The sequence below is a fragment of the Dactylosporangium sp. NPDC049525 genome, assembly GCF_040676755.1.
Classification (GTDB): domain Bacteria; phylum Actinomycetota; class Actinomycetes; order Mycobacteriales; family Micromonosporaceae; genus Dactylosporangium.
Genome location: NZ_JBFAPO010000027.1, coordinates 1 through 54917, shown reverse-complemented (window position 1 = coordinate 54917; position 54917 = coordinate 1). Strand labels below are relative to the sequence as shown.

The following is a 54917-nucleotide window of genomic DNA, read 5'->3' as shown; positions in this document are numbered from 1 at the left end:
AGCTCGCGCGGGCCCGCCCGGAACAGCTGGGTGTTGGTGAGACGGTTGCGCTCGCGGGTCTGCTCGCGGGACTCGTTCGGCACCCGCTTGAAGAAGCCGCGCTGCACCACGGTGCCGTCGGCCTCGACGGTCATCTGCAGGCCGCTGCCCGCGTTCTGCACGAACGTCTGGACGTCGTTGGTGAGGAACACGAACGCCTGGCTCGGCGTACCGTCGCACGGCCGCAACTCCAGAGCCGCGCCCTCCTGCTGCGAGTCGCCGACGACGTCGATGCACAGCGGTCGGCTGCCCGGCTGCAGGCTCGGCTGGAACGCGAACGAGGTGGCACCCCGCACGACCTTGTTGTTGGCGTCGATGACCTTCGGGAACAGCTTCGTCCACACCCGCGAGTCCGGGGTCTGCCCGGCCTTGCCGATGCGGGGCCGCGACACGATCCGGGCGCCCGCCTTGGTCCCGTTGGGCTGCAACACATTCGCGCCCTCGATGTCTCAAGGAGAACTCCCGTGAAAGCCCTTTCCGCCGCTCTCGTGTTCGTCGTCGCGCTGGGCGGCCTGACCGCGTGCGGTTCCGACGCCAAGCCCGCCGCGAACCCGCCCGCGTCGGCGTCATCCGCCGCGGACGCGGACCTCACCGTCGGGACCGCGGTGACGGTCCCGACGCCGAAACCCGAGCCGATCGGCCTGACCGCCGGCAAGGCGAAGGTCGGCGGCGCCGAGGCCGACGTCGTGCGGTTCAAGGACCGTGTCGTGTACCGCTTCGAGGCCGACGAGAACAAGCCGCCGAAGGTGAACTGCGTCGGCGACTGCCTGGTCATCTGGCCACCGCTGCTCACCGACGGCACCCCGGTCAAGCTCGCCGGCGTGAACCCGGCCCTGGTCGGCTCGGTCCAGCGCGCCGACGGCTTCACCCAGGTGACCCTCGACGGCTGGCCGCTGTACCTCTACAAGCAGGACGAGTCGCCCGCCGACACGAAGGCCGAGGGCGTCGGCGGCAACTGGAGCGTCGTGCACCCCAACGGCAAGCCGGTCGTCAAGAAGCAGACGTTCACCTGCACCGGCTGCCCGAGCGTTCGCAATCGGATTGAGCACTCGTTCGATGAGTGGCGCAGACGCTCACCGTGCAACGAGGCGACCTGCGGCATGGTGCGGACGTGCCGGATCTGTCAGGAGATCAAATTTCGGCCGGAACACCAGTTCACGTGGCACTATTTCAGCGCATTGCCGCAGCTTCCCGACTTCCCGGCCAAGAGCAAGCTCGTCAAAGTGATGTTCCAGGGGCCGTGCAAGCAATTCTCGTTGTGTGACCAGTGCGGCAAGTTGGAGCACACGAATTACCGCGTCTGGCACGACATGGGCCCGGCGCAGCTCGGCGGCGTCGAGCACGTGGACATCGGTCCGGGAGGCTTCGACAGCCCGATGTACTTCCAGGCCTGCCGGGTCTGCGACAAACGCATTCGTTCTTCGGCCTGACCATTGGCAGGTCGGCGGGTGGGCGCCTGACCGACGGGCACTGCGGCAGATGCGCGCGCCCAGCACGAACAACACGGTGCCGTCCCGGTTCGCGGCCACGGTTCACGGTCATGTTTACGCTGCTGGGCCGCGTCGCCGGTGTCCCATGGTGTCCCACGCACGGCGCGGACCCCGACCCCACGATGCTCGGATACCTCCTGTCAGCAACACCTGAACGACACGCAGGAGGCACGCCATGAACGCCCAGGCCATCCGCACCCGCACGTCCTGGTTCACCCTCAACGGTGTCCTGTGGACACTGCAGATCGTGTGGGGCTTCTTCTTCGCCGGCAGCGGTTTCGGCAAGGTGCTGCTGTACGACGGCACCCTCTACGCCGCCGCACCCCGGGCCGTGGCCTGGTACGCCGCGGTGCCACAACCCCTTATCGTCTGCATCGGCGTCGTCGAGGTGCTCGGCGGCATCGGCCTGATCCTGCCCGCAATCACCCGGGTCTCGCCGAAGCTCACGCCGCTGGCCGCCGCCGGTCTCGCGCTCACCATGCTGCTGGCCGCCGGCTTCCACGTCGTGCGGGGCGAGTACGCACTCGTGCCCGCCACCGTCGTCCTGGGCGCGGTGGCCGCGTTCCTCGCGGCCGGACGGTCGCGGCTGCGGCCCATCGCACCCGCGCCGCTCACCACCCCGCGCGTCCGCACGTCGCTCGTCGTGCTCGTGGTGATGGCGCTGACGGTGTTCGCCCCGACCTGGTACACCATGACGCACACCCAGTTCTGAGGCCGGGTGTGCGCCGTCAGCCGAACTCGGCGGCCACCGCCGCGGCCAGCAGGCCGTCGCGGTGGCCGCCCGGCCGGTTAGAACAGCAGCGCGCCGGCCAGGTCGACGGCGACGTCGCCGGCGATGTGGTGCCGTTGCGGGGTGTGCGTCCAGTCGATGACGGCGAACGTGGGGTCGGCCGGGTCCACGCGCACCGGCAGCACGGCGCCGGGCGCGACGGATCGGCGGAGGCGGGCCGGGACCACCTGGCGCACCACCGCGGTGACGGTGCCGCCGGCCGCGACCGGCACCGCGAGGGTGATCCGGGCGACCGGGTCATCGTCCTCGGTGCTGGTCACGTTGTGGGCGGCGACGACCGTGGCGAGGCAGGGCACGCCGGTACGCAGGACGCGTCGCTGCCGGGCGAGCCGACGTGCACCGATGACGAACAGGGGTACCCCGATGGCGAAGAGCACCACGGTGAGCGCGGCGACCGTGACGGCGGCGATCAGGTCGTCGCCGCTCGGTGTGGCCGGCAGGCTGGTGAGGACCAGCGCGGTGCCGCCCGCCATGACGGCGGCGACGGCGGTGAGGATGCAACCGACGAGGCGGGCGAGGCCGGCCCCGGAGTTCAGGCTTGACATGGGCCCAGCATGCTGGCGTGCCACCGGCCCGTCAGTCGTGGCAGGACCAGCCCGGGTTGTGGTGCGCACACCACAACCCGCAGGTCACGGGGCTGGTGCCGCAATGCCGACAGTGCTGTCGCGGGCCGCGGTCGTCTCCATCGCCCACAGCACGCCCGCCGCGTCGTCGGGGGCGAGGAAGTGGCTGTCGACGTACAGCGTCATCTCCAGCACCTCGTCGGAGCCGTCGACGCTGAGGAAGAACCCGGACTGCGGGTCGTCGTGCGCGCTGACCCACGCGAACTCGCTGTCCGGGCCGGCCGGGAGCGGGACGGTCCGCAGCGAGCCGCCGAACCGGCGGTCGTTGAAGTTCACGTCCAGGTCGACCCCCGGACCCCGGTCGGCGACGACCGCTGCGACACGGGCCTCGAGCGCGCGCCGGTCGTAGTACGCATGCTTGTACGCGGTCATCGCCGCGCCCCGGGCCCGCCGCACGACGTCGCCGAACGCGCCGGTCGTGTCGAGCACGCACAAGCCGTTCTGCGACACGGGGCAGACGCTGCCGTCCAGTTCGGCGCGGAACCGGTTGCTCGCCATCAACCGCAACGGCAGCACGAGGACCCCGGTCACCTCCGCGAACGCCATCGCGAACACGGCCAGGAGCACGGCCGCGGTGTCCGTGCCGTGCTCCCGCGCGGCGGCCGCGAGGGCCGCCGGCAGCGCCGTGGAGCGGAACACGCCGTGGTGGTAGCGGGGACTGCGCACGTCCCGCGACGGCGGCATGACCGGCACGGGGATCTGGCGCAGCCGCGTCTCCCAGTGCCGCAGCGCGGCCGCGTTGTGCCGTTGTGCCGCCGGCATCGCCAGCTGCCGGGCCTGTTCGAGGGGCGCGATGCCGCGCACCGGCGCGGTGGTGCGGGCGGCGGTCTCGGCCATCATGACGACCGCACCGGCCCCGTCGAACACCAGATGCGACATGACGAGGACGGCGTGGGTGCACCGGTCGCCGTCCACGACCACACCCATCCGCACCGGCCACTCGCCGGCGTAGTCGAACGGTGCCGTCCGGTACCGCCGGGCGACGTCCTCCGCGTCCTGCCCGTGCCCGGCGGCGATGATCTCGAGGTCGATGGTGCCGTGGTCGTGGACGACCTGCCGCGGCGGGCGATCGCCGGCGGCGGGCTCGAACCGGGTCCGCATCGACTGGTATCGCCCCATCAGGTACGCGAGCTCCGCGGCCACGTCATCGACGGTGGTACCCGGCGACAGCGGCCGCGCCCCGCCCATCGCGAACGTCCGGCCGAGCCTGCGCATCTTGAGCCAGACGTCGAGTTGCCCCCAGGACAGCTCGCCCACCCCGGCTCCCTCCCCGGCGAACGCGACGGTGCGGCGACCCACCACCTCATCCATGGCCGTCACTCTAGGCGAATCCCGGCCACCCGAACGCCGCCGGCGGTTGCAGGAAATGTGCAGCGTCCACGCCGCGCGCGCGGAGGTGCTCGGCAGCATGATGGGATCATGACCGTTCGCGCTGGACTGCTCCGTGGTGCCGGCCTCCTGGCGCTTCTGGCGGTGCTGGTGACGGCCGCGATCGCTGTCGGGGTACCCGATGCGCAACGGCTGCGCAGCGACGTCCTCGCGCTCGGGTGGTGGGCACCGGTGGCCTTCAGCGCGCTGTATGCCGTGGTGTCGCTGTCGCCGCTGCCGAAGACCGTCTTCACGCTGGCGGCCGGAGCGCTGTTCGGGGTGGTGGCCGGCCTCGGGATCGTCGTCGCCGGGGCGATGCTCGGCGCGGTGGCGGCGTTCTACCTGGGCCGGCTGCTCGGCCGTGACACCGTGCGGTGGCTCACCGGGGGACGCCTCGACCGCCTGGACACCCTGCTGGCGGGGCATGGGCTGCGCACGATCGTCGTCGCCCGGCTGATCCCGGTCGTGCCGTTCACCGCGGTCAACTACCTGGCCGGGCTCACCTCGGTGCGGCTGCGCGACTTCATCGCCGGGACGGCGGTGGGCATCCTGCCGGCCACCACCGCCTATGTCACGGTCGGCGCGTACGGCTGGCGGCCGGGCGCGTGGCCGATGTGGGCCGCGCTGGCCACGCTGCTCGTGCTCACCGTCGGCGGGCTGGCCGCCGAACGGTACCGGCGCCGCCACGCCAAGCCCACCGACGCCAAGCCCACCGACGTCGAGGACCTGCCCAGCGCGTCCTGAAAACCGTGCCGGCTGTCCACCCGTCGCGCGATTGACAAAAAGTTTTTGTACGTACAGGATTGTTTTTGTCATGAGAGACCTTCTGTACCTGGAGCGCGTCGAACAGGCCGAGACGCTGCTCAAACCCCAGCGCATCGAGGTGCTGCGGCAGCTGGCCGAGCCGCGCTCCTGCACCGAGGTCGCCGCCCGCCTGGACCAGACGCAGCAGCGCGTCTACTACCACGTCAAGCGGCTCGTCGAGCACGGCCTCGTCAACCAGGTCACCGAGCGCCGGGTGCGCGGCATCAACGAGGGCGTCTACCAGGCCGCCGCGCGCGCCTATTGGCTCTCCCCCCGCCTCGTCGGCCGGATCGGCCAGCGCCAGCACCGCGACGAGGCCAGCCTCGGCTATCTCCTCGACCTCATGGAAGAGGTCCAGTTCGACGTAGCCGCCCTGCACGCCCAAGCGGCCCGCCGGGTTGCCGCGCGCCGTGCCGGCGAGCCGGGCGCGGACGAGCCGGACCTGCCGTCGCTCGGCGTCTCCGGCGAGATCCGGGTGCGACCGGACCGGCGCCCCGAGTTCATGGCCGACCTGAAGGCCGCCCTGCAGGACCTCTTCACCAAGTACGGCGGCGCGGAAGGCGACGCGTTCAAACTCGCCGTCGCCTGCTATCCCGACCGCCCCCGCGACGAAGACACCAGAAGTCGACAAGGAGAAGACAGATGACCACGCTGAAGAAGCGCCTCCGGATCGCCGCCCCGCCCAGCGCGGTGCACCGCGCGCTCACCGACCCGGCGGCGTTGCAGGTCTGGCTCGCCGAACACGCCGCGGTGGACCTGCCCGACCGGTACGAGTTCTGGGGTCGTTTCACCCCGGACGGCGCAGCGCCGCACCAGCGCCTGCTGCACGTCGACGACACCTCGCTGCGCTTCGACTGGGAGCTCGACGGCATCGCCACCACCGTCGACATCGACCTGGCCGCCGAGTCAGGATCGGGCGGGGACAGCGAGTCGACCCTGCTGACGATCACCCAGACCGAGGTGCCCGGCTGGCCCGAGCTGCTGACGGAGCCCGGCAACCGCAGCCTGATGCACACCTACTGGGTGCTGACCCTGGCCAACCTGGTCGACTACGCCGAAGGGCGGGAACCCGTCGCGCGGTGCGACTTCACCAGCGCGGTGCTGCGCCAGGAGGTGCTGATCGACGCCGACCGGATGGCGGTCTACGAGTCGCTGACCGAGCCGGAGCAGTTCTCCCGGTGGGCCGGCGTGAAGGTGGAGGCCGAGCTGTACCCCGGCGGCCGCTGGGCGATGGGCGGTTTCGAGGCGAACAGCTACCCCGCCCGCGTCGTCGACATCCAGCCTGGCCGTTCCATGTCGATCGACTGGGGCGAAATGGTCCAGTCGTGGGAGCTTGCCGACTCCGACGGGCGCACCCGGCTCACGTTCGTCCACAGTGGATTCGACGAGACCCAGGCGCCGTACGACGGCTGGCTGGGCGCGCTCGGCGGCCTGGTGGCGCTGCGCCGCTACCACGAAATCAAGAACTGGCGCCCCATGTGGGTCGAGGTACACCTCGACGGCCTCCCGGCCGAGCTCCAGACCAGCGACTGACCGTTTCCACGACAGGAGAACACTGATGCGCACTTTGGTGGTGGGGGTGGGTGACTACTCCCTCGACGGAGTCATCGGCGAGGCGGGCAGCCCCTTCTTCGACTTCTGCCGCACCGTTCCCGACGACCCGGAGCACGCGGCCTGGACAGCGGACGTGCAACAACGCGCCGACGTCCACATCTTCGGCAGGGTCACCTATGAGGGCTTTGCCAGCTGGTTCCCGAACGTCACCGGCGATCCCACGGCCGACATCCTGAACAAGGGACGCAAGGTCGTCTTCTCCCGCACCCTCGAGCGCGCCGACTGGGACAACACCACGATCGCCCGCGGCGACCTCGTCGAGGAGGTCGCGAAGCTGAAGGCCGACGGGGACGGCGAGATCGCCGCATACGGCGGCATCAGCTTCGTGCGGTCCCTCGTCCGCCACGACCTCGTCGACGAGTACCGGCTGACCGTGTACCCGTACCTCGTGGGCAGCGGGACCACCCTGTTCGACATCGCGCAGCCGCGCGCTCTCGACCTGGTCAGCAGCGTCGCCTTCGCCAACGGCGTCGTCGGGCTCACCTACCGGCGACGGACCGCAGCACCAGACACCCAGTCCTGACCCGGGAAGCTTCGGTGCGGCGGGACCCCCGCCGCACCGACGGTGTCAGCCGGTGCGGGCCGCCGGAGGCGCTTGGACCTGGCGGGCAGGCAGGCGCTCGACCTGCACCCTCACTCGCCCGAGATACACACCGGCATGGTTCAGGACCGTCGCCGCCGTGCCGTGTGCCTCGCTGATGAGCCCGAGAAGCAGGTGTTCGGTGCCGACGTGCTCGTGCCGGAGCCGCAGCGCCTCGCGCAGCGACAGCAGCAGGACCTGCTTCGCCGGCTCCGTGAACGGGATGGCTCCGGCCGGCGCCCCGGATCCCGGGGTAAGGGCCGCGTCGGCCCGCCGGCGCAGGGCGGCCACGTCGATGCCGAGCCCGGCGAGCACGGCGGCCGCCGAGTTCGCCGGGCCAAGGGCCTCACTGACGAGCCCGCTGAGCAGGTGCCCGGTGTCGACCGCGGCCTGACCACGGACCCTGGCGGCGTCCTCCGCGAGCACCACAGCAGTCCTGGCGTTGTGCGTAAACCGTTCGAACATGTCCCGCCATCCGTCAGACGTGCATCACCGCCGGACGCTATCCACCGGACTCAACCGCCACGTGAACCGCAGGACAATCCTCGCCTGCCGCGCTACGCGCCAGGGCCCAGGAACTCTTGCGCGTGCTCACGGGCCCAGGCGCCGAACGTCCGGGCCGGTGTACCAATGGCGTCCCACGCCGTCGGCGCCCGGTCCTGCACCTCGGGCTCGGGCTGGGACACCGGTGCGGCGTCGGCCGCCCCGCCGGAGTAGGCCTGGAACCCGGTGAGGAAGTCGGCGGAGGCGGCCGCGAAGCCTCCCTGAGCCAGATACAGGTCACGGGCCTGGGCCGGCGTCACCACGTCCAAGCTGATGTCCTGACCGACGGCCTCGGCGATCGCCCGCACCTGATCACGCCGGCTGAGCAGGTCCGGCCCGTTCAAGGTGTACGCGGTGTGCTGGTGCCCGTCGTCGAGCAGCGCGGCCGTGGCAACGTCGGCGATGTCCCGCTCGTGGACAGGACGTCCGGTCCGATCCGGGAACGGCTCACGCACCACCCGCTCGGCCCGGATCGAGGGCCCCCAGAGCCAGAGGTTGTTGAGCATGAACTCGCCGGGCCGTACGTGCGTCCATTCCATGCCGGACGCCTGCACCGCCTGCTCCACGGGCAGGTGGAAGTCCGTGTCGTGTCCCGTGGTCACCGCCCCGGAGGAGAGCGTGACAACCCGCCGGACACCCGCGCGCTCCGCCAGCCGCACGATGCCGGCCGCGGTCGCGGGCGACGGGAACAGGTACATCCGGTCCACCTGCCGCAGCGCCGGCCGCAGGGTCTCCGGCTCCGCCAGATCTCCCCGAACCACCTCCACACCACCGGGCAGCGCGGCATTGGCACGGCGGCTGACCACCCGCACGATGACCCCGGCCCGGACGAGCCGCTCGACGACGAGCCTTCCGACATTCCCGGTCCCACCGGTCACCAGGATTCGCATCTTCCCTGCCTAGCCCTCCAACCACCCCGCAGGCAAACGCGAACAGCGTGTTCGCATATTGCCGCCCACCTGCGCAAACCCTGAGTCCAGAGACCACTTGGCGCAGCAGAATTGGCACGCTCGGGCGAGTGCGGCAGACGGATCACGGTCCCGCCACCCGTGGTCGACTACACGGTCGGGACGCGGCGGCTTAGCAGGCAGAACTCGTTGCCTTCGGGGTCGGCGAGCACGTGCCAGGACTCCTCGCCGGTCTGTCCGATGTCGACCCGGCGGGCGCCGGCCGCGAGCAGCCGCTCCAGCTCGTCGTCCTGGTCCCGGTCGGTGGCGTTCACGTCGATGTGCAGCCGCAGCTTGCCGGTCTTCGGCTCGTCGGTCTGGTTGAGGACGATCGTGGGCAGCGGGCCGCCGAAGCCGGCGCCGGGCGGCCCGATCTCGACGTCCGCCCCGATGCGTTGCAGCTCGACATAACCCAGCACCTCACACCAGAACCGCGCCAGCAGCTCGGGATCACGGGCGTCCAGGACCAGTTCGGTGATGCGACATGCCACGCGATCACCGTATCCGCTCGTGCCGCGGGCCGCGCTCACAACCGCCCGCGGCGCCCAGTGCGCCGGCCGGGCCCATCAGGCGAAGTCGGCCGCCGTCATACCGGCCGGATGACCCGGTGGCCACTGCACGAGCTCGATCCGGTAGCCGTCGGGATCGGTGAGCCACGACGTTCGCATCCCCGGCCCCGGGTCCGCCGGCGGCTCGGCCGTGACGCCCCTAGTTGCTAGCTCGGCGATGGTGGCGTCGAGGTCGTCGACCTGGACGACGAGGTGGTTGACGGCGCCGGTGTCCGTAACTGGTCGTGCGGGGTCGTGCACCAGCTCGAGGCTGACGAACGGGTCGTCGGGCAGCCGCAGCATGGTCAGGCTGCCGAACCCCGTCTCGGGGACAGCGCCGACCTTGGCGTATCCGACCGCGGTGTAGAAGGCGAGCGAGCGCTCCAGGTCGGTGACCCGGAGCCCCAGGTGCAACATTCGCATGCTCGGCAGACTATTGCGTGCCACCCGACCTCACGCGCGTTGAGAATATCGAAGGATCAGTACCGTAGTGGCGTGGCGCGGTTGGGGATCGACTTCGGGACGTCGACGACGGTGGCGGTGCTGGCGGTCGACGGGCGGGAGCCGCGGCCGTTGTTGTTCGACGGGTCGCCGCTGATGCCGTCGGCGGTCTGCCTGGACGGGGACGGTGCGCTGGTCGTCGGGCGGGACGCGGTGCACCTGGGGATGGCGAGTCCCGGGCTGCTGGAGCCGAACCCGAAGCGCCGGGTCGACGAGGCCACGGTGCTGCTCGGCGATGCCGAGGTGCCCGTCGGGCGGTTGTTCAAGGCGGTGCTCGACCGGGCCGTCGCGGCGGCGGACGGGATGTCGGGCGGGCCGCTGACCGGCGTCGTCGTCACCTGCCCGGCGGCGTGGGGCGAGCGGCGGCGGCGGGTGCTGCTCGACGCGGCGCCGGCGGGGACGCGGCTGGTGGCGGAGCCCGTCGCGGCGGCGCATTACTTCGCGGACGTGGCCGGGCACCGGGTGCCGGTCGGCGGGACCGCGCTCGTCTACGACTTCGGCGCCGGCACGTTCGACGCGTCCGTGGTGCGGCGCACGGACGACGGGTTCGAGCTGCTCGCGACGCTCGGGCTGGACGACGCCGGCGGGCTCGACGTGGACGCGGCGCTGCTCGCGCACCTGCGGGAGACGGTGCCGGATCCGCAGGGCTACTGGCCGCGCCTGACGAACCCGGCCGACGCTCTCGACCGGCGGGTGACCCAGCAGGTGTGGGACAACGTGCGCACGGCGAAGGAGATGCTGTCGCGGCTGCCGTCGACGCTGGTACACCTGCCGCTGTTCAACGTCGAGGTGCCGCTCGACCGGGGCACGCTGGAGCGGCTGGCGGCGCCGGTGTTGCAGCGGACCGTCGGCACGAGCGTGGAGGGGCTGGCCGTCGCGGGGCAGCCGATCTCGTCGCTGGCGGCGGTGTTCCTGGCGGGCGGGTCGAGCCGGATGCCGGCGGTGGCGGCCGCGCTGGAGCGGGCCCTTGGCGTCGCGCCGGTGGTGGTGGACCAGCCGGAGCTGGCGGTGGCGGAGGGCAGCCTGCGCGGTTTCGACCAGCCGTCCGCTGGGCCGTCCGCGACAGCTGAGGCCGTTACGGCCCGAACGGCGCCGGCCCCGGTGATGGCCGTCCAGCCCGCGGCCGCCGTACCGTTGCCGCCGTTGTCTGTGGCTCCTGTTCAAGGGTCGCGGCGCCGGCTCGTGGTGCTGGCGGCCGTGGTCGGGCTGGCGGTGCTGGCCGGCGGTGGGGGAGCGCTGGCGTGGTCGCTGCGGCCGGACGAGCGGTCGGCCGCGCTCCCGGCGATCCTGCCCACGCCGTCCGCGTCGCCGTCGCCTTCGGTGTCGCCGTCGCCGGCGGTGAGTGTCGCGGCGGGACTCGACCCGTGCCTGGTCGGCAGGTGGCGGCAGACCAGCAGCGAGGTCCACATCGACTACGGGTCGAAGCGGCAGCAGTTCAGCGGCGGCGCCGGGATCCTGCAGGAGTTCGACGGCGAAGGGCACACGGTGTACGACGCCAACACCTCCGAGCCCTACCGGGCGACGTTCGACGGGGCGAACTGGGAGGAGACGTTCCGTGGCGTGGCGCGAGGCAACTACCGCATCCTCGACGGCGCCGTCGTCCTCAGTGGACTGTCCGGGGAGATCAGCTGGGTCATCACCCGCAACGGCAAGCGCAACAACAGCGGCAAGGGCCCGCTCGGCGTGAAACCCGAACGCTACCTGTGCGACGAGCGGAAGCTCATCCAGTACGGGCCGGACGGCGACTACACCAACGAGTTGGAGCGGGTCCCGCCGGCGGGCGGATGACCAGCCCGCCGCGGGGCAACGGGCGGCGGCGGTACTGTGCCAGAATCCGGGCCGTGCGAATCACCCTCCTCACCACACTCGTGGCATCCGCGATCCTGCTCGGCGCCTGCGGCGGCGACCCCGCCGAGGACACGACGACGTCCGCCGCCGCGACCGCGCCGTCGAACGCCGCGTCCGCCCCGGCATCGGCGGCGCCGGCCGGCGACCCGGCGTTCCCCGACCCGGCGCCCGCGGCGGCGGGCGGCAAGATCGGGCCCGGCACCGCGTGCGCGATCCCGGCGACGCTGTCGACCGCGGCGAAGTGGACTCCGAAGGACGCCTCCGGTGCGGGCATGACCGCCGGCGGGGTGACGCTGCGCTGCGAGATCGACGCCAAGCCGGCCGGTGTGCTGGGCTTCATCCGGGTGTACACGTATGCGGGCGGCGACGCGCAGCAGGCGTTGACGGCGCTGCTGGCCGCGCCGGGCCTCGGTGGCAAGAAGTCCGCCGAGCGGCAGGTCACGATCGGCGGGAAGAGCGGCGTGGAGGCCGGGCTCGCCGCGGAGAGCAGCGGCCCGGGGCGGGTCTTCGCCGCCGGCGGCGTCGTGGTCGTCTGGCGCGGCCTGGACGAGGAGGAGTTCACCTCCGGCCTGCCGGCGTACGTGCTGGCCCGGACCTCGATCACATTCTGATGGCGCTGCGCGAAGAAGGTGGCGCGCCCTGCCCGACGACGGGGCCTCGGTGCCTGAACGGCGAGGGCTGACCCGGCACTGATCCATGCAAGGGTCCTCGAAGGTATGTGCAAGGACCGGTGTCGATGCTGGGCGCACGGCTCGGAGCTCCGGGCCGCTCGTCCTGAGCAAAGGAGATCGGCCCATGTGGTCAAAGACCCGCCGGTCGGCGCTGGCCGCCACCGCAACCACTGCCGCGATCACCGTCGCGTACGCCCTCAGCGTCAACAGTTCCGTGGCCGCGTCCGCGCCCGCCGCGTTTCCGCTGCCGTCCGCATCCCCGGTGCTGAGGGTCGACTGCTTCGGCAACCTGCTCCCACCGAGCGCCCCGTGGTTGCCGTCGCCGGTCATCTACGCCCAGCCGGGCGTGGTCACGTTCGGCACCACCGGCAACGACGTGATCATCGGCTCGAGCGGACCGGACTTCATCAACGGCCTGGCCGGCGACGACGTGATCTGCGGCGGTGACGGCAACGACGTCATCTACGGCGGGACCGTCGCGGACGAGGGCACCGACGCCGACCGCATCGACGGCGAGAACGGCTCCGACGAGATCCACGGCGTGAACGACGACGACGAGCTGCGCGGCGGCGCCCTCGACGACGTCATCTACGGCGACGAGGGCAACGACGACCTCTTCGGCGGCCCGGGTGACGACACGCTGCTGTGCGGCAACGGCAATGGCGACTTCGCCGACGGCGGGACCCACGTGGTCGGCGGCGCACCGGACGTCGACGGGCCGGTGCTCGGCTCGGGTTGCGAGACCCGGGTCAACATCCCCTGAGCCACCGCGCCGGGCGCCTGCCCGCGGTCGGGGTCAGTGCCGGCTGGAGTCGACGGCGATGGGCGGGCTGGCAACGATCGTGCGTCCGTCCGGATCGGCCGAAGCGATGCCCATGGCGGTCAGCGACTCGGCGTGGACGCGGTGCCACACCGGCGCCGGCACGTCGCCGGTGTCGCCGTTCATGAGCAGGCCCTCGGTGAAGGTGGCGGCGCGGCCGTAACCGTCCATGACCGGGACGCCGCCCGGGACGTCGTTGGTGCTGCCGGTGACGAGCACGGGGGCGCCGGCGGCGCCGGCCAGGATGTCGACGTGGCCGGCGCCGCGGGTCAGGACGACGGGTTCGGCCCGGCCGGTCGGGTCGAGCACGGTGACCGCGCCGTCCTGGTTGCTGACCGCCACCAGCCCGGTGGCCGCGCCGTCCTGGTGGCTGACCGCGATGTCGGCACCGATGACGGCCAGCGCCCGCACCGGCGACGGGTCCTGCCAGATGGTGCTCGCGGTGCGGGTGAGCGGGGACCACAGGCGTACCACGCCGTCCCAGCCCGCCGTCAGCAGCTGTGCGGAGCCGAGGAAGGCGCACGCCGTCGCGCCGCGGGCGTGGCCGGACAGGCGCATCACCCGCGTGGCGTCCTCGACGTTCCAGATGATGACCGCGCCGTCCCGGCCGGCGCTGGCCAGCAGCCTGCCGTTGGGGCTCATGGCCAGCGCCGTCACCGGGCCCTCGTGGCCGTCGAGCGGCTCGAGCTCGTCCCCCTCGCGACGGATGCGGCGGACCGAGCCGTCCTGGCCGCCGGCGAAGACCACGGTGCCGGCGGCGTCGACTGCGACCGCTCCGGGCAGGTTGACCGGGACCGCAGTGCGGATCAGGAGTTCGCCGGTACGGGCGGCGTAGAGGCCGACCGTACCGTCGAAACCGGTCGTGGCGAGGGCCTCGCCGGACCGGTCGAGGGCGCACCCGCTGAACCGGCTGGTCTGGTCGGTGACGTCGGCGAGCCGCTCGCCGGTGCGGGTGTGCCAGGTCCGCAGGCTGTGGTCCCAGCCGGCGGTGGCCGCGATCGCGCCGTCGTGGCTGACGGCGACGCCACTGATGAGGGCGTCGTGACCGGCGACCTCGGCGAGCGGCTGCCGGGACGCGACGTCCCAGGCGCGGGCGGTGCAGTCCGAGGTGGCCCGGACCCGGCGGCTGGCGACCGTGTACGGCGGAACCGCGGTGACCGTTGGCCGCTCCTCGTCGGTGGTGGTCAACGCATCGAGCACGGAGCGCAGGAGGTCGTGGTCGAGGTCGACGGGCAGCAGTACCCCACGGTTGCCGTGCTCCCCGGCCTGGGTGACCAGGATCGGCCGGCCGATCGGTGGGTGAGGCCCGCCGGTCGCCGGTTCAGACGATCCGTCGGTCTTCGAAGCCATTGCCGGGTTCCTGCCTCGGTTCGTTCGGTGGGTACTGCCTGTCGAAGGCGATCAGCCGGTCGCTGAACGCCTGCAGCACCCGGCGGCGGGCGTGATCGACCTCGGCGGCCGACGCCCGCAGCCTCCTGGCCTGCCGCAGCTGCTCCAGGTCCGACTCGTCCGGGTCAGGGTTCAGCCGGTACCGGTCGGAGATGTACGGCGACAGCCACTTGCCCAGGTTGATGGCGGCGAGGGCGGTGACGAAGACGGGCGGGTTCACGATGCCCAGGGCGAGCTTGCCCAGCACGGCGATCGCGGTGTGGACCGCGGCCCGGCGGATCCGGCTGCGGGCCAGGCGCAGGTCCCGTTCCAGGGCGGCGGTGCCCTTGCTGGCGTAGATCTGGTCGAGCCGGTCGGGCAGCAGGCCGGCGAACGGGACGTCGACGTTGACCGGTGCCGCGGCCCGCACCCGGAACGGCGGCCGGCCGACCTCGTGCACGGTCGAGCCGAAGCCGCCGACCACGGACACCGGGATGACCCGCATGCCGCTGGCGCCGAAGGCGCTCCCGGCACGGTAGGTGCGGCCGCGCCCGATCGCCCGGATCGGTTCGAGCCGGGACAGCTCCACGATGAGCTTGGCCCGGCTCCACTCGCCGCCCCGGGGGTGCGGCTGCCGCTCCAGCTGGTCCCACTTGGTGACGACGATCTGCGCGGGACAGGTCGCCGACTCGGCGTAGGTCGCGATGTTCTTCAGGGTGTGCGCGAGCTTCTGCCGCGCGGCGGCGTCGCCGGCCGCGGCCCGGCGCAGATCCTCGCCGTCGACGATGACGAGCAGTGCGTCGGCCGCGGCGATCTTGTCGGAGAGGTCGTGGCGCAGCCGGTCGATACCGGGCAGGTCGGTGTCCTGCAGCAGCGCCTCACCCGAGTAGTCCCAGTAGTCGATCTTCAGGATCGGCCGGTAGTCGCCGTGCTCCGCGACCTGGCAGGTGAACTCGTACCGCACCAGATCCGTGGTCGCGGTGGAGTCGGGCCAGGCGGCTCCCGGCTCGCGGATCGTCTCGGCCCAGTTCTCCAGGTGCGTCCGCGGGCCGCCGTCGGCCAGGGCGAAGGTGAACGGCGGCCGGCCGGCCGTCTCGCGCAGCTTGTGGTACATCTGGGCGAGGAGGGTCGTCTTGCCCGAGCCGGGCCCGCCCAGCGCGACGACGCTGATCGACGGCAGCGCGCCCCGCGAGTGGCCCAGGCGTCCACCGGGGTCGCGGGGGTCCGCCTCCGCCTCGCCGTCGTGGTCGCGCCGGCGGGACCGGACCGGTGGCGGGTCCATGACGAAGCCCGCGGCCGGCCCGGCCGGCTCCACCCGGGACACCAGCGTGTACGTCGCCCGGCCGAACGGCGGGAGGCCGTCGTCGGCGATCGGGCGGAACTGCGGCGCCTGGCTCCGGCGGCGCTGGGCGGCGGACAGCATCAGCGCATCGGCGGCCCGGTCCCGCTCGTGGCGGCGCCGGGCCCGGTCGATCTCCGCGTGCTCCTCGGACTCGTCCGCCCAGCTGTCCGCCTGCTCCGCCGCGCGCTTCGCGCGGGTGCCGTGCCGTTTCTCGCCCAGCTGCGCCTCCGCGCGCACCAGCCGGTCATAGGTCGTGCCTCCGGAGAACTTGGCGATCGCCGGGGCACAGTCGATCAGGATCAGCAGCAGCCGGATCGCCCAGGTGGCCAGGAGCAGCGACAGGTGTTGCGCCGCGACGCTGTTCAGGGCCTCGATCCGCTCCAGCAGGCCACCTTCCTTGTTGCGTTCTGCCTTCCGTTCGTTGACCTTCTGCTGAATCTTGGCCTCGCGGCTCGCGTCCACTGTGGTCTTCGCGTCGCTGAGGGCCTTGTTCGCCCCGTCCAGGGCCGTGCGTGCGGCCAGGTCCTCGCCCGCCACCTTGTCGCGGTGCTGTTGCGTCTGGTTGAAGACTCCGGTCAGGAGCTGGCATACGTCGCCGTTGCCGTGCGGGCTGCCGTCGAGGCCGCGGCACTCGTTGTTCATCTGGCCGCGGGCGGCCTCGACGTCTGTGTTGGCCTTGGCGAGCCGTGTCGCCGAGTCGTCGGCCGCCCGTTGCGCCTCTTGCTGGTTCGTCTTGGCGGTGTCGACCGCGCTCAAGTCCGTCACGGTGAGGTTCTGGCACCCGGCGGCCTGCTCGGATGAAAGCGGTGGCTGGTCACTGCTCGGATTGCACTTCTTGAGCTGGGACTCGTAGGCCACCTCGTCGGCGACCCGGATCTTGGCCAGCTGCTCGGTGACCGCGGTCTCGAAGACCTTGAGCACGACGGGTTCGGCGATGACGATACCGAACACGAACGCCATCAACAGCCGAAGCCAGATCACGACGAACCGGTAGGCACCGCGCTCCGGCAATGAGCTGGAGACGATCCACCGGTCCAGGTTGAAGATGAGGACGCCCCAGAAGAGCGCCGGGAAGACGACGACGTACCAGGGCTGGCGGAACGCGATCGTCAAGGCGACCGTCGACGACCCGACCGCCATCATCGCCGTGAACAGGACGAAGCCGCCCACGCTCGTGTAGCGGGCCCGCTCGACCTTGGCCCAGGCGAGCAGCTCCTCGTGCACGCCGGCGCACCGGCGCAGCAGGCGGCCGACGTTGAAGCGGCCGGGCAGGGGTGCCGGCTCGGGCTAGCCGGAGATCTCGGAGAACAGCAGGTCGCGCTCGACGTCGAGGTCGGGCGGCGCCCCGGTGGCGGCGGCTGGCTCCGGCGCGCGCTGGTGCGGCACCTGGGCGGCGGCGGGCCCGGGGTGCGGCGCGGTGGCCGGCGGCCGGACCGGATCGTCGGCGCCGGTGAAGAGGGCGGGGTCGACCTCGCCGTAGTCCTCGAAGCGCGGTTCGTCGGGGTTCTGTGGCAACAGCGTTCCTCAGCCCTCGGCCTTTGGTGCCAGGTCCAGATACGCCAGCCGCGCGCGGATCCCGCGGATGCTCGGCGGCCGGATCTCGCAATACTCGAAAATCATGTGTTGCAGCTCGGTGAGCCCGATGGGATAGGTGCGGTAGCCGATGCGACGGTTCCAGACCAGCGAGATGTACCGCTCCAACTCGGGAAACAGATTGGTCTGGTGGGTGCGGGCGGCGTGCAGTGAGTCGAGCGTGCGGCACGCGAAGCCGAACCTTGCCTGGCGGGCCGTGGGACCCTGCTCGCCGAGGTCGAGCGCGAGCTCCAGGCACCGCACCGAGACGTCCACAAAGGACACCGAGTGGGCCCGGGCGTACAGGTTGCGGGGGAAGCCGCCAGGGCCCTCGACGTGGAATTCGCCGTGCACAGCCAGGACCCGGACCGTGTCCGACTCGTGGTCGTGCGAAGGGACCTTGCGGGTCTGCTTCCACTGCCTCGCGTCGGCGAAGTTCGCGCGCATGATGACCCGGCGCACCGGGAAGGCGTCCACACTCGTCCCTCTCTGGTCGGCCATCGAATTCTATGAACCGGACCCGGACCCAGCGGACGTTCTAACATCCAGGTGCGCCGGCCATTCGATGCGAGCATCCAGGACGATCGGTCAATCGGAACGCCGGTCGTTCATTGTTCTCGGTAAAGCGGACATCCCTTTTGGGACCCGGCCCGCGTTTCGGATGTTCAACGGGGAAACGCACGGGAGATGCGGGCGTCGGACAATTCATCGCGGAACGTCTGGATACGACCGGTCACCCGGCGCCGGCCGATGGTGTTCTCGATGCGGTCGAGATACAGGCATCGGGCGGCGAGCTTGTCGAGGTCGACGGTGAAGTAGATGGCCATCAGCGGGTTGACGAACAGGGCGGTGCCGCCGGTGCGCCACGCTCACCGCCGAGCGCGCTCACACGGGGTGTCCACCAGCACGGCGCCGCGGCCGCCACACCGTTACGTCCGCCGGATGGCGCGGTGCGAGCCGGGGCCATGCCCTATCCTGCTCGATGTGGATCACTGCGACGAGTGCGGATTCACCTACGCCACGGTCGCGCCGGAGGACCTGCCGGGCCGGCTGGACGCGGCCGGGCCACGCTTCGCCGCCGCCCTCGCCGCGATCCGCGACCCCCGCCGCCGTCCCGCCCCGTCGGTCTGGTCGCCGCTGGAGTACACCTGCCACGTCCGCGACGTCCTGCGGGTCCAAGGCGAACGCCTGGCGCTCGCGCTGCGCACCGACGATCCGGAGTTCGCGCCGATGGGCCGCGACGAGCGGGTGCTGCTGGACGCCTACAACGCCCAGGACCCGCAGGCCGTGCTGAGCGACCTGACGCGGGCCGCGAACGACCTGGCGCGCGTCTTCGGCACCCTGAGCCCGTCGCAGTGGAGCCGCACGGGGATCTACAACTGGCCGACGGTCGAGTCGCGCACGATCCTGTGGCTCGGCCGGCACACCGTCCACGAGGTCGAACATCACCTGATGGACCTGACGCGCTGAACGGACCCCGACGCGCAGGCGGGTGGGCGTAGCATTCCGACCGTGCCGCGCGGAGCCACCCACCCTGACCACGAGCGCTATGTCCGGACCATCCTGACCGGCGACGGGCCGGTCGTGCTGGCGCCGTTCATCGGTGCGACGTGGACCGCTCGCGGCCGTGCGTACCGGCGGCGCCGCCGGACCGCGACCGCGTTCATCCTGGCCGGGACCGTCCTCTGCGGTGCGTTGTCGGCGATGTTCGTCGCCGGTCTGGCCCGCCCGCACACGGCGACCGCCACGGTGCTCGCCGCGGCGTACGCGTCGACCGTCCTGGGTGGAGTGTTCCTCGGCCGCCGGTGGATCCGGCAGGCGCCGAGCCGGCCGCGCTGGGCCGACGACGGCGTCAGCGCACCGTTCGGATTCCTGGTGCTGCTGCTGGTCCCGGTCGCCGCCGGCTTCGGCATCGCCGTGCTGCCGGCGCTGTTCGCGCACGACTTTCCCGGCGAAGGACGGGCCCGGGCGCTGACGAGCGCGTTGGCGGCGAGGTAGCACGGTCACTTCGGCAGGCGGATGACCAGTTCGACGCGGCGGTTGAAGGCGCGGCCGGCGACGCTGGCGGAGCCGTCGGTGTTCTTCTCCTCCACCAGGGGCTGGGTGCTGCCGAGCCCGACGGAGGTGACCGAGGCGGCGACGACGCCGTGGCCGGTCAGGTAGGTGCGGACGGTCTCCGCCCGGCGCTGCGACAGGGCCTGGTTGTTGGAGGCCGAACCGGTCGCGTCGGTGTGGCCGCGGACCTGGATGGTGCCGTTCGGGTAGAGCTTGTTGATGACCTTGATGGTGTTGTCGAGGGTGTCGGCGCTGCCGATGTCGGCGCTGCCGGTGGCGAACAGGGCGTCGCTGTTGAAGGTGACGATGTAGACGTGGCCGCCCTCGGGGGTGCGGGCCTCCAGCACCGAGCCGGAGACGCCGGTGAGGTCGACGTCGGGGCCGGGCAGGCGATACAGGGAGTCCTTCACGAGGCGGGTGTCGTTCTCCGGGTCGTGCGCGTTGCCGATCTGGCACGGGATGCGCAGGACGAGACCGGCGCCGAAGTCCTGGGTCGAGCAGGTCGGGTCCTTCTGCCCGTCGCCGTCGTAGTCGTCCAGGCCCGGCTGGGCGCCCGGCGGCAGCGACACCGGCGGCTCCTCCGCGGGTGCCTCGGTGGCGGAGTCGGCGGCGGAGGGAGCGGCCGCCCCCGGGCTCGCGGCCGGCTTGTCCGACCCGCCGCACCCGGTGAGCAGCAGCACGCCGACGACCATGACCGGCAACCAGGCGCCGGCGTGACTCCGCACACGTCTCATGGCGGGAGCGTAGGTTTCCGGTCACGGCGCCGCTCGCCACCGGCGGGTAGCCGACACCTTCGGGGGATCAGTCCGGCGCCGGCAGGCAACCCCCGTCGGCGATCCCGCCGCCGGCCTCGACCCTGGTGAGGGCCTGGCCGTGCTCGCCGAAGACGTACCCGAACCCGGAGTTGCCGCAGAACAGCAGGCCGCCACCGCCGGCGGTGTCCAGGCGGCCGGGTTTGCGGCTCTCCACGTCGACGAGTCCGGCGCCGGTCAGCACGCCCTCGATCGACGGCCCGTCGAAGCGGCCCTCCGCGCGCAGCCGGGCCAGCCCCGCCCTGACCTTCTCCACGCACGGCTGGACGGCCGCCATAGCCTGTAGGGGCAGCGGGTTGCGGTTCCGGAACGCCCTGTTCTGCAGGGACCGCTCCTCAAAACCCGAAGGATTCGGCGTGGCGGCAGGCGGCGCGGCCGACCCGGGCGCCGGCGACGCGGCCGGGTCGGCGCACGCGGCGACGAAGCGGCTCGGCGTAGGCTGCGCCGCCGTCGGCGGCGCCACCTCGTCCGCGGAGTCGGCGGTGCCCGGCCGCGCGCAGCCGGCGGCGAGCACGATCATGATCGCGAGTGGTACGAGTCCCCGTTGCATAGGCCGGACTCTATGACAATGGGTTACGGCTTGCGGCCCACGCCGGCGAACTCGGACGCGGGGGTGGTGTCGTTGCCGTCGGGGCGCCACTGCGAGCAGGTGACGACGCCGGGGTCGAGCAGGTCGAGGCCGGTGAAGTAGGCGGCGATCTGCTTCGGGTCGCGGACCGCCATGGGTGCGGCGCCGCTGCTGTTCCACATCTCGACGGCCCGGTCGACCGCGGCGGCGTTGACCTCGCGGGTCGGGTGGGACATGACCAGGTAGCTGCCGGACGGGACCGCGTCGACCAGGGTGCGGACGATGGCGGCGGCCTCGTCGTCGTCGACCACGAAGTTGATGATGCCCAGCAGCATGATCGCGACCGGCTGGGTGAAGTCCAGGGTGCGGGCGGCCTCGGTGAGGATCGCCTGCGGTTCGCGGACGGTGGCGTCGAGGTAGTCGGTGGCGCCCTCGGGGTTGCTGGTCAGCAGGGCCCGGGCGTGGACGAGCACCATCGGGTCGTTGTCGACGTAGACGATCCGGGACGAGGGGGCGACGGACTGCGCGACCTCGTGCGTGTTGTCCGCCGTCGGCAGCCCGGTGCCGATGTCGAGGAACTGCCGGATGCCGGCCTCGCCGGCCAGGTGCCGCACGGCCCGGCCGAGGAACTGCCGGTTGAACCGCGCCGACTGCACCAGCTCCGGCATGTAGGCGAGGACCTGCTCGGCCGCCTCCCGGTCGACGGCGAAGTTGTCCTTGCCGCCCAGCAGGTAGTTCCAGAGTCGCGCGGAATGCGCGACGGTCGTGTCGAGCTCCTCGTTCAACGGCATGCCCGTCCTTGGACCTTTCCGTCATGGGTGATGTGCGCCCAGCGTAGACCACGGCTCCGAGCCGTGGCCCACGCTGGGCGCGTCGCAGGTCAGCCGGTCGGGACCACCCACTGCTGGCTGGCGACGCCGGCGGCCTCCCAGATGTGGATCTGGGTGCCGTCGGCGGAGGCGCCGCCGAGGGCGTCGAGGACCTTGCCGGACTGCGGGTTGAGGATCGTGCCGTTCGCCTGCGGTGTCCACACCTGCGAGCCGGTGCCGTTGCAGGTCCACAGCTGCACCTTGGTGCCGTTGGCGGTGCCGGCGTTGTCGACGTCCAGGCACTTGCCGAGCGCCTGGAACGTGCCGCCGACCCGCGACCAGCGCTGCGCGGCGCTGCCGTTGCAGGTCCACAGCTGGATCTTGGTGCCGTCGGCGGTGCCGGCGTTGTCGATGTCGAGGCACTTGCCGGCGATGCCGGTGATCGGCCCGGACGTCGGACCCGTCTGCGAGTACACCTCCAGCTCGTACACGCGGGCGTAGGCGTCGGTGGTGGTGAACCGCACGTACCTGGCGGTCACCCCCGACAGGTTGTGCGTGGTGATGTTCGCGGTGTTGCCGGTGACGGTCGCGCGGGTCGTCCACGTGGTGCCGTCGGTGCTGGTCTGCAGCGTGAAGTTGAGCGTGTTCGCCACGGCCTCGCGGCCCGCGCCGGCGTGCCGGACCACGATCTGCCCCACGGACTTCGCGGTGCCGAGGTCGACCTGCAGCCACTTGTTGGCGCTGTTGGAGCACCACTTGTCGCTGGAGCCGCCGGAGACGGTGCCGTTCACGGCCTTCGCCGGGCTCTCCGCGGCGATGCAGGAGCTGTCGGCGGTGGCGGGTGCGTTCAGCGCCAGGTTCGCGACGGTGGCGCCGCCGGGGATGGCGTTGAGCGTGTACCAGGCCTCGGTGCTCCACAGCGACTGCCCGCTGGTCGAGCTGAACGGCTTGGGCGAGCGCACGTACACGACCCGGCCGGGCTTGCGACCCGCCACGGTCAGCGAGACCTTCTTGCCGTCCGCGGACAGGGTCGCGGCGGTGACGGTCAGGTTCTCCTCCTCGACCTTCGGCCCGCCGTAGGCGGACGTCGCCTCGTACCGCCACTGCTTGAACTTGTACTTCGACGCGAGGTCCGTGGCGGTCGCCGCGGACAGCGGCTGGGTGTATTCCATCTCGAACCCGGCCGCGGTGGCGCGCATCGCGAGGATGTCGAACGTGGTGGTGCCGTTCGGGGTCAGCTTCTGCAGGCCGTAGGTGAGCTTGCCGGCCTGGCCCCAGTTGCCGCCGGCGCCGACGCCGCCGACGTAGACCGCGCCGTCGGGGCCGATGTTCACCTCGGACACGCCCGCCTCCAGGCCCTGGGTGAGCCGGAAGAGCGCACCCTGGTACTCGCCGTTGATCTTCTCCAGGAACGCGCGCTGCAGGCCGCCGTAGGTGACGTCACCGATGAGCAGTTGCCCCGCGTAGACGCCGGTGGGCATGACGATCGGCGTGCTCGGGGAGTTGGCGATCTCGTTCTGCGGCATGTACAGCACCGGCGGCGTGACGGCGTTGTAGTCGAACGGCCCGGCCGGGGTGTTGTAGTGGTTGTAGAAGCGGCCCGGCTTGATCTGCACCAGCTTCGACGCTGGCACCCAGCCGCCCTGGTTGTCGGTGACGAACAGCCCGTTCTCCGGGCCCCAGCCGATGCCGTGCGGCGTGCGTAGGCCACCGGCGACGTACTCGACCGCGCCGGTCGTCGCGTTCACCTTGACGGAGGTGCCGCGGTTGGCCACGGGCTGCGGGACGGTGCTGGCGCCGCCGTAGTCGATCGGGACCGACAGGCTCAGGTAGAAGAAGCCGTCGCGGTACAGCAGGCCGAACGCGAACTCGTGGAACGCGCCGCTGAACGGCCAGGTGGCGACGGTCTGGTACTGGTCGGCGACCTCGTCACCGGTGGTGTCGACGAGCCGGGTGAGCCGCGCCTTCTCCGACACGTACACGACGCCGTTGACGACCTTCAGGCCCATCGGCTCCTTGAGGTTGCTGCCGATGCGCTTCGTCGTGACGTTGCCGGGCGAGGTCGCCCCGCCGGTGTTGCCGAGGATCCACACCTCGCCGGCCTGGGAGGTGCCGGACTGGTCGCTGCCGCCCCAGGTGCAGATGACGAGGCGGCCGTCGGGCAGCCAGTCCATGCCGGTGACCTTCGGCTGGAAGCTGCTGTTGGGCCGCAGGTTCGTCAGCGTGAAGCCGGGGTGGACCGAGGTCAGCGGCAGGCCGTCGCCGGGGGAGTCGCCGGCGCCCTCGCACTCCTTGCGGCCGGGCGCGGTGACCCGCACGACCCCGGCGTCGGTGCTGAGCACCGAGTTGGGCACGACCACGAACGCCGACGAACCGGGCGTCTTCCATTCGAGGGTGATCTGCTGGCCGCCGTCGCGCTCGAAGTGGTCGATGCGTAGCGCGTGGTAGCCGGTGGTGAGGGTGACGGTGCCTTCCTTCGGCGGGGTGGCGCCGTGCAGGCCGTCGTGGTTGATGACGGTGGCGCCGTCGATCGCCAGGCGGGATCCGTCGTCGCTGCTGAGCCGGAACGTGTAGCTGCCGGCGGCGGCGATGTTGACGTTGCCGAGAACCTGGGAGACGAAGAGGTTGTCGAAGCCGAAGTCGGCGGGCGTGGTCCAGTTGATCGTCGGCATCAGCTTGTCGACGTTGGGGGTCTGACCCGTCTTGAGGGTGCAGATCGTGCTGAGGGCGGTCTGCACGTCGTAGACGCGCAGCGTCACCCCGGGTTCCTGGGCCGGGATCGCGCTGGCGGGCGCGGCCCAGACCCCGCCGGCGATGACGGTGGTGATGACGGCTGCGGCGACGGTGAACGAGCGCAAAGGCCTGATGCCCATGCTTCCTCCTGAGGGGATGGAGAAACGTCCCCTGATGGCGGTCGGGGGACGCTGAAGCTCAGGCAGACGATCGACGCCGACGACTGGTCCACCCGCCGGAAGATTAGGCAGTTTCGATCAATCTGTCCATACCTTTCGAGCGTCTCAGCGAAAGTTTGCAGAACTCGGGCAGAAGTCATCCGCTGAAGGGGTGGCGCCTGCGGGGAACGCCGCTAACGTCGGTGCCGTGGCGACGCTGGTGTCGGTGAACGTGGGCCTGCCGAAGGACGTCGCGTGGCAGGGTCGCACCGTGCACACCGGCGTCTGGAAGGCGCCGGTCGACGGGCCGGTCATGCTGCGCCGGATCAACCTCGACGGCGACGGCCAGGGCGACCTCGCCGGCCACGGCGGCGAGCAGCGGGCCGTGCTGGTCTACCAGCTCGACTCCTACCGGCACTGGGCCGGCGTCCTCGGCCGCGACGACCTGGCGCCCGGGCACTTCGGCGAGAACTTCACCGTCGACGGCCTGCCCGACGACGAGGTGTGCGTCGGTGACCGGTTCCGCGTCGGGGGTGCCGTCGTCGAGGTGACCCAGCCGCGGGTGACCTGCTACCGGGTCGGGCTGCGCCTCGGCGAGCCGCAGATCCCGGCGCTGCTGGTCGCGCACCACCGCCCCGGCTTCTACCTGCGGGTCATCGCCGAGGGCGAGGTCCGCGCCGGCGACGCCATCGTCAAGGTCGCCGACGGCCCGGAGCGGATCACCGTCGCCGAGATCGACGCGCTGCTGTACCTGCCCGGGCACGACCGCGCCACCGTCGCGCGGGCGCTGCGTGTCGAGGCGCTCAGCCCCGGCTGGAAGGCGTCCATGCGGGCGCTGCTCGACCAGCCGGAGGAGCCCGCCGGCAACCCCGGGCTCGCCACCGTCGCGCCACCGCCGGCGTGGCCGGGGTTCCGCCCGCTCGTGGTGACCGGCGTGCACCAGGAGACCGCCGACGTCACGTCACTGCGGCTCGCCGCGCCCGACGGGACGCCGCTGCCCGCCGCTGCCGCCGGCCAGTTCCTCACCGTGCGCCTCGCCCCCGGACTGGTCCGCAGCTATTCGCTGTCCGGGTCGCCCGCCGGAGGGTCCTACCGCATCAGCGTCAAACACGAGCCCGGCGGTGCCGGCAGCGGATACCTCCGCGAACACGCGCGGGCCGGCGTGCAGCTGGACGCCGCCGCACCCCGCGGCACCTTCACCCTGGACCAATCCGGCGATCCGGTGCTGCTCGTCTCGGCCGGGATCGGCGCCACCCCGCTGCTGGCGATGCTGCACGACCTCGTCGAGCACCGCTCCGGCCGCCCGGTCTGGTGGCTGCACGGCGCCCGCGACGGCGCCGGCCACGTGTTCGCCGCGGAGGTCCGGGCACTGCTCGCCGAGCTGCCATCGGCCCGCGAGGTCGTCTGCTACAGCCGTCCCCGCCCGCAGGACCGCCCCGGCACCGACTACACGATCGCCGGCCGGCTCGACGCCCGCGTCCTGAGCGGCCTGGGCCTGCCACCCGCCGTCGCGTTCGTGTGCGGTCCGGCGGGGTTCATGGACGACGTCACCACGGCCCTGTCGGCGGCCGGCGTCTCGCGGATCCATCGGGAGGAGTTCACCTCGCTGGCAACATTGGCGCCAGGTGTACGTCAGGCAGCCGCCGGCCCGCCCCGGTCCCGCCCCGGCCCGGGTCCGACGATCACGTTCGCGCGCAGCGGCGTCACGGCCGGCTGGTCCGACAGCGACGGCAGCGTCCTGAATCTCGCCGAGGACTGCCACGTGCCGGTCCGCTGGTCCTGCCGCACCGGCGTCTGCCACACCTGCGAGACCGGCCTGTTGTCCGGCGACATCGACTCGGTCCCGGAGCCCCTGGACCCGCCCGCCGAGGGCACCGTCCTCATCTGCTGCGCCCGCCCCCGCACCGACCTCGTCCTGGATCTGTGAGCGGCGGGCCTGGACCACGGCGCCGCCGGGTCCGTGCGGACCGGCTCGCCCTGCCCGCCGTGCGCACGGTGATCAGGCCGGGGATCACCGTGCCGGCCATCGCGGCGCGGACGCCGGGCGCACGGTCCGGTGTCAGAAGCCGGCGACGTGGACGGACTCCACCGCGTCCCAGGCCATGGCCCCGGCGGTGCACGCCGCGACGGCCACGGCGGCGAACCTCGGCCAGGACCGCGGCCCCCGCCGCCGGCTGAACATCCAGATGGTGACCGCGACACCGGCCGCGGCCTGCACGAAGCCCTCCACCAGCGCCATCCCCCGGTAGTCGCCGACCGCGAGGCGGGCCGCGACGATCTGGATGCCGGCCCCGGCCAGCAGCCCGCAGACGAGCCCGGCGGCGGCCGCGGCGAGCGGGGGCCGGTCCGAGCGGACCGCGTGCGCCAGCACGCCGAGGACCACGCCACCGGCCACCGACATGAGCAGCCAGTACGCCAGCGCCACCAGCACCGGACCGAGCCCTTGGCCGCGCCAGCGGTCGCCGCTGAGATTCAACGCGTAGTAGCAGACCGTCGCGGCGCTCAGCACCGTCACGGCCGCGGCCACCGCCGCCCCGCGCGACCGCGCCGGGAACGCCGCGACCAGCGCGGCATACCCCCACGCGAAGCCCGTGCTCGCGGCCAGCTGCAGCACGGTCCGCAGGCCGCCACCGGCCAGGTCCGCGGCGAAGGACGCACCCCCGAGCGCGACACCCGCCGCGAGCGGCCACCCGATCGGTCCCCGCCGCGCTTCCCCCATGCACCCATGATCCGGGTCGCGCCGCCCGTCCGCAGCCCCGTCCCGGGCACCGCGGGCGAAGCTACGCTGTCGGCTGTGATCCAACCGGCGGTGGCAGACGCGACGGCATCCAGCGCCGACCCGCGGTTCGTGGCGGCGGCACAGCGGATCCTGGCGGATCTCGTCCGCGGCGGCGCCGCGCTCGGCTGGGTCGAGCCGCCGTCGCCCGCCGAGGTCGGGGAGCTGCTCGCGCACGTCGCCGCCGCGGCGCGGGCCGGGGACGGCGCGCTGCGGGCCGCCTACGTCGACGGCCGGCTCGCCGGACTCGGGTACTGGCTGCGCTACACCCGGCCGACCCACCGGCCGCACGCCGACCTGGAGAAGCTCGCCGTGGCCGGCGACGTCCACGGCCGCGGCATCGGGCGGGCGCTGACCGCGGCGCTGATCGACGACGCCCGGCGGGCGGGGATCGAGGTGCTGACCCTGGACGCCCGCGGCGACAACAGCAACGCGCTGCACCTGTACCGGTCGCTGGGCTTCACCGAATACGGCCGGCTTCCCGGCTTCGTCGCCGTCGGCCCGCGCCGCTACGACAAGGTCCTGCTGATGCTGGACCTCCGCACGGCCCGAGAGCCCGGCTAGACGTTCCCGCTCGGGGTCCAGGTGAGCAGCACGGCGGTCGCGTCGTCCTGCAGCTGGTCGCGCTGGTGGGTGAGCAGGGTCCGCACCAGCCGGCGCATCGTCTCGGCCGGCCGCAGCTGGTCCGCGAGAGCCTTCTTGACGCACTCGACCAGCCGGTCGACGCCGAACTGCTCACCGTCCTCGGTGCGGGCCTCGGTCACGCCGTCGGTGTAGAGCAGCAGGGCGTCACCCGGCTCGAGGCGCTCCTCGCTGACGAGCGGCATCGGGTCACCGAGGTAGCCCAGGCCGAGCGGCAGGGCGGTCGGGGCGGGCAGGGTCCGCACCAGCCGCCCGTCGCGCAGCAGGAGCTCCTCGGGGTGCCCGGCACTGATCTTCCGATAGATGCCAGTGGTGATGTCCAGCTCGCCGAGGATCGCCGTGACGTAGTCCTGCGGATACTGAGCGTGCACCCACTTGTCCACCGACCGGTACGTGTCGACGAGGTCCAGCCCACAGCGGCGGGCGTTGCGGTACGCGCTGATCGCCAGCGACGTCAGCGCGCTGGCCGCGATCCCGTGCCCGACCGCGTCGAACACCGCCACGTGCAGCACGCACTCGTTGATGGCGTAGTCGAACGCGTCGCCGCCGACGTCGTAGCAGGGCTCCAGGATCGCCGCGACCGCCGCGTCCGAGGTCGCGAAGGTCAGCGGCGGCAGCTGGTTCCAGATGATCTCGGCGGCGAGCTGCATCGGCAGCCGCCGCCGGGTGCGCTCCAGGGCGTCGCCGTAGGTGCGGCGGGTCGCCACGATCCCGGCGAACGCCGCGGCCAGGGCCAGCAGGTCCCGCAGGACCTCCGCGTCGTCCCCGGCCGGGACACCGCCGGGCGGGGTGCCCAGGTGCGCGGCGAGCACGCCGAGCCGGTCGGCGCCGCTGACGACCGGCACCCAGATCCGCTCATCGCCCGGCGAGCCGGCCCGGACCGGCTCGCCGCTGGTGTAGGCCCGCCCGGCCAGGGTGCCGTCGATGCGCACCGGCTCGCCCTGCCCGCCGTGCTCACGGGCCAGCGGCAGCAGCTCGACCTGCCCGTAGTCGACCAGGAACAGCTCGATGTCCAGCACGCCGAGCCCGGCGGCGACCCGGGTCGCCACCGCCGGCAGGTCCTCGGGGCGGGCCTGGTCCAGTGCCTGGACCAGGTCGCGAACCGCCTGCATCGCACCTGTCACTCTGCCACCCCGGTCAGACCGTCACCGCCGTTGCCGTCCTCACGTCTCCCCGATGGTGCGGCAGCATCCCCGAAACACCAAACGCGACGGCGATCACCAGGGCGGACGTGACGACCCCGGTCTCGCCGGTGGTGTACGTGAACGCCACCGGCGCCGCCACCGTCGCGCCCCGCAGGACGGCCTCGTTGACGGTGTTGAACGCCTGGTGCATGAGCACCACCGACCAGACGCTGCCGCTGCGGTCGCGCAGCCACGCGTAGACGCCGCCGGCCGCGGTCAGCGTCACCAGGAACACCGGAATGATGACGAACGGGCTGCCCGGGATGCCGGCGAGGTACCCGGTGAGCAGGAGCACCGGCAGGTGCCACACGCCGTGCAGGAACCCGACGACCAGCGCACCGGCACGCGGCCAGCTCTGCCGGACCAGCGGCAGCAGGTACCCCCGCCAGCCGATCTCCTCACCGAGCCCGAGGATGACGGTGATCGCGAGCCCGATCACGAAGTCGCCGACGACGTCGGTCTCGGCCATCGCGCCGAGGTCGAAACTCGCCACGCCGGTCGCGGCGGCAAGCAGGTATCCGACCGCCAGGATCACGACCGGCAGCAGGAACGCGACCGGCCAGGTGCGCAGGCCCAGCCGGTGCAGGCCGAGACTTCGCCAGTGCTCCCGGCGCCGCCCGTCGGGCGTGACGACCAGGAGCATCACCAGCACCGCGACCAGCGGTGAGAACATGCCGAACAGCGCCGCGCCGTCGTCGCTGGGCACTACCAGCGCGAGCACCGTCGACATCGACAGTGCGATGAGGTAGTAACCGGCCGCCTTCTGCGGCGCGGTGAGGTTGGGGAACATCTGCGTGGTCTCCTCCGTCGGGTGGTGTACCACCACGATCGATCAGCGGCCCCCGCCGGCGCGTCTGGCCGCGGACCCGTCCTGTCTCTGTCTGCGGGTAGAGGCGGCCTCCACCGCGCGGAGGACGATCGGGGCCCGACCGGCGCGTACGGTCAGGACCGTGACCCTGCGACCGTCGGCGACGTGGCGCGACGCGCTGCTCGCCGTCGTCGCCGCCGGTGCCGCCTGCGTGGTCCTGCTGCGCACCGACCTCCACGCCGTCGACCCCGCGCTGCGCGACCCCGACCTGTTCGCCACGGCGGTCACCGCCGGCGCCGGCCTGTCGGGGTTCTGGTGGCACACCCACCCGGCCCGCTGGTTCGCCGCGAGCACCGTCGCCGCGGTCGTCGTCGCCGCGGCCGGGCACTACGTCGGCCTGCTGCCGTGGCTGGTCACCGCCGCCCTGTGCGCGGTCGCCGCCCGGCACCCGCGCCGCCGCAGCCTGGCCGCCCTGGCCACCGCCGTCGCCGGGTACACCGCGATCAGCGCCGCCGGCATCCCCGACAACGCCGGCGACGCCTTCCTGTCCACGGTCGCGCTGCTCGTCGCGGCGTGGGCTCTCGGCGACGGGGTCCGGCTGCGCCGCGGCCGGGTCGCCGCCGAACTGCACGCCGCCCGCAGCGACGCCGCGGCCGCCCGGCAGGAGGCGGCCCGCGCCACCACCGAGGAGCGGCTGCGCATCGCCCGGGAGCTGCACGACGTGGTCGCGCACAGCATGTCGCTGATCGCCGTCCACGCCGGCGTCGGCGCGCACCTCATCCACACCCGACCCGACCAGGCCGAACGCACCCTCGAGGTGATCGCCGACACCAGCCGCGAGGCCCTGGCCCAGACCCGGTCCCTGCTCGGCCTGCTACGCGACGACACCGACAGCTCTGGGCAGGCGGCCAGTTCCGGGCAGGCGGCGCCGCTGCCGGGTGCCGGCGGCCTGGCCGGGCTCGTTGACGCCGTGCGCGGCAGCGGGATCGACGTCACGCTGCACGTCCACGGCGAACCCCCGGTCGACGTGCCCGCGGTGGAGCTGGCCACGTACCGCATCGTGCAGGAGTCCCTGACCAACGTGGTGAAGCACGCACACGCGACGACCGCCACCGTTCGCGTCGAGCACACCGACACGGCCACCAGCATCGAGATCACCGACAACGGCACCGCGGGCACCGCGGGCACCGCGGGCGGCGACCCGGCCGGGTCGGGTCACGGGCTGCGCGGGCTCACCGAACGGGCGGCGCTGCTCGGCGGCCGGCTCGCCGCCGGTCCCGCACCGGACGGCGGCTTCCGCGTCCAGGCCACCCTGCCCATGCCGGCGTCACGCGTCCGGGCGGTGCCGTCGTGATCCGGGTCGCGGTCGTCGACGACCAGGCCCTCGTGCGCACCGGGTTCGTCATGCTTTTGGACGCCACCGACGGCATCGAAGTCGTCGGCGAGGCGGCCGACGGCGCCGAGGCCGTCGACATGGTCCGCCGCACCCACCCCGACGTGGTCCTCATGGACATCCGGATGCCGCGCATGGACGGCATCGAGGCGACCCGCCGCATCTGCGCCGACCCCGGCTGCCACGGCGCGCGGGTCCTCGTGCTGACCACGTTCGACCAGGACGACCTGGTCTTCGCCGCACTGCACGCCGGCGCCAGCGGTTTCCTGCTCAAGGAGACCCGCCCGCAGGACCTGCTCCAGGCGATCGAGGTGGTGGCCGGCGGCGACGCGCTCCTCGCACCCGGCGTGACGCGGCGGCTCATCGCCCGCTTCACCGAACTGGCCCCCACGCCCGCCCCGCCGCCACCCGCCGTGCCGGACCTCACCGGCCGCGAACGCGATGTCCTCGCCGCGGTCGCCACCGGCCGGTCCAATCGCGAGATCGGCGAGGACCTGCACATGGGGTACGGCACCGTGAAGACCCACGTGAGCCACCTGCTCACCAAGCTCGGCTGCCGCGACCGCGCCCAACTCGTCGTCTTCGCCTACGAACACCACATCACAACCCCCGGCAACCGCCACTGAGCCGCACCGGCGACCCCACACGCTGCTGGTGAGTCAGGCGTCGGATTCGAGGGCGAAGGTATTGCCGTCGGGGTCTTGGAACCACGCGATACGCCCGCCACCGGCGCGGGCAGTGATCCCGTTGGCGTCGTGATGGAACTCGTCGTAGCGGACGAACTCGACCCCGGACGAAGCGAGCTCTGCAACGACCTGGTCAATGTCGTCGACATACCACGTCGCCAGTGTCGCCGGGGTCTTCCCGGCAGTAGCCGACTGGTACACGTTCAACGCCGGTCCGCCACCAGAACCATAGACGCGACTGCCGTCGGCGATGCTGGCACTGGGGCCGGACTGCAGCACCGGCAAGCCCAGTTTGCCTTCGTAGAACGCGACTGCCTGCTGTATGTCGGACACGGCGATCGAAGTCCTGAGCTGATACCTGCTCAACGGCATGCCCCACTCTCGCACGCGCGACCATCCCGGCCAGGGTATGGTCTGCGGTTCTTCGACGTTCGTGCCCACCACGCGCCCTAACGCTTCAGGCTTGTGCGCGGGCCGGTGGCAGGCGGTGGCGAGGTTCCGTTATACCTTCGCAGCCGATATATTGGGCGCGTGGAAACCCCACTGCGTGAACCGACATTTTTGATGCTCGCCGCCCTGGCTGGCGAGCCGATGCACGGCTACGGCCTGATCGCCGAGGTGGCCCGGTTGTCCGACGGCCGGATCTCGCTGCGGCCCGGCACGTTGTACGGCGCATTGGACCGGCTGGTCGACGCGGGCCTGGTGGGCGTCGATCACGAGGAGATCGTCGAAGGCCGGCTACGCCGCTACTACCGGCTCACCGAGCCGGGCGGCGAGGTGCTGGCCGCCGAGACCGAACGTATGCGCCGCAACGTCAAGGCGGCAACCGCCCGGCTGCGCGCCGCCAAGGCCGCGCCCCGCCTGAGCCGAGGACTCGCATGACCCCGCCGCAGAGCCGTCCGGACCGTCGAGGCCGTCCGGAAGAGCATGGCCACGGACGCCCGGCGATGACCGAACTCGAACGGCGCTATGCGCGCTGGATGACGCTGTTCTATCCGGCCGACGATCGGCGCAAGCGTGGCTCGGAACTGGTGGACACCTACCTGGCCCTGGCCGCGCCCGGCCGCAGGAGACCCTCGCCCGCCGACATTGCCGACCTCGCGGCCGGTGGGCTGCGCCGGCGCCTGCGGACCGCGCCGGGCGTCGGCGCCGGCTTCCGGCTCGCCGGCCTGCTCGCGCTGACGACCGCCAGCGCGTTCGCGAGCTGGTGGGCGGTCCTCGAGGTGCTGGCACCCAGAGAGCCCTGGGCTGCGCAGCGAGGAGCCGGGCTGTTCCTGTCCCTCGGGGTGGCGGCGTGGGCGTTGTGGTTGCTGGCCGCCGTCGTGCACGCCGTCGCTCCCGGCCGATGGTTTCGCCGCGCGGCGGTCCTTGCCGTGCTGGTCACCGCGGGCGTCCTGCCGGCCGCGATGCTGACTGGAATCTTCCGCCCACCGCTGAGCGTGCTGCTGCCCCAGGTCATTCTCGGTGTCGTCGCACTCGGCGCCTCCGCACGGCACCGCTGGTGGGTCCGGCTGGCGCCGCTCGCCGCCGCGGCGTTGACCGTGCCGGTTGCCGTGGCCACCGAACCGCGCCTGGGCTTCAACGGCGACTACTACCCGTCCGCCGTATCGGCATTGCCGGCCGCCGCGGTGACGTTGCTCATCGGCGCGACGCTGCTCGCGCTCGGCCTGGCCGCCCGCAACGACTCCGGCGGCGTCTGGGCGCTGCTGATCCTGCTCACGCCGATCGGCATACTCGCCCTGATCCCGATCGGTGCGATGCTCGACAACACCGGCCCGGGCCAGGCGATTCCTCCGGAATGGTCATCCATGGCCACCGCTGGGGGACTGGTCGCCGTCGTAGGACCGGCACTGCTGCTCCTGGCCCTCGCCGCAACGGGTCGACGCTCGGCCGACGGCCGGTCACTGCCCGCCGCGGCGACCCACTGCCCGACCTGCGGCGCCCCGTCAAACTCCGCGTAGTCCACGAAACCCTGAGCCGGACGGTGTCGCAGGTTAGTGCGACGTCGGACCATGCGCGACTCGAGGCACGAGCGCGCGGACAACTCGACGTCCGCGCGCCGCCGCGATGCTCCCGGGTCGGTCGCCGGTGCAGCAGAGGTGTCCCGTTCCGATGCAGGCTTCTACACCCGCACGCGAGGGTCGGCCAGCACGTTGGCGACCACGGCCGTCATCCCGTCAACGCACAGTGTCGGCGCGCCGACCACGAACTCTTCCCGGTCGAGCCACTCCACGCGCTCGACGCCCGGCGCGGCCAGGATGCCCACGTCGAGTTGCAGAGACGCGTGGTCGTCGTAGTATCCGCGGGCGGCGTCGCCGACCCAGAGCGACCAGTGGTATCCGGTGCCGCCCCGCTTTCGGTCCGCCTCCGTGAGCGGGTCGGCTTTGAGGTCGCCGGTGTCAAGCAGTTCGGCGACGGTCATGGGTTCCAAATCCGGATGGGCCGGCGGCAGCACCACGTCGAGGAGGTGCTCGAGGTGAACCGTGCAGGTGCAGTTTCCCCGCTGCGGAGGAGTCCAACTGTCGACCATCACAGCACTCTACGGCCCCGGGCTCATCCAGTCGTCATCTCGTGTCTCTGCTTTGCTGGGCGCCGTGCCGGTGTTGCTCGGCGAGATCGGCACTGCGCGCGCCGAGCGTGGCGGCTGGTCGCAGGCCGCGGAGTTCGCCAGCCTGATCCTCGACGCCGGGTGGGCGTGGGCCGCGACGGCCGTGCTGGTGGGCTGGTTAGCGAGCCGGTGCCGGGACGCTGATCCGGCGTTCCCGGCCTGTCGGGACGCTCGCGTTCTTGTTTGTCCCCACGGGCGCGGCGCTGCAGGCCGGCGCCGCCTTCGCCGCGACCGCAACTCTGACCGCACACGCGAGCGTCGGCTACGGGCGTCAAGACCACGTGCACGCCAGCCGAACGGAACCATGCGCGAGGTACGAGTACCTTAGTGCGCATGCCAGACGACATCGTTCTGCGGCTTGACCGCGCGACTGCCGAAGATTTGTATGTCGCGCTCTATGAGGCCGGAGAACACATCGCTGCTGGCGCACCCATTACTCCGCCGACCACCGAGGAGGTCGAGCGGCTCGGCAGTTTCCTGCGTGACCTCGCGCACGCGCTTGACCGTCGTTGCTCTTCGTACTGCGATCATCTGTAAACGGTTGGGACGCCGCGCGACCAGTGGCAAATGAGTGCGCTCGCGTTGAGTCCCTGTCTGCAGCTTTCTCGACCGCCGTAGCGGACGATGTCGCGGATCAGCGAATCGTGCGGCTCCCCAAGCGTCGAGAGGTCAGCCATAGGTCCACTTGATGTTGCGCGAACGCCGCTGAGGGTTCCCCGCGCGGTCAGTCGGGCGCGCGTTGGCGCGCCGGATGAGGTCGACGCCATCCGATTCCACGAGCAACGGCATGAGTCTTCGCAGCCACAGCGCCTGCTCATCGAGGGTGGCCCGTGCGGCGTCGTCGGTATGTGCCTTCCACGCAACCTTGTGTCGGGGAGCGAATACGGCGGCCTCGACCAGGTCGGGCAACTCGGCCCGATACACGTTCACAGGGCTGACGGACACGTCGATGCGTTGGCCAGCGTGGTCGTGAGGATCGTGCCCGTAATGAATCGCGACAACCAGCTCGGTCGTCACGTACTGGACCAGGGACGAGTTGGCATCGCCCTCGGGACCTGCCATGCCGTAGGTCTCCACGAGGAAGGCGAACCGACGGCCAACCTCACCAAGGAAATCCCATGTTGTCTGCGCTCCCACGCACACAACCGTAGCCATACCCGCACCGGGCCGAACACTTGGCCGCGCCGCTGGGGCCACACTCTTTTCGGCACGAGTGCGCAGCGGATCCGCCAGAGCGTGCGGCTGGAATGGCGTACGGAGCGTGACGACCGTCGTCGAGCCGGAGCGCCCGACCGGCGGCATGAGTGCGCACGTGATCAAGCGATCCCCGCGTCCGGTTTCGGTTCGTCAGCCTCCAATTTCAGCTCGTCGAGCGACCAGATGCCGAAGGTCGGCCCAGTGAGGGTCCACTGCAGATGGTGACGATTCCACGGCTCGGTCTCGGTCATCAGCATGGCTTCCAGGAGCGGATGCAGGCGGGTGAACCGGTGCCTCCCCGACCGCCTGTACGGCACGGGACCGCACAACCGTGTCTGGGCCGTCGAGCAGCCGCGTGATCGCCGCCTGACACCGCTCGGCCGGGGCGCCGCGGAGGTGGAACGCGAGCTGTTCCGCCGCCGTGCGGCGCCGCTCGACATCCGGGCGCGGCCCGTCCGGCCGCGCCGAGCGACGGCAGCTCCAACAGCCACTGCGCTGCCCGGGCCCGCCGGTGCGCTGCCGGGTCACGGTCAAGGATCGCCGCGAGCTCGGCCTCGCCGGTACTGCTCAGGCAGCCGAACCCCGTGGCCCGTCTAGAACTCGGCGACTGCCGACTCCGCCGCGGGCGGCTGGAGCCGATGATGATGGCTCTCCACGCCGTACTCACCGGCCAGGTCAGCCCGGCCTGCCAACGCCGCCAGCCGCCCCGCGACACCCGCCAGCCGAACCGCGATGTCGTCCGCCAGGACCGGGAAGCCTACCGTGATCATCACGGAACCTTGCCGGCATGACACAACACCTGGCGCGCCTGGTGAAGAACGACCTGGACCTCCGATGGGCATCCGAACTACTCGGCCAGTGCCGCGCACGCACATCGCCAGATCCGGCGCCTGAGTCTGCAGGTTGCGCCGTGAGCGGCGTACGGAGGGTAACGATCGTCGGCGATCGTGGTGTGCCTGATCGCGGCTGGATGAGGACGGCGACTCTGCTGCAGATTCGGTGCGCCGGTCATTCCTCGCCGACGATCGGTCAAGCCTTGGTGCGCGTCCGCCAGAGCACCACGCTCGCGATGGCCGCAACCACGATCGCGATCAGGGCCAACGAGCTCGTTGCAGCCGCCTCGGGAACTGGTAGTACGGCAGTGCCCGCAGCGCGGTGCTCGCTGTCGTCCGGGCCCGGTTGCGACTCAATCATGTTCACGACTGTACCGGCGACCCGAAGGGTTGAGTCGGGAGTGGACTGTCATCAGCACGAGCGTACATCGACCTGGCAACCGGGCTGCCGGACGATGCACGGAACGTGACGACCATCGGCACCTACGGCACGCGATCGGCGGCATGAGCGTGCACGGCGGCAGAAGGCGGGCACGTCCGCCGCCGCCGCCGTCACCCGGCCGTTGCCGCACCTGCGGCTGCCATCGCGTCCATACCGTCGTCTACGCGCACCAAAGCGGTCGGGTGTGATCCCGTGGCGCCGGGATCGTGGTCGCGTCCTCATTTTGCGCCGGACGTCAACCCGAGGTGGGCCTTGAGGAGTGTCAGGGGTGGTTTCATGGGACGGGAGGAGACCGGGTGGATACGTCTTTCGCAGACTTCGTCCGGCATAGGGGAGATCGCCACCTGAGAACGGCGGTCCTGCTCACCGGTGACTGGCACGCGGCCGAGGACCTGATGCAGGCGTGTCTGGGCAAGTTGTACCGGGTATGGCATCGCCTGGATACCAGCACCGAGCCTGACGCATACCTACGCCGCATGCTGGTCAACACCCACCGGTCCTGGTGGCGTGCCCGGTGGCGGCGGGAAGTCCCTCGCGCTCAATTGCCTGACCTGCCCGCTCCGGGTGACATGAGCGACGCAGGCGCCACGGCCGAGGACGTCCGCAGCGCGCTCGCGAAGCTGCCAGTGCGGCAGCGGACGGCGCTGGTGCTCCGGTTCTTCGAAGATCTGTCGGAGGCCGACGTCGCCGAAGTGATGGGCTGCTCGGCGGGGACGGTCAAAACCCACACACATCGCGGGCTGCAAGCCATGCGCCGGCTGATCGCGTCCGATACCGCGGTCAACCGAAGCGAGACGGAGAGGAGTGGAGTCCGGTGAGCAACCAACACGAGGAGCCGTCAATGAACGAGACAGCAGTCCGCGCACTGCTCATCCGAGGGACCGAGGACCGCCCGCCGGGCATCGATCTCATTGCCGCCGTGCCGGCTGTGCCGGCGAGATGGGAACGCCGGCACAGCCGGGTCCTGATGCCGTTGGGCGTCGCGGCAGCGGTGGTACTGGCGGTGAGCATGACCGTGCTGGCCCTGCCAGTCGGCCAGCCCTCGGCTCAGGCGCAGGTGGTCGCCGCGGTCGAGAACACCAGCCGGCAGAGCTATCGGATCCACGGCACCAGCGGTACGAGGGCGTTCGAGGGAGCCTTCGACCCCGTCCAGCGGGTGGGGGTCATCACGACGGTCGGGGAAGGCGCCGAGACCCGCTTCGTCGGCGACCTGATGTACGTCCGGCGGGGCGGGACGACCTGGGAGGTCTCCCCGCGCATGGAGGTGGCAGACGCGCCGATGGCCGTCACCGTGGTCAAACTCGTCGTGCTGGACCCGGCGCAGACCTTGCAGCGGCTGCGATCCGCCACGGACATCCGTGAGGACGGTGCCGCCTCCGGCGACGGTTGGACCGGCACGCGGTTCACCTTCTCGCTGACGGACAAGGGTGAGCCGAAGCCGGCAGGAGGTTCGCGGACCATTACCGGAGCCGTGGACGTGGACAACCAGGACCGGATCCGGCGGGTACAGCTCGACTTCAACGACAGCAGCGCACGGAACGTCGTAACCTTCGGCGACTTCGGCGTCCCGGTCACCGTCACGGCACCACCCGCAAGCGAGGTGGAGCAGCCGCCGACCAGCAAGCAGAGCGGCGACAATGCGGCCAAGAGCTCCGGGGAGCCTCGCAAGAAGTAAGGCGGCGACCGCCCTGAGGCCGTCAGGCACGAGCGGTGCCCGGTCGGAGCGCTGTGCTCGGACCGGGCGCCACCCGTGCGGCCGGACGTCCACGGCACCGGAGGCCGACTCGCGGGCGACGTTGTCAACGACGGGCGAATCACGCGGATCGCGGCAGAAGAGCGCGTCGAAGCAGGCCCACGAGCCTTCCTGATCGTGTCAGGCTGCCGCAGTCACCTCGATCTCGACCAGCCAGTCACTCGCGAGCGTCTGGACGACGATCGCCGTGGTGGGTATGACCCGTCCACCGAGAGCGGACACCCGGGCGGCAGCATTCGCCTCGGCGTAGGAGACGTCGGTCAGATAGCTCGTGAGTCGAACGATGTTGTCGACGGTCATGTCCGCCGAGGCGAGGATGGTCCCGATGTTCGACCAGATCAGGTCGAGCTGCTCGGCGAGCGTCGCGCCTGGGGTGCCGTCCGGGCGTAGGCCCATCGTGCCCGCGACGAACAGCAGCCGCTCGGCACCGCGCACCTCCATCGCGTGCGCGTAGTCGCCGGTGGCCGGGTACACGCCGTCGCTCGGGCTTCGTGACTGTAGTTGCATGCGATCATGCTCGCAGGCGAGCAACTGTATGCGCTGTCCCCGCGGTCGAACTCAACCGCTCGCCGCGTAGGCATCGCCGCCGGACGATCCGCGCAACGCATGCACATCGGCAGGACGGGAAGCCCCTGCCCGCTTGGGCCTGCCACTCCCTGTGACGACCACGGTTCTGCCGCCGCGCGAGACCGGCGGCAGATCCGGCCGCCATGATCGCTGGCCAACTCCGGCCAAGGAATCATCGACGCCGAACAGCGAGCACCGGTCAACGTTCGCTGAGTGCATCATGGACCAGCGCTGCGATCGGCAGCATGACCAGCAGCAGTAGTGTCGCCAAGCAGCCGCTGCTGATCGTGATGATGTTGAACATGCTCACGATGCCGTCGTACCTGTCGATCATCGCCGCGTATCCAGCGGCGTACAGCGTTACCGCCGTGGCGGCCAAGAACACCACGACCGCCAGCGGCCACAACCATGCGGCAGATCCGGATGTCGCTCCAGCGCGCTGCCCAGGCGCGTGGACGGCGCTCGATCAAGTGATGACCTTGTGAAGGTACTGGGCAGGCCGTCGCGTGATGTGGGCGTGGGCTGGCAGGCTGACGCCGTGGGTCATGTAACGGCAGGAGTGGTCGGCGACCGAGTGCGCGGAGGTCGAGCTTCCAACCGGACCCCGTTGATCGCACTTGTCTGTATGGTGCTGTGCGCGCTTGGCAGCGCCTGCGGCGGCCCGATGGCGTCACGGGACCGCGCGACGGCTGTCGGTTACCTGCCGGACGGTCGGTTCCTCATGGCAGCTGCAGCGTATGAGCGGCCGGCCACTCTCTGGACCGCGCAACCAGGTAAGGACCCACGCCCGCTGCCGTTCGACTACTGCAGCCCGATCATGGTCCTGTCGATCTTCTCGATGTCGGCCGAACGCATCGGGCTCACCGTGTGGTGCCACGAGTCGCCGGAGTTCCGGCTCGTCGCTCTAGATTTGCCGACGGGACTGGTTACACCGTTGACCACTGCGCCGCGGATCGATGCCGGCGTCTGGCTGCCACGGTCAGGCATCGGCATCGTGCAGTACCGCACCAACCGCACCAGCAACGACGATCGATGCCACGGCGTCGGAGAGGTAGACACCGACGGGGTCATCCGCTCCTTGCACTTGACCGTGCTCCTGCCGACCACCTCGGTGTCGCTGGCGACGACCCTGCCCCCGCCCGACGCGACCGACTGCGCTGCTCATACCCTGGCCCGAGCTCCCGCCGTGTCCGCGAACGAGCGCTACACCGCCTTTTTCCTGCACCAGTGTCCCGACCAATGCGCCGGCACCGAACAGGAGTGGCAACACGAATGGTTCGTGGTCGTCCACGACCGGATCACCGGGCACAGCGCAGCATCGCCCCACCCGTTCCGCCGCCCCTACGACCTGGCAGTCGCTGACGACGGCGCGCTGGTGATCAGCGCCCGTTACGGCGACACGACGGGCCTCTGGTACTGCCAGCCGCAGGACTGCACCAGACCGAGAAGTCTCGCCGAAGGAGTCTTCTTCTCGCCCGGCTTCCGCCACGACAACGCGTACCTGATCGCGGTGGAGAACGGTGAAATTGAGCCAACCGTGATCAAGCTTTACTGACCACTCCGCGGCTGTGTGGCGATAGTCCGCAGGCAGACCTCGATGCCATGCGGTCTCGGTACGCCCGGCCTGCCAGGATGAAGTGGGTGACATCCGCTCATCGGCAAAGTCGTGCACCAAGGCAGGGAATGCCAGGGGTCCGACTCGCTGTGTAGCCGGGTCCGACCGCGGTAGCGGCCCAGATATGCAGCTGTCGCCGTGCGTAGCAGGAGCTCGCCACGTGCGGCTGGGACGATGATGGCAGCCATGTGTCACCCTGCGTTACTCGCGGCGATGCACGCCAGTGCGTTGGCTGCGCCAATTCCTCCACCTCTTGTGGGGGCGGTGACGGCGGTCGACTTGCTTGCTGGCTACCACTAGCTTGTGGTGAAGGCACGGGAATCCCTCAGATGGACGACTTTCATCGGCTGCGCTCTGGACGGAGGCGCCGCTTCCGTCAGGCTCAGCTCGCTGGGATGGATGGAACACCATGGCGGATCTGCTGATCAGACGGTTCGAGCACTACTTCCGGCATCCCGACTCGGGGCACGACGTCCTGCGGCCGGGTGATCAGGCGGTGGCGTGCCGCAACGTGCGGACCGTGCTCGAATGGTTTGGCGTAGGTTCCGGTGCGTCGTCTTCCGGTGACGTCTACGACGACGAACTGAGCGCGGCCGTGCGAGCGTTTCAAACGGATCGTCAACATCGGATAGCGGATGGGCTCGTGGGGCCAGGCACGCGCGAACTGCTGACCTCCGAGGTCCTTCACCGGTTCCAGCCGTCAATATTTCAGCGACTGATCCGGCCGGAACGGCGGCGGCTTCCGTCTGCCTTCCTCAGTTACGCGCGGGCGGATCAACCCAAGGTCGACAAGCTGAACCAGTGGCTTCAGGACCATGGGGTTCAGGTGATCCGTGACATGGAGTTCTTCGTCGCCGGCACGACCATCCAGGAAAACATCGCCGACGCACTGAGCGCAGCAGACAAGATCATCGCGGTGTACTCGGCGAACTCCAAAGACCGGGACTGGCCGCGCCTTGAGCGATCCCTCGCGGAGCAGGTGGAGACCAGACTGGGGTCCGCGGTCCTCATCTATCTGCGGTTGGACGACACGCCGCTTCCCGCGTACGACCCTCATCGGCTGGCCGTTGAGGCCGAAGGCCGGACGCTCAAGGAGATCGGAGCGCAGCTGCTGCATGCTGTCGCGGGCACGGCGTTGTCCTCGCCGCGGTACGAGTACGACGAGGACAAGCCGCTGTGAAAGACCTACAGGCAAGCCGCTGTGAATAGACCTACAGGGACGGGTGGATCGGGTGGCTGACGTTGAAGGCGGCGCGGAGCAGGTCCTCGTCGCGCGAGGATGAGCCGACCAGCAGCTCGAAAGCGCCGGGCTCGACCACCCGTACACCGGCCGCGTTGACGAACGTGCAGGCGGCGACGGGCAGGTCGAGGGTGACGGTGCGCCGTTCGCCGGGGGACAGGGGCACCTGCGTGTAGGTCTTGAGCTCCTTGTCGGCCCAGGTCGCGGACGTGACGGTGTCGCTGACGTAGACCTGCACGGTCTCCAGGGCGGGGCGGGTGCCGCTGTTGTGCAGGGTGACGGTGGCCCGCAGGGTGTCGGCGGCGGTCACCTCGGCCTGCTCGATGCGCAGGTCGTCGTATTCGACGGTGGTGTAGCTCAGGCCCTGCCCGAACGCGAACGTAGGGCGCTGGGTCAGGTCGGCGTAGCGGCTGCCGTGCTGGCCGCGGACCTGGTTGTAATACGTGGGCTGCTGGCCGGAGTGCTGCGCGAAGGAGATCGGCAGCCGGCCGGTCGGCTCGATGGCGCCCAGCAGCAGCTCGGCGATGGCGCGGCCGCCGCGCATGCCGGGGTTGGCCGCGTAGATGATGGCGGCGGCGTTGAGCGCGGACGGCGGCAGGACGAGGGGCTTGGAGCTGATCAGGACCACGATCAGCGGCGTGCCGGTCGCGGCGAGCGCGTCGAGCAGGGCGACCTGCCCGCCGATGAGCTCCAGGGTGGCGGTCGACTTGCCCTCGCCGACGAGCTCGATGTGGTCGCCGACGACCGCGACGACGTAGTCGGCTTCCTCGGCCAGGGCGACCGCCTCGGCGATCAGCGCCGGGTCGGCGGCGCTGGGGTGCACGACGTGCGGGCGGGGCTGGCCGTCGGGGAAGAACTCGCCCTCGGGGTCGGGGCCGACGGTGAGGATGTCGGCGCCGCGCGCCGTCGTGACAGTCCAGTCGGCGGGGGCAACCAAACGCAGCCCGTCCAGCACGGTCTCGGTCAGCTCCCGCGGGTGCCCGTCGGGCAGCCATTCGGTCTGCCCGGACGCGCCGGCCCAGTCGCCGAGCTGGGCGTGCTGGTCGTCGGCGTTGGGGCCGACGAGGGCGATCGTCTTCGCGGCGCCGGCCATCGGCAGGGTGCCGTCGTTGCGCAGCAGGACCAGGCTGCGGCGGGCGATCTCCAGGTTGACCGCGGCGTGCGGGCCGCAGCCGATCACCGCGGCCTGCCGGGCCGGGTCGGGGTGGCGGGGCTGCTCGAACAGGCCGAGCTCGAACTTCAGCGTCAGGACCCGGCGGACCGCCTGGTCGATGTCGGCCTCGTCGAGCAGGCCCTTGGCGACCGCGTCCTGGGCGCCCTCGAAGAAGCCCGGGGTGGTCATCACCATGTCGTTGCCGGCCTTGACGGCGGCGGCGGACGCGGAGGCGTAGTCGACGTGGACCCGCTGCTCCCAGACCATCCGGCCGACGTTGTCCCAGTCGGTGACCAGGGTGCCGGTGTAGCCCCACTCGCCGCGCAGCACCTCGTCGAGCAGCCAGCTGTTGACGGTGATCGGGACGCCGTCCATCGACTGGTAGCCGAGCATGAAGGTGCGGCAGCCCTCCCGGGCGACCCGCTCGAACGGCGGCAGGAACCAGGAGCGCAGCTTGCGCCGGGAGATGTCGGCCTCGCTGGCGTCGCGACCGCCCTGCGTCTCGGAGTAACCGGCGAAGTGCTTCGCGGTGGCCAGGATCGCGGTCGGGTCGTCCAGGCCGTTGCCCTGGTAGCCGCGGACCATGGCGGAGGCGAGCTCGCCGATGAGGAACGGGTCCTCGCCGAACGTCTCGCTGACCCGGCCCCACCGCAGGTCGCGAGCGATGCACAGGACGGGGGAGAAGGTCCAGTGGATGCCGGTGGCGGCGACCTCCACGGCGGTGACGCGGGCGACCTGCTCCACGAGCGCCGGGTCCCAGGACGCGGCCATGCCGAGCTGGGTCGGGAAGATCGTCGCGCCGCTCCAGAAGGAGTGGCCGTGGATGCAGTCCTCGGCGACCAGCAAGGGGATGCGCAGGCGGGTGCGCTCCACGAGGGCGGTCGCCTCCACGACCCGCTCGGGCGAGGCGTGCAGGATCGAGCCGGCGTGCATGTCCTCGACGAGGTGGCGTACGCCGTCGCGCGCGTTGAGCTGCAGCATCTGCCCCACCTTCTCGGGCAGCGTCATGCGGGCGAGCAGGTCGGCGACGCGCTCGGCGACGGCGAGAGAGGGGTCGAGATACGGCAAAGGCGCTGGCACGGAGTTCCTTTCACACTGGTCCGCCGAGAACGATACGCGGGAGAGCGCTCTCTGGAGAACCCCCTGCCTCGGGGCACTACGGAGCGTGTCCTGGGTCACAATGCGTAGCCCGCCTACCTATGCAAGCATCGACGCATGGGGAAGTCTGTCGCCGGCGCCGTCTCGGGCCGCCGGATCAAGTTCGTCTTCGTGATCTTCTGGCTGGCCGTCGCGGCCTTCGCCGGCCCTCTCGCCGGCAAGCTGACCGACGTCGAGCGCAACGACAACAAGTCGTGGCTGCCCGGCGGTGCCGAGTCCGTGCAGGTCATCGACGTGCAGTCGAGCTTCGCCTCACCGGACACGATCCCGGCGATCATCGTGTACGAGCGGGCCTCCGGCCTCACCGGCGACGACAACACCAAGATGAAGGCCGACGCCGCCGCCTTCGGTGGGCTCGCCGAGCTCGACGGCACCGTCACCGGCCCGATCCCGACGAAGGACGGCCAGGCCGCCCAGATCATCGTGCCGGTCAACCTCGGCGCCGACGGCTGGTCCAAGGCCGGCACCCTGGTCGACCACCTGCGCGACACCGCTACGCAGGGTGCGAACGGGCTCACCGTGCACGTCACCGGCCCGGCCGGCACCGCAGCCGACTCCAGCGCCGCGTTCGAGGGCATCGACAGCAGCCTCCTGCTCGGCACCGTCGCCGTCGTGGTCGTGATCCTGCTCATCACGTACCGTAGCCCCCTGCTGTGGCTCCTGCCGGTCATCTCCTCCGGTGTCGCGCTGGTGACCGCTCAGGCCGTCATCTACCTGCTCGCCAAGCACGCCGACCTGGTCGTCAACGCCCAGAGTGCCGGCATCCTCACCGTGCTCGTCTTCGGCGCCGGCACCGACTATGCGCTGCTGCTCATCGCGCGGTACCGGGAAGAACTGCGCCGCCACGAGGACCGGCACGAGGCGATGGCCGAGGCGCTGCACCGCTCCGGGCCCGCGATCATCGCCAGCGCCGCCACGGTCGTGCTCGGCATGCTCTGCCTGTTCTTCGCCGAGACCAACTCCACCAAGGGCCTCGGCCCGGTCGCCGCCATCGGCATCGCGGTCGGCCTCGCCGTCATGCTCACCCTGCTGCCGGTGCTGCTCACCATCTGCGGCCGGTGGATCTTCTGGCCGCTGCGGCCCAAGGTCGGCTCCGCCGAACCCACCGCGACCGGCCTGTGGGCCCGCGTCGGCGACCGCATCTCTCGCCGTCCCCGCACCGTGTGGGTCGCCACCGCGCTGATCCTCGCCGTTGCCACGATCGGCGTCGTCCAGCTCGACGCGACCGGCCTCACCAACAAGGAGTCCTTCCGCAACACCCAGGACTCCATCGTCGGCGAGGAGGTCCTCGCCCGGCACGGCGCCGGCTCCGCCGGCAGCCCCGTCGTCGTCATCAGCACCGCCGCCGGCGCCGCCGCGACCAGGGCCGCGTTCGCCGCCGTGCCCGGCATTGACCCGGCGTCGATCAGCGAACCGGCCGTCAAGGGCGACTACGCGTCCATGTCTGGCGAGCTCGTCGATCAGGCCGACAGCCAGGCGGCCTACGACACCGTGGACCGGGTCCGCGCCGCGGTGCACGCCGTGCCCGGCGCCGCCGCGAAGGTCGGCGGCACCACGGCCATCAACCTCGACGTCCAGCGCGCCGCGACGCACGACCGCAACCTGATCATCCCGATCGTCCTCGCTGTGGTGCTGCTGATCCTGATCCTGCTGCTGCGCTCGGTGCTGGCACCGGTCATCCTCATCGCGACCGTGGTGCTGTCCTTCGGCGCGGCCCTCGGTGTCAGCGCGCTGGTCTTCCGGCACGTGTTCGGCTTCGGCGGCGCCGACTCGTCGTTGCCGCTGTTCGTCTTCGTGTTCCTGGTCGCGCTCGGGATCGACTACAACATCTTCCTGATGACCCGGGTGCGGGAGGAGGCGGTCAAGCACGGCACCCGCCGCGCCGCCCTGGTCGGACTGTCGGCCACCGGGGGTGTCATCACCTCGGCCGGCCTGGTCCTTGCGGGCACGTTCGCGGTCCTCGCCACGCTGCCCCTCACCGCCTTCGCCGAGATCGGCTTCGCGGTGGCGTTCGGTGTGCTGCTCGACACCATCATCGTGCGCTCGGTGCTCGTCACCGCGTTGAACCTCGACGTCGGTGAACGCATGTGGTGGCCCAGCGCTCTCGGCCGGGCCACCGGACCTGCGGTCCTGGAGAAGGACCGGGTCGCCGCCTAGAGGATCGGGCGGCCGTCGCGGTACGGGCCGCTGACGTGCTCTTCTTCGACGATCAACAGGTCCTCGTCGTGCTCGAAATCGCGGTACTCACGTTCGTCATGCGAAAGCATGTAATACCTTCCCTTCGTTGCGGGACTACTGGTACCCGCAACGAAGGGTGATCAAACTGTGTCGAATGCCTCACCCGGTAGTCTGCGACACGGTTCGGACAGTGTGCGAGCGGGGGCGTGTTGCATCCAGGCGGACCCGGCGGCGTGGAGCTGCCCCACCAGACCCTGCCCGCCCAGCTCGGCGGTCGCATCGAGGCCGCGGAGGTCCTGACCCACAACCAGGGTAACGCCGCCACCGGCGGGATCTGGCGGGTGCACGGCCCGACCGGCAGCGCGGTTCTCAAGGTCGCCAGGCCACCCGCCACCGTGCCGGTCGGCTCGCCCGCATGGCAGACCAGCGACGAACCGACCCACTGGAACTACTGGCAACGCGAGGCGCTGGCGTACACGACCGGCTTCGCCGCGAGCGTCTACGCCGACGCCGGCATCGCCGCACCCGCCGTGCTGGACGTCGCGCACCGCCCCGACGGCGCGATCGAGCTGTGGATGGCCGACGCCCGGGGCGCCCCCGGCATGTCCTGGTCGGTGGCGCGCCTGGCGCACTTCGCCCGGCAGCTGGGCGCGGCGCAGGCCCGATGGGTCGGCCGGGTGCCAGAACTGCCGTGGCTCTCACGCCGGTGGCTGTCCCAGTACCTGGCCGAGGGGCCCGGCCGCGGCGTCCGGACCGGCGGCGACGAGCCCTGGGAGCACCCCGCCGCCGCGGTGTGGCCGGCGGCCGTACGCGACCAGCTCCGGCGGCTGTGGGTGCAGCGGCACGCCGTCCTCGCCGCCGCGGAGGCGAGCCCGCGCACCGTCTGCCACCTGGACGTGTGGCCCACCAACCTGATCGAGGACGGCGCGAGCACCGTGCTGGTGGACTGGTCGTTCACCGGCGAGGGCGGCATCGGCGAGGACATCGCCAACCTGATCGTGGACAGCGTCGCCGACGGGCTGATGGACGCCGCGCTCCTGCCCGACATCGCCGCCGCCGTCACCGAGGATTACATTGCGGGCCTGCGTGACGGCGGCTGGACCGGCGCCCCGGACACCGTGCGCCAGGCGATCGCCGCCTGCGGCGCGGCGAAGTACAGCTGGTTCGCACCGATGACCCTCGGCCGCGTGATCCGCGACGGCACGTTCGGGCACCCGCAGTACGGCCGCGACACCACCGGAGCATCGGCCCTGCTGCGACTCGAGGGCCTGGTCACGCTGCTGGCCGACTGGGCGCGGGCGACCTTGCCCTGACGCCCCGTGGGACCAGCGAGATCACGGCGGGCCGGCCGGTTCAGCGGACCCGGTCGTAGATGAGCGCGAGGGTGCCGTGCTCGCCTGCGGCCTGGCTGGTGAGGGTCCACTGCCCGGCGGGCAGGCCGTCGTCGAAGAGGCGCGGCCCGCCGCCGAGGAAGACCGGGAAGATGGTCAGCGCCAGCCGGTCGACCTGGTCGGCGGCGAGGAGCGCCTTGATGACGCTCGCGCTGGACAGCACGAGGATGTCGCCGCCGTCGGTCGCCTTGAGGTCCGCGACCACCTCGGCCGTCGGCTTGTCGGCGATCGTCGTGCGCTCCCACGGCGCCGCGCCGAGCGTCGAGGACAGGACCACCTTCTCGGTGTCGACGAGCCACTGCGCGAACGCCTCGTCGCGCGGGTCGACGCCCTCCATGCCGATGACCGTCGGCCAGAACCCGAGGAACCCCTCGGCGTTGACCCGGCCCAGCAGGGCCGTGGTCGCCGGCTTCCAGAGGCTGGTCAGGTGGTCGCGGGCGACGTCGGTGATCGCATACGGCATCACCCAGCGCATGTCCACGGGGTTCTCCGCAGCGGCGTACCGCCCGTCGAGGGAGAGGCTCATGTTGGTGACGACCCTGCGGCCGCCGGTCTGCTCGGTCATTTCTCGCTCCTGGTGTCGTTCGTGCTGGTGATGAGGGTTGCCGCGAGCTTGTCGAGGCTCTGGCCGAAGCCGAGCTCGATGCCCGCGACGAAGTCGGCGGAGTCGACGGTGCTGCCGGTGATGCGGTACTGAACGTCGAGGTCCGTGCCGGTGCCGGTGCGCCGCAGGTGCATGTCGACGTGGGTGGTGAAGGCGGGGGCGCCGCCGGGCAGCAGCGGCGAGTTCCGGTAGCTGAGGCGCTCGCCGGGCCGCACCTCCTCGACGACGCCCTCCGCCCGCCCGACCACCAGGTCGGAGCCGTCGGCATCCTCGACGTCGCGGTATTCGAGGACGACCCGCCCGCCCGGTCGCGCCTCGAAGGCGAGCTCGGAGACGCGCAGGTCGTCGGGCGTCCACCAGTGGGCGAGCAGGGCGGGGTCGGTCAGGTGCCGCCACACGAGGTCGGCGTCGCCGGCCAGGGCCCGGTGGAATGTGAACGACCGCCCGTCGGCCCACCCGGGCGCGTCGGCGGCGAGCCGCTCGGCCTGCAGGCTGAGCCCGTGCCGCTCGAAGGTCGCGTTCGGCCCGCCGAACCGGTCGGCGGCGTCGGCGAGCCGGAGGAGCGCGGTCGCCAGGTCCCGCAGGGCGGCCGGCCGCAGCGCGTAGATGCGGCGCTGCCCGACCCGCTCCGAAGTGACCACCTCGGCCCGCTCCAGCGCCTGCAGGTGCTTGGTCGTCTGCGGCTGGCGCGCCCCCGTGAGCTGGGCGAGCACGCCGACCGACCGCGGCCGCTCGGCCAGCAGGCCCACGAGCCGCCAACGGGCCGGATCGGCCAGCGCGGTGAGGAGTGCGTCCATGCAGCAAACTATTCTCCACGGAGAATATTCTTGTCAAGGAATAACTTTGCCGAACCGACTATGGTCGTGTGCATGGCGGGTGTACCGAGGGTGATCGCGTCTGGTGAGCTGGTCGCTTCCGTGGATGCCGTGTCCATCCATCTGCTGACGGTGGAAGCGTGGTCCGGGTGCCTCGCGGTTCGCCTGGTCGGCGTGCCCGATGACGAAACCCGGCACCCCGCCGGCGCGCATGCGGCGGCGATGGCCGAGTGGCACGCCTCCGGAGCGGCGGACGCCGGGACGTGGCCGCCGAAGTCGCCGGCCGAGCTGACGTTCGAGTTCGTGCGGCTGCAGGCCGAGCAGGGTGGTGTCCCGCTGCGCCTGACGGCCCGCTCGTGCGGGGGCACGGGCACCGAATGGCTCGGACAGTGGTACTTCGAGGCCGGCACCGACCTGTCCGCCGGCATTGTGCGGGTGACGGTCGAGGCCGACGACAGCCGGTGGAGCGAGTCCTTCGACCTGGCCGCGTAGCCGCCGCGCGCCTGCTCCGACCGGGTCAGCCGTCCCAGTCAGTCGTCCCGGTCAGTCGTCCCAGGCGGGCAGCACGAGGTGCGGGGCCGGCTGGGCGGCGACGGTCTGCGGGCAGTAGGCGCGGACCCGCACGTCGCCCCGGAACGCGCGGAACGTCAGCGTCAGTGTGGTTTCGGCGTTTCCGGGTGCGTGGAACACCGGTCGTCGGTCGTGGCCCGGTTCGCTGAGGTGGCAGGTGTACCGCAGGACGCCACCGACGCTGATACCGGCCTCGACGGCGCCGTGTACCGGTGGGAACGCGCGCAGTTGGTGCTCCAGGTGGATGTCCGTGCCGGTGAACGTCAGCTCGCGGACGAGGTCGACCGGGGTGCGGGCGGACATCCAGCGCAGCGTGGCGCGGCCGGCGCCCTCCGACCACTGCGCCGGTTGCCAGCTGAAGCCGTGCGCGACCAGCAGGCGCCGGATCGGCCGGCTGCGGGTCGAGTCGTAGCAGTTCCACCCGTCGACGTGGCAGAGGTCGGGATCGGCGCCGTGGCGCAGCAGCAGCGTCACCAGTTTCAGCCGGCCGAGCTCGCAGGCGAGCAGCAGCGCCGTCGAGCCGGTCCAGGGCTCCTGCTGGTTGACGTTCCAGCCGCTGCCGATCAGGGCCCGCAGCGCGCGGAAGTCGTTGCCACGCACCAGCTCGTGGACCCGCTGGAAGTCCACCTCCCGGGTGCGGCGCATCAGCGTGCTTCCGCCGGGGCTTCCCGGCGCCAGGTGTTCCAGCGCTCCAGGGCCAGGCTGATGCCGCCGAGCAGGATGATCAGCGCCAGCCCCTGCCGGACGGACAGCGCCGCCAGGGCGTCGCCGAGCAGGTCGAAGGTGGCCACGCCCCACCGGAGCGGTCCGGTCGGCGGCGGCATGTCGTTCTCGGAAGCGGTGAGGATCCGGCGCCAGAACAGGACGGCGAGGACGCCGGCCAGGGCGAGGCCCGCGCCGGCGGCGGCGCGCAGCGGCCGGGCCGCCTGCGGGGACCGCGCCTGCAGCACGATCCGCCCGACGGTCGCCGGCACCGACAGCAGGGCGAGGGTCGAGGCCAGGCCGACCGCGAAGCACGCGTTGACGGCGATGCCGTGCAGGACGCCGACGCTCATCGAGATCAGGAACAGCGAGACGCCGAAGCCGTCGCGCTCCAGCATCGGGTCGGCCGGGTGCGCTTCCACGTACCAGAGCTTGGAGAGGGTGGTGCCGGCGAACGCGGCGACCAGGAACAGCATGCCGGCCACGCGCCGGGCTCGTGCCGGGCGCGCACCGGCGTCGAGCCGTGGGCGGGCGAAGCCGCGCAGCAGCAGCCGGATGCCGTACGCCACCAATGCCAGCGCGGCCAGCAGATGGGCGACGGCCGCCCAGCCGTTCCTGTCGACGTCGAACCTCGACCAGGACGACAGGTACGTATGGGAGTCCAGGATCAGGCAGGTGCCCACCGCGAACAGCAGCGGCAGGCCCAACCCGGTCAGCGTCGCCGCCGGGCTCCGGCCGCTGCCGGGCAGGCCGGCGGCGACGAGCAGCAACAGCAGCGGCAGCACGGTGGCGAGCGCGATCGGGGCGACCGCGGCCTTGACGCCGTAGGCGAAGTACTCGCCGGCGTGCTCGGTGCTCGCCACGATCCACAGCAACGCCAGCCAGCCGCCCGGCACCAGCAACGCCAAGGCCCAGCCCGCCCGCCGCGACGAACCCGGAACGCCGACGGCCGCCGCCGGTGTCAACTCAGGTGAAGGATCGGGTGAAGGGCCGGGCGCGGCGACGGGTTCGGCGTCGGCGTCGGGTTCGGGTTCGGCGTCGGGTTCGGGTTCGGGTTCGGCTTCAGGTTCAGGTTCGGCTTCAGGTTCGGGCAGGATCGCCGCTTCGGGAGGCACCTCGTCCACGCCGGCCGCCTCCACGGCGTGCAGGCTTCCCGTGGCCACCACCAGCTCCGGCTGGTCGAGCACGGTCGGCGCGATGCGCAGCGAGCGATGCAGCAGCGTGGCGGCCAGGGGAAGGCGGCTGCCACCGCCGACGAGCAGCACACCCGCCACCGACTCGGGCGCGACCCCGGCGTCGCGCAGGGTACGCACGGTGAGCTCGACGGTCGGCTCCAGCAGCGGCCGCGCGAGACCCTCCAGCTCCTCGCGGGTCAGGTGCACGGTGACGTCGGCGAGCGGCACGTGCAGGTCGGCCGTGGCGTGCCGGGACAGCTGCTCCTTCGCCGCCCGCGCCTCCTGCCACAGCTGCTGGCGGGCCCGCTGCTCGGCGGGCTCCGTGGGCCAGGCGAGCCGCCCCCACAGCGCTTCCGGCGCGCCGCCGTGTGCGCGGGCGTGCGCGATCACCGCCGCGTCGAGGTCGAGCCCGCCCACGTCGGGCAGCCCGGCCGTCGCCGTCACGACCGGCCCGCCGCGCACCACGCTCACGTCGAACGTGCCGGCGCCCAGGTCGTACACCACGAGGAACCGGTTGCCCGTGACGGCGCTGCCCAGTACACCGGCGAAATAGGCGGCCGCGGCCACCGGCTCGGGCACGAAGGCCACCTCGGCCCAGCCTGCCTGCCGGGCGGCTGCGGCGAGCACCGCCAGCCTGGTCCGCGCCCAGGTCGCGGGGTGGGTCAGCACCACCTCGTCCGGGGCGGCACCGGCCACCCGCCGCGCCTCCGCGTCGACGCGGGCGAAGACGGCGGCGACGACGTCGGCCACCGGGATCTCGCGCCGGCCCAGCCAGAGCGTGCCGTCGTCGATGTGGCGCTTCGGGTGCGGCTCGTAGGCGCCCGGGTCGCCGCTCGCGGCGCGGACCGCGTCGAGCCCGGTGAGCAGCGCGTCCGGGGCGGCGAACACGGCGGAGGCGAGCAGCGGCGAGCCGTCGAAGAGCAGCGGCACCGCGGCGCCGTCGGGACGCTGGAGCACGGCCACGGTGCTGGAGGTGCCGAAGTCGACACCCAGTCGCATCGCGGCCACCGTCTATCAATATACGAACCTGTCCTGGAAGACCAGGATCGTCGGTAAGAATCCGGCTGCTGCCCGCACTACTCGTGACGGCGTACCTTCCACCCGAGGAGCAGCATGTGACGGATGCCGAACGCTTCACCACGATCTACGACGCGCATTACCGGCAGGTGTACGCCTACGCGGTGACCCGGGCCGGCCGGGACCACGCCGACGACGTGGTGGCCGACACCTTCCTCGTCGCCTGGCGCCGGGTGCGCGACGTGCCGGCGGCACCGCTGCCGTGGCTGCTCGGCGTCGCCCGCAACGTGGCGCGGGAGCGGTACCGCGACGAGGTCCGCCAGACCGCCATCGCCGCCGAGCTGCGGGCCTGGATCCGCGAGGCCGACGACGACGTGGCCGAGCACGTGACCGACCGAGCGGCGGTCCTCGTCGCGCTGGGCCGCCTCAGCGAGGACGACCGGGAGGTGCTGACCCTGACCGCCTGGCACGGGCTGTCCGCCCGGGACGCCGCACGGGTCGTCGGCTGCTCGACGGCCACGTTCTTCGTCCGCCTGCACCGGGCCAGGAAACGCCTGCAGGACGCCATTGCACCCGCCAGCCGCCGCACCGGGATCACCTTCGCCGAGGAGTACAGCCGATGAGCACCCGACCTGACGTGATGCAGCTGCTGACCGACGCCCGCCCGCGGCGCCTCGAGCCGGACGACCGGCCGGACCCGGCGGCGTTCACCGCACACCCGCGGCCGGCCGCGGGTCGCCGGCGGTCCGTGCCCCGGCGCCTGGCCCTGGCCGGTGCGCTGCCGGCGGTGGCCGCGGCGGCCGTCGCCGCGCTGGTACTGACCAGTGGCGGCGGCACCGACCCGGTGACGGGACCGACCGGCCCCGGCACCACCGCCGTCGCCGCCCAACCGGATTCGGCGCGCGAGCTGCTGCTCGTCGCCGCGGAGAAGACCGACGCCGGCGGAGCGGCGACCAGCGGCCGATACTGGGTGCGGGTCCAGGAGCACGGCGAGCGCAAGGAGGTCGGCCCGGCCGGCGGCCGCTACGGGATCGCGGCCCGCTTCCAGATCGAGCGGTGGCAGGCGACCGGGGCCGGCGACCCGACCGTCGACGTGCAGCAGGACCTCGGCGCGGTCCCCGTCACCGCGGCGGACGAGGCCGCGTGGAAGGCCGACGGCTCACCGGACCGGTGGACCGAGACCGGCCCGGCCGGCACGAAGCCGATCGTCCGGACCACCGCACCCGGTCCGCGAATCGTCCGCCCGTTGCGCGGCGGGCCGCTGCTCATGATCGCCGGTCAGCCGGTCACCACGGCCGACCTCGCTGGGCTGCCGACCGAGCCGGCCGCGTTGAAGGCCTGGGTGACCGCGCGGCTGCGGCAGGGCGGCGGCACCGAGAGCGATGCCGTCGCGCTGTTCTACGCCGGCCGTGACCTCGTCGCCGAGCTCCCGGTGACCGCGGCGGTGCGCTCAGCCGCATACCGGATGCTCGCCGACCTCCCCGGCGTCGACTTCCTCGGCGTGGTGCAGGACCGGCAGGGCAGGTCCGGCATGGCGGTCGCGTACACGCGGCGCGGCGACGGCGGCTGGGGCCAGCAGCGGCTGATCGTCGACCCGGGGACCGGCCGGGCGCTCGCGCAGGAGTCGTGGTTCCTCGGCTCCGGCGGGGCAGCCGCGGCGACCGGCACGCTCATGAGCTGGACGGTGCAGGTCAGCTCGCGGTACACCGACGACGCCGCGCCCACCGCATAGGTTGGCCCGGGGTCCGCGGCGGGGCGCGGGGGCCCGCGGCCCCCAGCCGCCCGCCCGCCCCCCCCGGCGGCGGGG

The 54917-nt window shown here is 71.7% G+C and carries 59 protein-coding genes (1 of these 59 running past the window's edge); 28 read left to right on the top strand and 31 right to left on the bottom strand.

The annotated features are described in order from the left end of the window. Positions 1 to 470: the 5' portion of a hypothetical protein gene (locus tag AB0K00_RS32290; protein WP_363528047.1), read on the bottom strand. It extends 19 nt beyond the left edge of the window; the window shows 470 of its 489 coding nt (coding positions 1-470); it begins with the start codon at positions 468 to 470; its stop codon lies off the left edge, out of view. Between the two features lie 33 nt (positions 471 to 503). Here AB0K00_RS32290 and AB0K00_RS32285 point away from each other — a divergent pair, with 33 nt between their 5' ends. Then, a complete protein-coding gene (locus AB0K00_RS32285; RefSeq protein ID WP_363528044.1) occupies positions 504 to 1469 on the top strand; it encodes a hypothetical protein in 966 nt (321 codons plus the stop codon). A 235-nt stretch (positions 1470 to 1704) separates the two neighbouring features. Then, positions 1705 to 2241 (top strand): DoxX family protein, encoded by a 537-nt coding sequence (locus AB0K00_RS32280; protein ID WP_363528041.1) that lies wholly within the window; start codon positions 1705 to 1707, stop codon positions 2239 to 2241. 77 nt (positions 2242 to 2318) lie between these two features. Here AB0K00_RS32280 and AB0K00_RS32275 read toward each other — a convergent pair whose 3' ends face one another. Both AB0K00_RS32275 and AB0K00_RS32270 read right to left on the bottom strand, forming a co-directional pair. After that, positions 2319 to 2864, bottom strand: coding sequence for a DUF3592 domain-containing protein (locus AB0K00_RS32275; RefSeq protein WP_363528038.1), 546 nt, complete (start codon positions 2862 to 2864; stop codon positions 2319 to 2321). Positions 2865 to 2948: 84 nt separating this feature from the next. Beyond that, complete coding sequence (locus tag AB0K00_RS32270; protein WP_363528036.1) at positions 2949 to 4253, bottom strand: condensation domain-containing protein; 1305 nt, start codon at positions 4251 to 4253, stop codon at positions 2949 to 2951. Between the two features lie 108 nt (positions 4254 to 4361). On the opposite strand from AB0K00_RS32270, the gene AB0K00_RS32265 reads away from it, so the two are divergent. From AB0K00_RS32265 to AB0K00_RS32250, 4 genes are all read left to right on the top strand, one after another. After that, on the top strand, positions 4362 to 5054 hold the full coding sequence (locus AB0K00_RS32265; RefSeq protein ID WP_363528033.1) for a TVP38/TMEM64 family protein: 693 nt from the start codon (positions 4362 to 4364) through the stop codon (positions 5052 to 5054). A gap of 70 nt (positions 5055 to 5124) precedes the next feature. After that, positions 5125 to 5760 carry a helix-turn-helix domain-containing protein gene (locus tag AB0K00_RS32260; protein ID WP_363528030.1) on the top strand — a complete coding sequence of 212 codons (636 nt, stop codon included), beginning with the start codon at positions 5125 to 5127 and terminating at the stop codon, positions 5758 to 5760. Further along, positions 5757 to 6647 (top strand): SRPBCC domain-containing protein, encoded by an 891-nt coding sequence (locus tag AB0K00_RS32255; RefSeq protein WP_363528027.1) that lies wholly within the window; start codon positions 5757 to 5759, stop codon positions 6645 to 6647. The genes AB0K00_RS32260 and AB0K00_RS32255 overlap by 4 nt, the downstream gene beginning before the upstream one ends. A gap of 25 nt (positions 6648 to 6672) precedes the next feature. After that, complete coding sequence (locus AB0K00_RS32250; RefSeq protein ID WP_363528024.1) at positions 6673 to 7251, top strand: dihydrofolate reductase family protein; 579 nt, start codon at positions 6673 to 6675, stop codon at positions 7249 to 7251. A 45-nt stretch (positions 7252 to 7296) separates the two neighbouring features. Here the strand turns inward: AB0K00_RS32250 and AB0K00_RS32245 are convergent, their stop codons facing one another. The 4 genes from AB0K00_RS32245 to AB0K00_RS32230 all read right to left on the bottom strand — a co-directional run bounded on the left by AB0K00_RS32245 (position 7297) and on the right by AB0K00_RS32230 (position 9769). Next, positions 7297 to 7773 carry a Clp protease N-terminal domain-containing protein gene (locus AB0K00_RS32245; RefSeq protein ID WP_363528021.1) on the bottom strand — a complete coding sequence of 159 codons (477 nt, stop codon included), beginning with the start codon at positions 7771 to 7773 and terminating at the stop codon, positions 7297 to 7299. Between the two features lie 92 nt (positions 7774 to 7865). Then, entirely contained in the window at positions 7866 to 8741 is an 876-nt protein-coding gene (locus tag AB0K00_RS32240) for an NAD(P)H-binding protein (protein WP_363528018.1), read from the bottom strand. 167 nt (positions 8742 to 8908) lie between these two features. Next, complete coding sequence (locus AB0K00_RS32235) at positions 8909 to 9289, bottom strand: VOC family protein (RefSeq protein ID WP_363528016.1); 381 nt, start codon at positions 9287 to 9289, stop codon at positions 8909 to 8911. Between the two features lie 75 nt (positions 9290 to 9364). Next, positions 9365 to 9769, bottom strand: coding sequence for a VOC family protein (locus AB0K00_RS32230; RefSeq protein WP_363528013.1), 405 nt, complete (start codon positions 9767 to 9769; stop codon positions 9365 to 9367). Between the two features lie 72 nt (positions 9770 to 9841). Between AB0K00_RS32230 and AB0K00_RS32225 the strand changes: the two genes are divergently transcribed. From AB0K00_RS32225 to AB0K00_RS32215, 3 genes are all read left to right on the top strand, one after another. Continuing rightward, complete coding sequence (locus AB0K00_RS32225) at positions 9842 to 11635, top strand: Hsp70 family protein (protein WP_363528010.1); 1794 nt, start codon at positions 9842 to 9844, stop codon at positions 11633 to 11635. 53 nt (positions 11636 to 11688) lie between these two features. Further along, positions 11689 to 12306: a lipoprotein gene (locus tag AB0K00_RS32220; RefSeq protein ID WP_363528007.1), complete on the top strand. Its 618-nt coding sequence runs from the start codon at positions 11689 to 11691 to the stop codon at positions 12304 to 12306. A gap of 184 nt (positions 12307 to 12490) precedes the next feature. Further along, positions 12491 to 13129, top strand: a complete 639-nt coding sequence (locus tag AB0K00_RS32215; protein ID WP_363528004.1) for a calcium-binding protein — start codon at positions 12491 to 12493, stop codon at positions 13127 to 13129. Positions 13130 to 13162: 33 nt separating this feature from the next. Here the strand turns inward: AB0K00_RS32215 and AB0K00_RS32210 are convergent, their stop codons facing one another. The 5 genes from AB0K00_RS32210 to AB0K00_RS32190 form a co-directional block, all read right to left on the bottom strand. Further along, a complete protein-coding gene (locus AB0K00_RS32210; RefSeq protein WP_363528001.1) occupies positions 13163 to 14536 on the bottom strand; it encodes a hypothetical protein in 1374 nt (457 codons plus the stop codon). Then, positions 14508 to 17120 (bottom strand): DUF4407 domain-containing protein, encoded by a 2613-nt coding sequence (locus AB0K00_RS32205; RefSeq protein WP_363527999.1) that lies wholly within the window; start codon positions 17118 to 17120, stop codon positions 14508 to 14510. Before AB0K00_RS32205 ends, AB0K00_RS32210 begins: the two co-directional genes overlap by 29 nt. A gap of 63 nt (positions 17121 to 17183) precedes the next feature. Further along, positions 17184 to 17411 (bottom strand): hypothetical protein, encoded by a 228-nt coding sequence (locus tag AB0K00_RS32200; RefSeq protein WP_363527996.1) that lies wholly within the window; start codon positions 17409 to 17411, stop codon positions 17184 to 17186. Between the two features lie 9 nt (positions 17412 to 17420). Continuing rightward, complete coding sequence (locus AB0K00_RS32195) at positions 17421 to 17969, bottom strand: hypothetical protein (protein WP_363527993.1); 549 nt, start codon at positions 17967 to 17969, stop codon at positions 17421 to 17423. A 164-nt stretch (positions 17970 to 18133) separates the two neighbouring features. Then, on the bottom strand, positions 18134 to 18295 hold the full coding sequence (locus AB0K00_RS32190) for a hypothetical protein (protein ID WP_363527991.1): 162 nt from the start codon (positions 18293 to 18295) through the stop codon (positions 18134 to 18136). 157 nt (positions 18296 to 18452) lie between these two features. On the opposite strand from AB0K00_RS32190, the gene AB0K00_RS32185 reads away from it, so the two are divergent. Both AB0K00_RS32185 and AB0K00_RS32180 read left to right on the top strand, forming a co-directional pair. Next, on the top strand, positions 18453 to 18938 hold the full coding sequence (locus AB0K00_RS32185; RefSeq protein WP_363527988.1) for a DinB family protein: 486 nt from the start codon (positions 18453 to 18455) through the stop codon (positions 18936 to 18938). A gap of 42 nt (positions 18939 to 18980) precedes the next feature. Next, entirely contained in the window at positions 18981 to 19466 is a 486-nt protein-coding gene (locus tag AB0K00_RS32180; protein ID WP_363527985.1) for a hypothetical protein, read from the top strand. 5 nt (positions 19467 to 19471) lie between these two features. Here the strand turns inward: AB0K00_RS32180 and AB0K00_RS32175 are convergent, their stop codons facing one another. The 4 genes from AB0K00_RS32175 to AB0K00_RS32160 all read right to left on the bottom strand — a co-directional run bounded on the left by AB0K00_RS32175 (position 19472) and on the right by AB0K00_RS32160 (position 24585). Continuing rightward, positions 19472 to 20257, bottom strand: a complete 786-nt coding sequence (locus tag AB0K00_RS32175) for an OmpA family protein (protein WP_363527982.1) — start codon at positions 20255 to 20257, stop codon at positions 19472 to 19474. A gap of 67 nt (positions 20258 to 20324) precedes the next feature. Continuing rightward, a complete protein-coding gene (locus AB0K00_RS32170; RefSeq protein WP_363527979.1) occupies positions 20325 to 20885 on the bottom strand; it encodes a hypothetical protein in 561 nt (186 codons plus the stop codon). A 23-nt stretch (positions 20886 to 20908) separates the two neighbouring features. After that, the gene (locus AB0K00_RS32165; protein ID WP_363527976.1) at positions 20909 to 21694 is read right to left on the bottom strand and encodes an SAM-dependent methyltransferase; all 786 of its coding nucleotides are present in this window, start codon (positions 21692 to 21694) and stop codon (positions 20909 to 20911) included. 89 nt (positions 21695 to 21783) lie between these two features. Continuing rightward, positions 21784 to 24585, bottom strand: a complete 2802-nt coding sequence (locus tag AB0K00_RS32160; protein WP_363527973.1) for a ricin-type beta-trefoil lectin domain protein — start codon at positions 24583 to 24585, stop codon at positions 21784 to 21786. A 226-nt stretch (positions 24586 to 24811) separates the two neighbouring features. On the opposite strand from AB0K00_RS32160, the gene AB0K00_RS32155 reads away from it, so the two are divergent. After that, positions 24812 to 26530 (top strand): MOSC and FAD-binding oxidoreductase domain-containing protein, encoded by a 1719-nt coding sequence (locus tag AB0K00_RS32155; protein ID WP_363527970.1) that lies wholly within the window; start codon positions 24812 to 24814, stop codon positions 26528 to 26530. Between the two features lie 132 nt (positions 26531 to 26662). On the opposite strand, the gene AB0K00_RS32150 is transcribed toward AB0K00_RS32155, so the two are convergent. Beyond that, on the bottom strand, positions 26663 to 27322 hold the full coding sequence (locus AB0K00_RS32150; protein ID WP_363527967.1) for a DUF6518 family protein: 660 nt from the start codon (positions 27320 to 27322) through the stop codon (positions 26663 to 26665). A gap of 75 nt (positions 27323 to 27397) precedes the next feature. Between AB0K00_RS32150 and AB0K00_RS32145 the strand changes: the two genes are divergently transcribed. Next, entirely contained in the window at positions 27398 to 27943 is a 546-nt protein-coding gene (locus AB0K00_RS32145) for an N-acetyltransferase (RefSeq protein WP_363527964.1), read from the top strand. On the opposite strand, the gene AB0K00_RS32140 is transcribed toward AB0K00_RS32145, so the two are convergent. Both AB0K00_RS32140 and AB0K00_RS32135 read right to left on the bottom strand, forming a co-directional pair. Next, complete coding sequence (locus AB0K00_RS32140; RefSeq protein ID WP_363527961.1) at positions 27940 to 29133, bottom strand: PP2C family protein-serine/threonine phosphatase; 1194 nt, start codon at positions 29131 to 29133, stop codon at positions 27940 to 27942. The genes AB0K00_RS32145 and AB0K00_RS32140 overlap by 4 nt on opposite strands. Positions 29134 to 29158: 25 nt before the next feature. Continuing rightward, a complete protein-coding gene (locus tag AB0K00_RS32135; RefSeq protein ID WP_363527958.1) occupies positions 29159 to 30031 on the bottom strand; it encodes a type II CAAX endopeptidase family protein in 873 nt (290 codons plus the stop codon). 124 nt (positions 30032 to 30155) lie between these two features. On the opposite strand from AB0K00_RS32135, the gene AB0K00_RS32130 reads away from it, so the two are divergent. Together AB0K00_RS32130 and AB0K00_RS32125 are read left to right on the top strand one after the other, a co-directional pair. After that, positions 30156 to 31367 (top strand): sensor histidine kinase, encoded by a 1212-nt coding sequence (locus tag AB0K00_RS32130; RefSeq protein ID WP_363527956.1) that lies wholly within the window; start codon positions 30156 to 30158, stop codon positions 31365 to 31367. Next, entirely contained in the window at positions 31364 to 32032 is a 669-nt protein-coding gene (locus AB0K00_RS32125) for a response regulator transcription factor (protein ID WP_363527953.1), read from the top strand. Before AB0K00_RS32130 ends, AB0K00_RS32125 begins: the two co-directional genes overlap by 4 nt. Before the next feature lie 33 nt (positions 32033 to 32065). On the opposite strand, the gene AB0K00_RS32120 is transcribed toward AB0K00_RS32125, so the two are convergent. Next, the gene (locus tag AB0K00_RS32120; RefSeq protein ID WP_363527950.1) at positions 32066 to 32536 is read right to left on the bottom strand and encodes a VOC family protein; all 471 of its coding nucleotides are present in this window, start codon (positions 32534 to 32536) and stop codon (positions 32066 to 32068) included. A gap of 87 nt (positions 32537 to 32623) precedes the next feature. On the opposite strand from AB0K00_RS32120, the gene AB0K00_RS32115 reads away from it, so the two are divergent. Together AB0K00_RS32115 and AB0K00_RS32110 are read left to right on the top strand one after the other, a co-directional pair. Continuing rightward, complete coding sequence (locus AB0K00_RS32115; protein WP_363527947.1) at positions 32624 to 32974, top strand: PadR family transcriptional regulator; 351 nt, start codon at positions 32624 to 32626, stop codon at positions 32972 to 32974. Positions 32975 to 33039: 65 nt separating this feature from the next. Further along, positions 33040 to 34053, top strand: a complete 1014-nt coding sequence (locus tag AB0K00_RS32110; protein ID WP_363527944.1) for a hypothetical protein — start codon at positions 33040 to 33042, stop codon at positions 34051 to 34053. Between the two features lie 161 nt (positions 34054 to 34214). On the opposite strand, the gene AB0K00_RS32105 is transcribed toward AB0K00_RS32110, so the two are convergent. Further along, the gene (locus AB0K00_RS32105; protein WP_363527941.1) at positions 34215 to 34622 is read right to left on the bottom strand and encodes a hypothetical protein; all 408 of its coding nucleotides are present in this window, start codon (positions 34620 to 34622) and stop codon (positions 34215 to 34217) included. Between the two features lie 411 nt (positions 34623 to 35033). Here AB0K00_RS32105 and AB0K00_RS32100 point away from each other — a divergent pair, with 411 nt between their 5' ends. Next, positions 35034 to 35237 (top strand): hypothetical protein, encoded by a 204-nt coding sequence (locus AB0K00_RS32100; protein WP_363527938.1) that lies wholly within the window; start codon positions 35034 to 35036, stop codon positions 35235 to 35237. Positions 35238 to 35369: 132 nt separating this feature from the next. Here the strand turns inward: AB0K00_RS32100 and AB0K00_RS32095 are convergent, their stop codons facing one another. The 4 genes from AB0K00_RS32095 to AB0K00_RS32080 form a co-directional block, all read right to left on the bottom strand. Beyond that, positions 35370 to 35837, bottom strand: a complete 468-nt coding sequence (locus AB0K00_RS32095; protein ID WP_363527935.1) for a hypothetical protein — start codon at positions 35835 to 35837, stop codon at positions 35370 to 35372. A gap of 179 nt (positions 35838 to 36016) precedes the next feature. Continuing rightward, positions 36017 to 36148: a hypothetical protein gene (locus AB0K00_RS32090; protein WP_363527932.1), complete on the bottom strand. Its 132-nt coding sequence runs from the start codon at positions 36146 to 36148 to the stop codon at positions 36017 to 36019. A 342-nt stretch (positions 36149 to 36490) separates the two neighbouring features. Further along, positions 36491 to 36667, bottom strand: a complete 177-nt coding sequence (locus tag AB0K00_RS32085; protein ID WP_363527929.1) for a hypothetical protein — start codon at positions 36665 to 36667, stop codon at positions 36491 to 36493. Positions 36668 to 36926: 259 nt separating this feature from the next. Continuing rightward, positions 36927 to 37091 (bottom strand): hypothetical protein, encoded by a 165-nt coding sequence (locus AB0K00_RS32080; RefSeq protein WP_363527926.1) that lies wholly within the window; start codon positions 37089 to 37091, stop codon positions 36927 to 36929. Positions 37092 to 37468: 377 nt separating this feature from the next. Here AB0K00_RS32080 and AB0K00_RS32075 point away from each other — a divergent pair, with 377 nt between their 5' ends. Both AB0K00_RS32075 and AB0K00_RS32070 read left to right on the top strand, forming a co-directional pair. Continuing rightward, a complete protein-coding gene (locus AB0K00_RS32075) occupies positions 37469 to 37990 on the top strand; it encodes a SigE family RNA polymerase sigma factor (protein WP_363527923.1) in 522 nt (173 codons plus the stop codon). A 23-nt stretch (positions 37991 to 38013) separates the two neighbouring features. Continuing rightward, positions 38014 to 38847 carry a hypothetical protein gene (locus tag AB0K00_RS32070; RefSeq protein WP_363527920.1) on the top strand — a complete coding sequence of 278 codons (834 nt, stop codon included), beginning with the start codon at positions 38014 to 38016 and terminating at the stop codon, positions 38845 to 38847. 198 nt (positions 38848 to 39045) lie between these two features. Here AB0K00_RS32070 and AB0K00_RS32065 read toward each other — a convergent pair whose 3' ends face one another. Continuing rightward, positions 39046 to 39432 carry a RidA family protein gene (locus AB0K00_RS32065; protein WP_363527917.1) on the bottom strand — a complete coding sequence of 129 codons (387 nt, stop codon included), beginning with the start codon at positions 39430 to 39432 and terminating at the stop codon, positions 39046 to 39048. A gap of 305 nt (positions 39433 to 39737) precedes the next feature. On the opposite strand from AB0K00_RS32065, the gene AB0K00_RS32060 reads away from it, so the two are divergent. From AB0K00_RS32060 to AB0K00_RS32050, 3 genes are all read left to right on the top strand, one after another. Beyond that, entirely contained in the window at positions 39738 to 39977 is a 240-nt protein-coding gene (locus AB0K00_RS32060; protein ID WP_363527914.1) for a hypothetical protein, read from the top strand. Between the two features lie 122 nt (positions 39978 to 40099). Continuing rightward, positions 40100 to 41047, top strand: a complete 948-nt coding sequence (locus tag AB0K00_RS32055; RefSeq protein ID WP_363527912.1) for a hypothetical protein — start codon at positions 40100 to 40102, stop codon at positions 41045 to 41047. Positions 41048 to 41516: 469 nt separating this feature from the next. Next, positions 41517 to 42287 (top strand): TIR domain-containing protein, encoded by a 771-nt coding sequence (locus tag AB0K00_RS32050; RefSeq protein ID WP_363527909.1) that lies wholly within the window; start codon positions 41517 to 41519, stop codon positions 42285 to 42287. A gap of 31 nt (positions 42288 to 42318) precedes the next feature. Here the strand turns inward: AB0K00_RS32050 and AB0K00_RS32045 are convergent, their stop codons facing one another. Further along, positions 42319 to 44580, bottom strand: coding sequence for a glycoside hydrolase family 3 N-terminal domain-containing protein (locus AB0K00_RS32045; protein ID WP_363527907.1), 2262 nt, complete (start codon positions 44578 to 44580; stop codon positions 42319 to 42321). 135 nt (positions 44581 to 44715) lie between these two features. Between AB0K00_RS32045 and AB0K00_RS32040 the strand changes: the two genes are divergently transcribed. Both AB0K00_RS32040 and AB0K00_RS32035 read left to right on the top strand, forming a co-directional pair. Further along, entirely contained in the window at positions 44716 to 46815 is a 2100-nt protein-coding gene (locus AB0K00_RS32040; RefSeq protein WP_363527904.1) for an MMPL family transporter, read from the top strand. Between the two features lie 254 nt (positions 46816 to 47069). Continuing rightward, positions 47070 to 48149, top strand: a complete 1080-nt coding sequence (locus AB0K00_RS32035; protein ID WP_363527901.1) for a hypothetical protein — start codon at positions 47070 to 47072, stop codon at positions 48147 to 48149. A gap of 40 nt (positions 48150 to 48189) precedes the next feature. On the opposite strand, the gene AB0K00_RS32030 is transcribed toward AB0K00_RS32035, so the two are convergent. Both AB0K00_RS32030 and AB0K00_RS32025 read right to left on the bottom strand, forming a co-directional pair. Further along, the gene (locus AB0K00_RS32030; RefSeq protein ID WP_363527899.1) at positions 48190 to 48792 is read right to left on the bottom strand and encodes a dihydrofolate reductase family protein; all 603 of its coding nucleotides are present in this window, start codon (positions 48790 to 48792) and stop codon (positions 48190 to 48192) included. Then, the gene (locus tag AB0K00_RS32025; protein ID WP_363527896.1) at positions 48789 to 49628 is read right to left on the bottom strand and encodes a metalloregulator ArsR/SmtB family transcription factor; all 840 of its coding nucleotides are present in this window, start codon (positions 49626 to 49628) and stop codon (positions 48789 to 48791) included. The genes AB0K00_RS32030 and AB0K00_RS32025 overlap by 4 nt, the downstream gene beginning before the upstream one ends. A gap of 192 nt (positions 49629 to 49820) precedes the next feature. Here AB0K00_RS32025 and AB0K00_RS32020 point away from each other — a divergent pair, with 192 nt between their 5' ends. Next, the gene (locus tag AB0K00_RS32020; RefSeq protein ID WP_363527894.1) at positions 49821 to 50138 is read left to right on the top strand and encodes a hypothetical protein; all 318 of its coding nucleotides are present in this window, start codon (positions 49821 to 49823) and stop codon (positions 50136 to 50138) included. A 51-nt stretch (positions 50139 to 50189) separates the two neighbouring features. Here AB0K00_RS32020 and AB0K00_RS32015 read toward each other — a convergent pair whose 3' ends face one another. Continuing rightward, the gene (locus tag AB0K00_RS32015) at positions 50190 to 50861 is read right to left on the bottom strand and encodes an ankyrin repeat domain-containing protein (RefSeq protein WP_363527891.1); all 672 of its coding nucleotides are present in this window, start codon (positions 50859 to 50861) and stop codon (positions 50190 to 50192) included. Then, positions 50861 to 53092, bottom strand: coding sequence for an Hsp70 family protein (locus AB0K00_RS32010; RefSeq protein ID WP_363527889.1), 2232 nt, complete (start codon positions 53090 to 53092; stop codon positions 50861 to 50863). Before AB0K00_RS32010 ends, AB0K00_RS32015 begins: the two co-directional genes overlap by 1 nt. A gap of 116 nt (positions 53093 to 53208) precedes the next feature. On the opposite strand from AB0K00_RS32010, the gene AB0K00_RS32005 reads away from it, so the two are divergent. Next, positions 53209 to 53733 (top strand): sigma-70 family RNA polymerase sigma factor, encoded by a 525-nt coding sequence (locus tag AB0K00_RS32005; protein ID WP_363527886.1) that lies wholly within the window; start codon positions 53209 to 53211, stop codon positions 53731 to 53733. Continuing rightward, positions 53730 to 54842 (top strand): CU044_5270 family protein, encoded by a 1113-nt coding sequence (locus AB0K00_RS32000; protein ID WP_363527883.1) that lies wholly within the window; start codon positions 53730 to 53732, stop codon positions 54840 to 54842. Before AB0K00_RS32005 ends, AB0K00_RS32000 begins: the two co-directional genes overlap by 4 nt. Positions 54843 to 54917 lie beyond the last annotated feature (75 nt).

What these genes read in the sequence shown, in the direction of transcription:
- AB0K00_RS32280 (WP_363528041.1), top strand. Translation starts at nt 1,705, where the DNA reads ATGAACGCCCAGGCCATCCGCACCCGCACGTCCTGGTTCACCCTCAAC.
- AB0K00_RS32275 (WP_363528038.1), bottom strand. Translation starts at nt 2,864, where the DNA reads ATGTCAAGCCTGAACTCCGGGGCCGGCCTCGCCCGCCTCGTCGGTTGC.
- AB0K00_RS32270 (WP_363528036.1), bottom strand. Translation starts at nt 4,253, where the DNA reads ATGGATGAGGTGGTGGGTCGCCGCACCGTCGCGTTCGCCGGGGAGGGA.
- AB0K00_RS32265 (WP_363528033.1), top strand. Translation starts at nt 4,362, where the DNA reads ATGACCGTTCGCGCTGGACTGCTCCGTGGTGCCGGCCTCCTGGCGCTT.
- AB0K00_RS32260 (WP_363528030.1), top strand. Translation starts at nt 5,125, where the DNA reads ATGAGAGACCTTCTGTACCTGGAGCGCGTCGAACAGGCCGAGACGCTG.
- AB0K00_RS32255 (WP_363528027.1), top strand. Translation starts at nt 5,757, where the DNA reads ATGACCACGCTGAAGAAGCGCCTCCGGATCGCCGCCCCGCCCAGCGCG.
- AB0K00_RS32250 (WP_363528024.1), top strand. Translation starts at nt 6,673, where the DNA reads ATGCGCACTTTGGTGGTGGGGGTGGGTGACTACTCCCTCGACGGAGTC.
- AB0K00_RS32245 (WP_363528021.1), bottom strand. Translation starts at nt 7,773, where the DNA reads ATGTTCGAACGGTTTACGCACAACGCCAGGACTGCTGTGGTGCTCGCG.
- AB0K00_RS32240 (WP_363528018.1), bottom strand. Translation starts at nt 8,741, where the DNA reads ATGCGAATCCTGGTGACCGGTGGGACCGGGAATGTCGGAAGGCTCGTC.
- AB0K00_RS32230 (WP_363528013.1), bottom strand. Translation starts at nt 9,769, where the DNA reads ATGCGAATGTTGCACCTGGGGCTCCGGGTCACCGACCTGGAGCGCTCG.
- AB0K00_RS32215 (WP_363528004.1), top strand. Translation starts at nt 12,491, where the DNA reads ATGTGGTCAAAGACCCGCCGGTCGGCGCTGGCCGCCACCGCAACCACT.
- AB0K00_RS32210 (WP_363528001.1), bottom strand. Translation starts at nt 14,536, where the DNA reads ATGGCTTCGAAGACCGACGGATCGTCTGAACCGGCGACCGGCGGGCCT.
- AB0K00_RS32195 (WP_363527993.1), bottom strand. Translation starts at nt 17,969, where the DNA reads ATGGCCGACCAGAGAGGGACGAGTGTGGACGCCTTCCCGGTGCGCCGG.
- AB0K00_RS32190 (WP_363527991.1), bottom strand. Translation starts at nt 18,295, where the DNA reads ATGGCCATCTACTTCACCGTCGACCTCGACAAGCTCGCCGCCCGATGC.
- AB0K00_RS32175 (WP_363527982.1), bottom strand. Translation starts at nt 20,257, where the DNA reads ATGAGACGTGTGCGGAGTCACGCCGGCGCCTGGTTGCCGGTCATGGTC.
- AB0K00_RS32170 (WP_363527979.1), bottom strand. Translation starts at nt 20,885, where the DNA reads ATGCAACGGGGACTCGTACCACTCGCGATCATGATCGTGCTCGCCGCC.
- AB0K00_RS32165 (WP_363527976.1), bottom strand. Translation starts at nt 21,694, where the DNA reads ATGCCGTTGAACGAGGAGCTCGACACGACCGTCGCGCATTCCGCGCGA.
- AB0K00_RS32160 (WP_363527973.1), bottom strand. Translation starts at nt 24,585, where the DNA reads ATGGGCATCAGGCCTTTGCGCTCGTTCACCGTCGCCGCAGCCGTCATC.
- AB0K00_RS32150 (WP_363527967.1), bottom strand. Translation starts at nt 27,322, where the DNA reads ATGGGGGAAGCGCGGCGGGGACCGATCGGGTGGCCGCTCGCGGCGGGT.
- AB0K00_RS32140 (WP_363527961.1), bottom strand. Translation starts at nt 29,133, where the DNA reads ATGCAGGCGGTTCGCGACCTGGTCCAGGCACTGGACCAGGCCCGCCCC.
- AB0K00_RS32110 (WP_363527944.1), top strand. Translation starts at nt 33,040, where the DNA reads ATGACCGAACTCGAACGGCGCTATGCGCGCTGGATGACGCTGTTCTAT.
- AB0K00_RS32105 (WP_363527941.1), bottom strand. Translation starts at nt 34,622, where the DNA reads ATGGTCGACAGTTGGACTCCTCCGCAGCGGGGAAACTGCACCTGCACG.
- AB0K00_RS32100 (WP_363527938.1), top strand. Translation starts at nt 35,034, where the DNA reads ATGCCAGACGACATCGTTCTGCGGCTTGACCGCGCGACTGCCGAAGAT.
- AB0K00_RS32090 (WP_363527932.1), bottom strand. Translation starts at nt 36,148, where the DNA reads ATGACCGAGACCGAGCCGTGGAATCGTCACCATCTGCAGTGGACCCTC.
- AB0K00_RS32085 (WP_363527929.1), bottom strand. Translation starts at nt 36,667, where the DNA reads ATGATCACGGTAGGCTTCCCGGTCCTGGCGGACGACATCGCGGTTCGG.
- AB0K00_RS32080 (WP_363527926.1), bottom strand. Translation starts at nt 37,091, where the DNA reads ATGATTGAGTCGCAACCGGGCCCGGACGACAGCGAGCACCGCGCTGCG.
- AB0K00_RS32070 (WP_363527920.1), top strand. Translation starts at nt 38,014, where the DNA reads ATGAACGAGACAGCAGTCCGCGCACTGCTCATCCGAGGGACCGAGGAC.
- AB0K00_RS32065 (WP_363527917.1), bottom strand. Translation starts at nt 39,432, where the DNA reads ATGCAACTACAGTCACGAAGCCCGAGCGACGGCGTGTACCCGGCCACC.
- AB0K00_RS32060 (WP_363527914.1), top strand. Translation starts at nt 39,738, where the DNA reads ATGACCAGCAGCAGTAGTGTCGCCAAGCAGCCGCTGCTGATCGTGATG.
- AB0K00_RS32050 (WP_363527909.1), top strand. Translation starts at nt 41,517, where the DNA reads ATGGCGGATCTGCTGATCAGACGGTTCGAGCACTACTTCCGGCATCCC.
- AB0K00_RS32040 (WP_363527904.1), top strand. Translation starts at nt 44,716, where the DNA reads ATGGGGAAGTCTGTCGCCGGCGCCGTCTCGGGCCGCCGGATCAAGTTC.
- AB0K00_RS32030 (WP_363527899.1), bottom strand. Translation starts at nt 48,792, where the DNA reads ATGACCGAGCAGACCGGCGGCCGCAGGGTCGTCACCAACATGAGCCTC.
- AB0K00_RS32025 (WP_363527896.1), bottom strand. Translation starts at nt 49,628, where the DNA reads ATGGACGCACTCCTCACCGCGCTGGCCGATCCGGCCCGTTGGCGGCTC.
- AB0K00_RS32015 (WP_363527891.1), bottom strand. Translation starts at nt 50,861, where the DNA reads ATGCGCCGCACCCGGGAGGTGGACTTCCAGCGGGTCCACGAGCTGGTG.
- AB0K00_RS32010 (WP_363527889.1), bottom strand. Translation starts at nt 53,092, where the DNA reads ATGCGACTGGGTGTCGACTTCGGCACCTCCAGCACCGTGGCCGTGCTC.
- AB0K00_RS32000 (WP_363527883.1), top strand. Translation starts at nt 53,730, where the DNA reads ATGAGCACCCGACCTGACGTGATGCAGCTGCTGACCGACGCCCGCCCG.